The organism is Pontibacter arcticus (assembly GCF_003284895.1).
In the GTDB taxonomy this organism is placed as follows: Bacteria; Bacteroidota; Bacteroidia; order Cytophagales; family Hymenobacteraceae; genus Pontibacter; species Pontibacter arcticus.
Window position 1 is genome coordinate 57,672 of the sequence record NZ_QMDV01000005.1, and the last position, 57,671, is coordinate 115,342.

The following is a 57,671-nucleotide window of genomic DNA, read 5'->3' on the forward strand; positions in this document are numbered from 1 at the left end:
TCATCAGCACCAATTCATACTTTGCCAGTTTTACACCTTGCTGTATGGCGGCAGCCTTGCCTTGGTTACAGGGCAGTTCCAGCACTTCCACTGCCGGCCAGTTTGCTTTTATGTAAGCGCTTGTTCCGTCTGTAGAGCCATCATCCACACATACAACCTGGCTTATTTGCGGCACCATCGTTATAACATTTAGCACATGCGCTATTCTGTCTCGTTCGTTATAAAAAGGTATCAGACAAGTTACTGACATACGTTATTCTTTCTAAATAAACCATTTTACCAATACGGCAAAACTAAATACAGTTATACTTTATAAGCATAAATTTACAGGCTTAAGTTATAACATTTAAGTATAAAAACTGGAGATCGTGTTGCTAATACGTACCAGTATTTTTTTGAGCTATCTTATTTGTATTGATACAAAAATTAAAGGGCCATTGCTTTCGCAACGGCCCTTTAACACTTAATATAAAACAGGAATTAGTAAACAAATTCGTTTGCCTCGATCATAGCAGCAGCTATGCGACGACGTGCTTCTTTGGTGTTATACAGGTCTTTTTTGGTGAAGCGCTTTAAGCCCATAAACAACAGACGCTGCTCATCTCCCTCTACCATAGAAGCGATCGCCTCTTTACCAGCTATAAAAGCCGAATCAACCGCATCACTCACTACTACTCTTACGATGTCAATCTGATTGGCAACGGCTTCTTCGCCTTTCTGGCCTGCCAGCTTCTCCACGCGCAGCAATGTAGATTCGGCCACATATGTTTTGATGGCCATATCTGCGATGTTCATCAGGATTTCCTGCTCTTTGGCCAGCGAGTTCATGTACTTCTGTACTGCCGTACCTGCCACCATCAAAATCGCCTTTTTCAGGTTTCTGATCGCTTTGTGTTCTGCCGTAAATAATCCTTCCTCCTCTTCTGCTCCGAAATCCGGAATCGCCATCAGTTCGCCTTGCACAGCCTGTGCCGGGCCCATCAGGTCTAATTCGCCGCTCATCGCTTTTTTCAGGATCATATCAACAGCAAGCATGCGGTTGATCTCATTTGTTCCTTCAAAAATACGGTTGATGCGGGAGTCGCGGTAAGCGCGGTCCATTGGGTAGTCGGCAGAGAAGCCGTAGCCACCGTAGATCTGTACGCCTTCGTCGGTTACATAATCCAGCACTTCAGAGCCTTCCACTTTCAGGATAGCACATTCTACAGCAAACTCACGGGCAGCACCTAACAGCGCTTCGTTCTCGTTTTTGCCGGCAGCCATCAGTTCCTGCTCTTTGCGGTAGATATCCATACCGGCGCGGTACAACGCTGATTCTACTGCATAAATACGGATAGCCTGCTCTGCTAATTTATACTTGATAGCGCCAAACTTAGCAATAGGAAGCTTAAACTGCTGGCGCTCATTGGCATACTTCACCGACAGGTCCGCTACTTTTTTAGCAGCACCCAGCGTAGCAGCAGCCAGCTTGATACGGCCAATGTTCAGGATATTGAAAGCGATAAGGTGGCCTTTGCCGATCTCGCCTAACACGTTTTCTTTTGGAACTAAGCAATCAGAGAAGAATACCTGGCGCGTAGACGAACCTTTAATACCCATCTTGTGCTCTTCGTTGCCAAGGCTCACTCCCGGAAAATCTTTCTCAACAATAAAGCCTGTAAACTTATCGCCATCGATCTGCGCGAACACCACAAACACATCGGCAAAACCTGCGTTAGTGATCCACATTTTCTGGCCGTTCAGGATATAGTGTGTGCCCTCAGCGTTAAGTACAGCTTTGGATTTAGCTGCCAGCGCATCAGAACCGGAACCTGGCTCCGTTAAGCAATAAGCCGACATCCACTCGCCGCTCACCAGTTTCGGGATATACTTTGCCTTCTGCTCTTCGGTACCAAAGTATAAAATTGGTAAGGTGCCAATACCTGTGTGCGCCGCAAAAGCTACCGGAAACGAATGGCCACCGCCTACAGATTCTGTTACAAGCAATGCTGTGTTAAAGTCCATGTTCAGTCCGCCGTACTGTTCTGGCGCTGATACTGCGAATAAACCCAGTTCACCTGCCTTTTTCATCAGGTTTTCCATCAGGCCTTCTTCGTGGTTATCGAGGCGCTCTAACAATGGGTTCACCTCTTCCTGCACAAAGTCAAGACAGGTTTGCGCCATCATGCGCTGCTCTTCCGAAAATTCTGCAGGAATAAATACGTCCTGCGGATTGGTTTCCTTGATCAGGAACTCACCACCTTTTATAGTTGCACTTTGAGTTGCCATAAGTTTTTGATTTTTAGATTTTTTGACAAAGGACAAAAGACAATAATCTTACATCCTATTTTGATTAATCTCTGAGCCTGCTTTGCAGGTTACTAATTTTTTTCTCTAAGCTATTTAACTTTTCTACTAAGTGATTAAGGCTATCTTCAGATAGAAAACCGAACTCTTTCGCAAGTATAAGCTGTGTTTCAGCTTCATAAGCCGACCCAAGAGCAATGCCTAAGAAATTACAAAAGTCTTTGTTAGTATTTCTACCAGAGCCTTCAGCTATATTAGAAGCAATTGATACGACAGCACGATTTACCTGACTTGTTAAACCATACTTTTCAGATTCAGGAAATTGACGGGAATGCAGGTATACTTCTTTTGCTAAAGTAATTGCATCCTGCCATACTTTCAATTCTCTGAAATTATGCTTCATCTTTTGTCTTTTGTCACTTAGTCTTTTGTCACAAGCTTACTTTAACAATTCATAAATACCAGCTACGCCCTGGCCGCCGCCAACACAGGCGGTAACCATGCCATACTTTTTACCTAAGCGGCGCAGCTCATGAAACTGCTGAATAGAGAGCTTGGCACCAGAACAGCCCAGCGGGTGACCTAATGCAATGGCACCACCACTGATGTTAAGCTTGGCCGGATCGAAATCCAGGTGGCGCATAACTGCAATGGATTGTGCTGCAAAAGCTTCGTTCATTTCAATCAGGTCGATGTCGTTCAGCGTTAGGCCAGCCATTTTAAGCGCTTTCGGAACAGCAGCAATCGGGCCCATCCCCATAATGCGCGGATCTACACCCCCGGTTGCGTAGGTTACCATGCGGGCAATCGGCTCCAGGTTGAGTTCTTTTACCATGCGCTCGCTCATCACAATTACAAAGGCAGCGCCATCAGAAGTCTGAGAAGAGTTACCGGCTGTTACAGTACCGCCAGCTGCAAATACAGGCTTCAGTTTGGCCAATGCTTCGATGGATGTTCCGGCACGCGGACCTTCGTCGGTATCTACTACATAAGAACGGGTTTTCTTTTTGCCATTCTCATCCAGGTAAGTTTCTTCTACCGTAATCGGAACGATCTGCTCTTTAAAGTAGCCGTTCTTGATCGCATCGAGTGCTTTGCGGTGCGAGTTATAAGCAAATTCGTCCTGGTCTTCACGTGAAACCTTGTAGTCTGCTGCTACTGCTTCAGCTGTAAGCCCCATGCTCAGGTACCAGTCCGGGTTGTTTTTAGAAATTTTGTAGTTTGGCACTGTTTTCCAGCCGGCAGTTGGCACCATCGACATAGATTCTGTACCGCCTGCAATAATACAATCGGCCATACCTGCTGCAATGCGGTTGGCAGCAATGGCGATGGTTTCTAAACCTGATCCGCAGTAACGGTTCACCGTCATACCGCTCACCGACAGAGGCAAGGATAAAAGTGAGATCATACGGCCGATCTGCAAGCCCTGCTCTGCTTCCGGTACGGCGTTGCCAACGATCAGGTCGTCTACACGCTCGGGGTCTAAAGCGGGTACAGAAGCTACTAAATGTTTGATGACATCAGCTGCCAGGTCATCGGGTCTGGTGAACCGGAAACCGCCGCGGCCTGCTTTGCCTACTGCGCTACGAAATCCGGCTACTATATATGCATTGTTCATTTTGATGCTCTTTTATAGTTTATACTATAGAATTAATTTCTCAGCGGCTTGCCTGTTGTCAGGATGCTCTGGATACGCTCCAGTGTTTTGCGCTCACCTGTTAATGATAAGAAGGCTTCGCGTTCCAGATCCAGCAGGTATTGTTCGCTTACTTCGGTTGGGGCAGATAAATCGCCACCGCACATTACATAAGCTAACTTTTGAGATATTTTCAGGTCGTGTGCTGACATGTAGCGGCCTGTATACATCGCGTTTGCACCTGTCAGGAACATACCCAATGCGCCTTGGCCCTGTACTTTGATGTTGGTGCGCTCTACTGGTCTGCTGTAACCTGCTTCGGCCATAAGTATAGCCTGCGCTTTGGCATCAGCTATCAGACGATTACTATTAATTGTAATGCCATCAGATTTGCGCATAAAGCCTAAGTCCACCGCTTCTTTAGCCGACGTAGAAACTTTTGCCATACCGATGTTCAGGAACACGTTTTTCAGGTCGTTGTACTCGATGTCGCCTTCGGCATACATATCGGCAGCACGCAGCGTCATTTCTTTTGTACCGCCACCGCCTGGTATCAGGCCAACACCAAACTCAACCAAGCCCATGTAGGTTTCAGCAGATGCCTGTATATGATCGCAATGTAAATTCAATTCGCAGCCACCACCCAGTGTTAAGCCGTGCGGTGCGCCTACTACAGGTATAGCCGAGTAGCGCATGCGCATCATGGTGTTCTGGAACTGGCGGATGATCATGTTCAGTTCGTCGAAATCCTGATCCAGCGCATACATGTAGATAAGGCCCACGTTAGCACCGGCAGAGAAATTAGCTGCATCGTTACCAACTACCATCCCACGGAAATCTTTTTCAGCCAGCTCGATCCCTTTGTTCAGGGCCATGATCACATCGCCGCCCATGGTGTTCATCTTCGTATGGAACTCCACATTCAGGATACCATCGCCCAAGTCAAGTATAGTAGCGCCGCTGTTTTTCCAGATAACCTTATTGCCACGCAGGTTTTCAAGGATAATGAAGTTCTCAGCACCAGGTATGGCTTTGTATTCTTTGGAGTTGATGTCGTAATAGCGGCGTTGGCCGTTCTCTACGATGTAGAAAGACTCTTTGCCGCTTTCCAACATTTCCTGTACCCAGGCTGCTGGCTGATAACCGGCTTCGGTCATGCGCTGCACACCTTCGCGGGCACCAATGGCATCCCAGTACTCAAACGGACCCAGTTCCCAGCCGAAGCCGGCACGCATGGCATCGTCTATTCTGTATAGTTCATCCGAAATCTCAGGTATGCGGTTGCTCACGTACTGGAACAAACCGTAAAGCGACTCATTTAAGAACTGTGCTGCTTTATCTTTCTGGCCGGAGAAGGCTTTGATGCGTTTCTTCAGGTCTTCGATCGGCTTTAACACTTCCAGACTCTGGAACTTGGCTTTCTGCTTTGGTCCGTACTCCAGCGTATTTAAGTCCAGCGTCAGAATCTCGGTTTTGCCGTTCGCATCTTTTGTCTTTTTGTAGAAACCTTGTCCGGATTTATCGCCCAGCCATTTGTTATCTACCATTGTCTGCAGGTAAGCAGGCAGCTTAAACAGCTCACGCGATTCGTCTTTTTCGCCGGTCTGGTACAAGCCGTTGGCCACATTCGCCAGCGTATCCAAACCAACTACATCCAGCGTTCGGAACGTTGCAGACTTCGGGCGACCGATGATCGGGCCGGAGATTTTGTCTACCTCGTCTACGTTCAGGCCCAGTTTGTTCATTACCTGCAGGCCTTGCATAATGGCGTAAATACCAACCCGGTTTGCAATAAAGGCAGGCGTATCTTTAGCCAGTACAGTTGTCTTTCCTAAGTATAAATCCCCGTAGTGCATTAGGAAATCCACTACACTTTGGTCCGTTTCCGGCGTAGGAATTATCTCGAGAAGTTTTAAGTAGCGCGGCGGGTTAAAGAAGTGCGTACCGCAGAAGTGCTTTCTGAAATCATCCGAACGGCCATCCAGCATCAAATGAATCGGAATACCGGATGTGTTAGAAGAGATCAGCGTACCCGGCTTGCGGAATTGCTCCACCTGGTCGTACACAATTTTCTTGATCTTCAGGTTCTCTACTACTACTTCGATGGTCCAGTCGGCAGTAGCAATATCCTTCATGTTATCCTCGAAGTTACCTGTTTTGATCAGGCTTGCATCTGCTTTGCGGTAGATCGGCGACGGGTTAGAAACAATCGCGGCCTGCAGTGCATTATTTACAATGCGGTTACGAACGGCTTTGCTTTCCAGCGTCAGGCCTTTCTTTTCTTCGTCGGGCGTTAGTTCTTTCGGGGCTATGTCCAGCAGCAACACCTGTACGCCAATGTTGGCGAAGTGGCAGGCAATACGCGAACCCATCACGCCGGAACCTAATACCGCTACTTTTTTAATTATTCTTCTCATAGAATAGGTCTAATTGTCTATGGTTTAATAAATATTTTTGTTTTCGATCATCCCCAGAATACGGCCGCATACTTTAAAGAACACGTCCAGTTCTTCCTGCGGTATCTGCTCGCGTACTTTGTGGTTAAAATGCAGCACCGTTTTCCGTGAAACCTCTTTCTTTTCGAGGCCTTTTTCCGTTAAAAAAATGCGGACAAGGCGCTTATCCCGAGCATCCGATACTTTATAGATGAGATCATTCTCTTCCATACTTTTCAGGATGCGGGTAAGGCTGCGGGCTTCGAGGCCAAGCAAGGGTGCTATTTTGGTAGCGGGCGTACCGGCCTGCTGGTCAATGTTAAGCAGCACAAACCCGATAGAGGTGGTTATATCGTTTTTGGCAGCCTCGGTATTATACATACGCGAGATGGCATGCCAACATACTTTAAAATTATAGTCTACTGTTTCTTCCGGCTTCATGTACAAGCGATGATGTTATCAAATATAAAAATAAATGTTATGCTTGCATACTATATTTAAAAATATTTTATCGTCATGCATCATATTCAGTACGAATGATATGCCACACAGATACTATAATGTAACGCATAAATTCGTATAAACTAAAAAAGCCCTTCTGGTTAAGAAAGGCTTTTTTAGTTTATAAGCTGCTCTGAAGTATAAATCTATACTTTTATCTATACATGCTATCGATCAGGGATTGCCAGTTTTGCGTGATGATCTTACGCTTTACTTTAAGGCTTGGCGTTAACTCGCCGGTCTCAACAGTCCACTGGTTTGGCACAATTTTAAACTTTTTGATAGTCTCGAACTGCGCTAAATGCTCGTTGGTTTTGTCTATTTCGCGCTGAAACTTCTCGATCACAACCGGGTTCTGCAGCATATCCTTGTCGTTGGTATACGGGATGTTTTTGTGCTGGCACCAATCCTGCAGACCAAGTATAGAAGGCACAATAAGTGCGGCGGCATATTTTTCGCCGGAGCCAACCACCATTGCCTGCTCTATTAAAACCGATTCTTTTAATTTATTTTCGATCTGCTGCGGGGCAATGTATTTACCGCCTGATGTTTTGAACATCTCTTTTTTGCGGTCGGTGATTTTCAGGAACTTGCCTTCTACCATTTCGCCGATATCACCGGTATGGAACCAGCCATCCGCATCAATCACTTCCGCTGTCAGATCAGGTTTGTTGTAGTAGCCTTTCATTACGTGCGGGCCGCGCGTCAGTACTTCGCCATCTTCTGCAATTTTCACTTCCACGCCATCTATGGCCATACCCACTGTTCCAATCACGTTGTTTTCGGCTTCGGCGCGGTTCACAGTAATTACAGGCGATGTTTCGGTTAAGCCGTAGCCTTCCATTACGCGGATATTAGCAGACCAGAAAACGCGGGCCAGACGTGGCTGCAACGCCGCACCACCTGATACAATGGCAATTACGTTACCGCCCAGCGCTTCGCGCCACTTGCTGAAGATAAGCTTGTTGGCGAGCTCCAGCTGCTTGTTGTACCACCAACCCTGGTTTTCGCGGGTGTCATACTTTAAGCCAAGCTCCAGTGCCCAGAAAAACAGCTTACGTTTCACGCCTTCCAGTTCCATTCCTTTGGCTACGATCTTATCGTATACTTTTTCGAGCAGGCGAGGTACGGTGGTAAATACATGCGGCTGTACTTCTTTCAGGTTGTCGGCTACTTTCTCTATACTTTCGGCATAGTAAATCGATACGCCCACACGCATATACAGATAAGTAAGCATCCGCTCGAAAATATGGCAAAGCGGCAGAAAGCTGAGCGCGCGGTGATGCTGGTTAAGCGGCACATACGGGTAAGCGCCCATTGCATTGCTCACCAGGTTTTCGTGGGTCAGCATTACACCTTTGGGGTTGCCGGTGGTACCGGAAGTATAAATAATGGTTAAAGTGTCGTCTTTGCTGATGGCTTCCTTGATCGGGTCGAGTTGTTTTACATCGCCGCCTTTGCCCATTTCCAGCACTTCGCTCCAGTGTTTCGCACCCGGGATACGATCAAAAGTATAAATGGCTTTTATACTTTCGGAGCCTGTAGTAGCGGCTACTACTTTATTGTACAGCTCTATATCCGATACAAAAACAGCTTTCACCTCGGCATCCGCGAAAATGTAACGGTAATCTTCTACCGTGATGGTCGGGTACATCGGCACACTTATCGCGCCTGCCTGCTGAATACCAAAATCTGCAAAAATCCACTCTGGCCTGTTAAGCGAAATAATGGCTACTTTATCGTTTTTGCCGATCCCCAATTTAAGCAGACCTAAGCTAACCTGGTTGGCATAATCCTGTACTTGCTGTGTGCTATACTTTACCCAGTTCCCGTTTTCTTTGGAGGCCAGGCAGTCCGGCTGCGGATAGTTCTGTAGCTGATAAGACAGCAAATCAAAGGTACGGGTTGTAGTCATGGTTGGGTCGGTTATTAACTTTAATATGTTTTAAGGCTGGTTGTGTGGTTGCTAACTTATAATTTTTGCACTAATTCTACTGCATTTTAACTATTTTTTTTGAAAATTCCGCTTCGTTTCCCAGAAACATCAGACATATCTTATATTTATAAGCTGTTTCTTTTGTTCCTTACTTTCCCCTAATTTCAGGAGTTTATAGCTAATTCTGTTTTATCGTTCATTTCTTTTTCCTGCATTTCTTATATGAATCTTTCTATCTTTTTTGAGCCGCTGAACGAAGATGTATTTGCCCATCTTAAAAACCCGCGCACGCTGGGCGCTTACATCGAGCGCTTCGAAAGCAAGTTCCCAGATTGGCGCGGCGCCGATATTGCCCTGATAGGAATTAACGAAACAAGAGGACGCAGCACCGAAGCAACAGATCTGCCTGAACAGACAGATGAGCAAACGCCCGCACGCGCCGTCCGGAAAAAGCTTTACAGTTTGTTTAAAGGCGCAGGCCGCTGCCAGCTAGTAGACCTGGGTAATTTACGCCCGGGCATTACCCTGGAAGATACTAACCTCCGCCTGAAAGAAATCGTGGAAGTACTTATCTCCCATAACACTATACCCGTACTTATCGGCGGCTCCCACGACCTGGAATATGGCCAGTATCTGGGTTACGAACACCTCGACCGCGCCGTGAACATGGTAACCGTAGACAGCAGCCTGGACATGACCGAAGAAAGTACCGCACCGGCCAATAAAAAGCAGCTCCGCCAGATACTGATGCACGAACCCAACTACCTTTTCAGCTTAAGCCAGATCGGGTACCAGTCTTATTTAGTGGAGCCGGAAGTAATGGGTACACTCGAGAAACTGAACTTTGAGGCTTACCGCGTAGGTGAGGTACGCAGAAACCTGCCGGAAATGGAGCCCGTTATCCGGATGGCCGACCTGCTGACAATCGATATTTCGGCCATACGCCACCAGGATGCGCCTGCTTACGAACCTGCCAACCCCTTTGGCTTAACCGGCGAGGAAGCCTGTCAGCTATGCTGGTATGCCGGCCAGAACGATGCCCTTACTTCTTTTGGTATTTATGAGTACGATCCGGCACTGGACCCGCGCGAAGTAACCGCCATGACCATTGCCACCATGATCTGGTATTTTGTGGAAGGATTTTACAACCGCAAAAACGAGCTTAACTTCTCAGACAAGCAATTTACCAAGTATGCCGTGGCGTTTAACGATGGGCCGGATCGCATGGTCTTCTACAAAAACAGGAACAGCGAAAAATGGTGGCTTGAAGTAGAACCTCTTTCCGCTGATAAAGGTAAGCGCATAGTGCCCTGCAGTTACGAAGATTACCTGAATGCCATAAAAGGCGAAATACCAAACCGCTGGATTTTGGCGCAGGCGCGCATTGGCTAATGTGTTTATACTTTAAAGGGCTGCTATTTAATTTTCATGAGCCAACTAAATAAGTCAATCCTCTACAGCCTTATCCATTATCCAATCAACACGACAGAATCAACCTCATAAAATGGACGAATTACCCGAATATACTTTACAGCAGCTTGCCCTTCGTAACGGCCAGGACCGCGAGGAAATCTGGGTGGCGTACGAAGGTATAATTTACGACGTTAAAAAATCAAGAATGTGGCGCGACGGGAAGCATTACGAGCACTGGGCCGGCCAGGATTTAACACCAGAGTTGAAAGATGCGCCGCATAATGCCAATGTTTTTGATAAATTTACAGTTATCGGGTTTGTTAAAAACTCTTCTTACCGAAAATAAGTAACAGGTTCTTTAACCAGAGATGGTTTTACCATATAACGCATACAAAAAACGATGATTTTACTTGCTGATAGCGGCTCTACCAAAACAGACTGGCGCCTGATAACATCCACAGAAGTCTTGCAACAAATGTTTACAACCGGCATTAACCCGATGTACCAGGATACAGACCAGATTTATACTTCGCTGAAAGATGAATTGCTCCCGCAGATGGAGGGCCAAAAACCTACCGCTATTTATTACTATGGCGCTGGCTGCAGCTCCGAAGACCGTAACAAACTGGTAGCAGATGCGCTCAGCAAAGCCTTCCCGGATACGAAAGTAGAAGTTGACCATGACCTGTTAGGTGCCGCCCGCGCACTTTGCGGACAGGAACCGGGTATTGCCTGCATCTTAGGCACAGGCTCCAACTCCTGTTTGTATGATGGGAAAGACATCATCGACAACGTACCGTCGCTGGGTTTTTTATTGGGGGATGAAGGAAGCGGCGCTTACCTGGGCAAGATGCTGATCAAAGCGTACCTGTACCGCGAACTGCCGGACGAACTGGCACAATCGCTTAAGAACCGTTTTAACCTTACCAAAGAAGGTGTGCTGGAGGAAGTATACCACAGCACCATCCCGAGCAAGTACATGGCTTCTTTCGCTAAATTTATTCACGAAAAGCGCAAGCACCCTGTTATACACGCTATGATCTACGAAAACTTCTCTGACTTTTTCGAAACGCAGGTCTGCAAGTATGATAACTTCACAAACATTCCTGTAAACTTTGTGGGCTCCATCGCTTTCCATTTTTCGGATACGCTAAAGCAGGTAGCTAAAAAGTATAGCGCCAACATCGGCAAAATACTTAGCACGCCAAGCGAAGGCATGATCCATTACCATCAAGCTTTATTGGCGCAGGAAGAAAATCAAAAGTAAAAAATATAAAATCCGGTTATCACAAAGTATAAAATTTAGCATTTATACTTTGTGATAACCCATCTTAACAACTTAACAATGTCTACCACCGAATCGGCTTCGCATTACAACAGCCTGGAGCAAATGCCTGTGCGGGAACTCCTCGAAAACATTAACCGCGAAGACAAAACCGTTCCGCTTGCCATCGAAAAAGCCATTCCGCAACTGGAGGCGCTGGTAAACGCTACTGTCACAAAACTTAGTGCTGGCGGAAGGCTGTTTTATATCGGGGCTGGCACCAGCGGCCGGTTAGGCATTGTGGATGCCTCCGAATGTCCGCCTACGTATGGCGTGCCGCATGGTATGGTGATCGGCATTATTGCAGGGGGCGATACAGCTATCCGGAAAGCAGTAGAGTTTGCAGAAGATGACGCCGAACAAGCCTGGAAAGACCTGCAGGAACACAACATTACCGCAAAGGATATAGTAGTCGGGATTGCCGCATCGGGCCGTACGCCTTATGTGATAGGTGGTCTGGAAGCCTCCCGGGCGAAAGGAATTGCCACCGGTTGTATTGTTTGTAACCCGAATAGTGCCGTAGCCGCTGCCGCAGATTTTCCGGTAGAAGTTGTAACCGGCCCTGAATTTGTAACCGGCAGCACCCGCATGAAAGCCGGCACCGCCCAGAAACTTGCCCTGAATATGCTGACCACAGCCACTATGGTACGCCTGGGCCGCGTGAAAGGAAATAAAATGGTAGATATGCAGCTATCTAACCACAAGCTGGTAGACCGCGGCATACGCATGGTGATGGATGAGTTGCAACTGCCGCAACCCGAAGCGGCCGCTTTACTTAAAAAGTATGGAAACGTACGCGCTGCAATTGATGCTTACACCACGGATGATCCTTCGAAAAACTAGCAGGTCTAACGTATAAAAAGAGCGGGCAGGAAAGTATAAACTTTTCTGCCCGCTCTTTTTTATGTGATTAGCTGTTTTGAGTTTCGAATTGTAATGCATAAACCTGTCGTTCCAAACCTGCCGTTGTTGGTGTTTTCACCGACAACTATACTTTACCTGATTAGTGCTTGCTGGTGAAAACACACAGCAAAGGCAACAGGTATAGATTTGTTAAAACGTTAAGTAACTTTATGGTTAGCTTAGTCGGCGGCTACCAGGTTTTGCATGATCACGCGTGCGGCCTCGCTGCTGGGTACAAAATAATTGGCCACAGCCCAGTTATTACTTAGCTTAAAGCGATTATCTTTTAAGTTAAAGCGAATCTTATCGCGGTATTCGCTTAGCGTTTCCAGGCCAAGCTGCGCGCGTTCCTCATCTACCTGCTTCAGTTCTTTTTTACTCATCTTCTCGACTAAGTAACCTTTGGCAGCTCGTAGCTTCTTATCTTTTTCGCACTCTTCCGGGTTGGTGCAGTTTACTTTTACCAGCGCCCGCGATTTATACTTGCTATCGCCTTCCCGTACATCCATTAAATAAGCAGCTACCTGCGGCGCTAACCGGCCCTCGTGCACCGCCTTGCGAAGTACCGGCGTAAAATCGTACCCACGGCTGGCTTTGGTCTGGCGCTGCATTACAATACTAAAGCGTGGCAGTTGTTCTAAAGTATCTGCTACGCCAATCAAAGCTTCTCCGGGGTAACCATACTTATCAACCCAGCTTAAAAGTTTTTTTACGTTATCAGCTTCTATTTTACGCAACGTATCGCCATACACCCGCAAGCCGCCTTCTGCCTGCCTGAAATACTGGTCGCGCGCATACAACTCATCCAGATCGGCACGCAGGTCGAGGTTGGCTTTGCGTTTGTAGACCCGGTGGTATTTTGAGTATTTGCGTTCGAATTTGCGCCAGGGCTTTGTTTGTTCCAATGAGTCGAATACAGGTTGGCGTTTCAGGTAATCGAGGCTGACGCCTTTCTGAGCGAGCGCCTGCAGGTAGGCAAAGGTTTGTTTTTCGTTATTGGCCAGCAGCGCGCACACAGTTGCATTGTAATAATCGCGGGCAAAAGCATCGGGCACGGCTGCAAAGGCTTCCTGGTAAGAGGCCAGCGCTTCCGCATAATTTTTATCCATGATCTGCAGCTCAGCGCGGTTAATAACCGGGTGATATACTTTTACATAATCGGGCGCGGCAACTGCTACCGAAATGGCACTGCTTATTAAAAGGCAAAGTATAAAAACGAAGCGCTGCAGGCTTGCAGCAGGTTTTGAGCTCATCGTACTAAAAATTAAATTCATCATGAAAGTATAACGCTGGTACAGGCCAATACAGCATATTGCCCTTAAATGGTTTCATGTATATTAATGGGCAGTCTTAACGGTTTGCATCAGAAACAAACCAAGTATAAACAATTTAGTTTCTGAAGTAAAAGTATAGCTTCGCCCATAAACTTTATACTTCCTTAAACAGTAAATGCTACCTCTGCCCTAAAACGAACAGAACATATGCATACCATAGAACCTTTTTATAACTGGCTGGAGCTTTATTCAGCCTCCGATGACCCTCAATCTCCGCTTTATGGCGCAGAAAACAGCGAAACAGAATTTACGCATACTATTTACGGCTACTACATCCATCCGCAATGGGACGATATCGAATCTGAAACGCTTTTTATAAAAATACTTTTTGCAGATTATGAGCTTGGCTTTGCCGTAATCGAGTTTATGGGTGAATGGAACGATGCCATCAATAACGACATCATGCACCTGAAACGCAACATTATCGACCCCTTAGTGCAGGAAGGCATCAAGCATTTTATACTTATCGGCGAGAACGTTTTTAATTTCCATGGCTCCGACGACTCCTATTATGAAGAGTGGTTTGAAGATGTGGAAGACGGCTGGATTGCGGCAATCGGGTTCCGGGAGTTTGTGCTGAGCGAGATGCAAAGCTACGGCCTGGATTATTACCTGAACTCCGGCGGCGCACTCGAAGAACTGCCCTGGCGCACATTTACGCCTAAAAATTTATTTGGGATCGTAAACAGCGCTATCCAGAAACGGCTGGGAGCTTAGCCAAGTATAAATATTGCTTAATAGCAAAGAGCGCGTACCCTGATGTAAGGCACGCGCTCTTTCTATGTAAAAGGAGTCTGATTACTGGATAACAGTAGTAGAATCCATGTTATCTGTATTTTCTTCCATCTGGTCAGCTTGCTGCTCACCAGCTTCTTCGATCTGATCAGCTCTTTGCTCAGCAGACTCTTCTACTTGTTCTGCAGCTTCTTCAGTATTGTTTTCAGCAGGAGAATCACATGATGCGAACGTGAAAAGGCCAGCGGCCATCAGCATAAAAATTGGTTTTTTCATAGTAATTAAATTTAAGTTAAAATATAATAAAAATTTTACTTCGAGGTAAGCCTACTGCAGTACGGCAGTTGTATCCGTATCGCGGGCAGCGTCTTTCATATCATCAGCCGTATCCTGGGCGGCATCTTCCATACGCTCGGCTTTATCATCGGCCGTTTTGTTACAGGCGGCAAACGTAAAAGCGCCAGCCACAGCCAGTAGCATATAAATTGTTTTTGGTTTGATGATCTTCAAAGTATGTTTTCTTTACTTGGTCCGGCAATTTGTCCTGAATCTATACTTGCTCAAAAGCTGGTTTGGCAGCCAATCTGCAAGCACATCCACCGAATACGGAGATAAATCTATATAGTTGGATAAAAATAAAAAAGGCACTACTAAGTAGTGCCTTTTTTACCGGTGTTAACCGGATCGTACTGTTTGTTGCTAATTACTGAGCAGCTGCAGCAGAATCAACTGACATAGAATCAACTGGCATAGCAGTAGAATCAACAACAGTTTCTTCAACAACAGTTTCTTCTACTGTAGTTTCAGTAGTTTCAGTCTCAGTAGCAGCCTCTTCTGCATTGTTGCAAGAAGCGAAAGTGAAAAGACCAGCAACGAAAAGTAAACCAAATACCTTTTTCATGTTATTTTATGATTTTTTAAAAATAGACACAAATATAGATACTATATTAATGCGTACTAATATTTAGACCGTTTATTTTTTTCGGAACACCAATTTAATCGGCACGCCTTCAAATCCGAAATGCTCTCTTAACCTGTTTTCGAGGTAACGGGTATACGACTCTTTAATATACTGCGGCAGGTTGCAGAAAAAGGCAAACGTCGGGTTGTGCGTCGGTATCTGCGTTATATACTTGATCTTGATCAATTTACCTTTAATAGCTGGCGGCGGGTAACGCTCAATCTCCGGCAACATCTTATCGTTCAGTTTGGATGTTGAGATTTTACGGGTCTTGTTATCGTACACTTCCATCGCTTTCTCTACCGCCTTGTGGATACGCTGCTTGGTAAGTACCGAAGTAAAGATAACCGGCACATACTTGATCGGTGCGATCTTTTCGAGAATCAGTTCTTCAAACTCTTTTGTGGAGTTAGTGTCTTTCTCAACCAGATCCCACTTGTTTACAAGTATAACAATGCCTTTGCGGTTTTTCTCAGCCAATGTAATGATGTTCACATCCTGCGCTTCTATACCACGGGTGGCATCCAGCATTACAATACAAACGTCGGCATCTTCCAGGGCACGTACGGCACGCATCACAGAGTAAAACTCAATGTCTTCGTTTACTTTGCTTTTGCGGCGCAAACCGGCCGTATCAACCAATATAAATTCTTTACCGAACGCGTTGTAACGCGAGTGTATGGCATCGCGGGTGGTGCCGGCAATATCGGTTACAATGTTACGCTCTACGCCCAGCAGTAAGTTTACAAAAGATGATTTACCTGCATTCGGGCGGCCCAGCACGGCAATTTTCGGGATACCTGCATCAGGGTCTTCTACGCCTTCGTCTTTAAAGTGCTTTACTACTTCATCCAGCAGGTCGCCTGTACCGGAACCGTTCTGAGACGAGATCGGGTAAATCTCTTCGCCAACACCTAAAGCATAAAACTCGCCCGTCTGGTGTGCACGTGCGTGTGTATCGGCTTTATTGGCTACTATGTAGATTGGTTTTTTGGAACGGCGCAATACGGCAGCAAACTCTTCGTCCAGGCCAGTAAGGCCGGCATCCACATCAACCATAAACAGGATCACATCGGCTTCTGTAATGGCCAGTTCTACCTGCTTGTTAATTTCTTCTTCAAAAATATCGCTGGAGCCGTGTACGTAGCCACCCGTATCAATTACGGTAAAAAACTTGCCGCACCACTCGCCGTGGCCGTAGCTTCTGTCGCGGGTTACGCCGCTTTCGTTGTCCATGATAGCCTTGCGGGAACCCACCAGGCGGTTAAATAAAGTAGACTTGCCCACGTTCGGGCGGCCTACAATGGCAATGATGTTTGATGACATCTGATAAAAATAAAAAAATTAAAGTGCCCCCGGAACACCTTGTTCCGAAGCTTTATACTGTGCGCCTATTCAGCGTTTGATTAAAGTTTATATTTTGCGCTACGAATGACTCATTTAAGAGCCTGCATTCGCATTTTTCTCTCCCCATAGCGCTGCTATGTGACTCAAAAAACGCTTCTGCAGAACCTTAACTTAATCCTTCTCGCCTGCAAAAATAAATTTCAATCAAACGCTACTCGCTGTAACCGAAGCGCCGAAGCAGCTTTTGGTCGGTTCGCCAGTTTTCGTTCACGCGCACATACAAATCAAGAAATATCTTTTTCTGGAAAAACTCTTCCATATCAATGCGGGCCTGTGTGCCTACTTTTTTGAGCATTTCGCCTTTGTGGCCAATCACAATGCCTTTCTGGCTCTTGCGTTCCACACTTATTTCAGCACGTACCCGGATAATTTCCTCTTCTTCTTTAAACTCCTCGATTACTACTTCGCAGCTGTAAGGAATTTCCTTTTTATAGTTGAGCAGGATTTTCTCGCGGATGATCTCAGACACAAAGAAACGCTCGGGCTTGTCGGTCAGTTCATCTTTCGGAAAATAGGCCGGATGCTCGGGCAAATAATGCATCAGGCGCTCGAACAAATGCTCGGTGTTGGTGCTGTGCAAGGCAGAAATAGGTAAAACCTCTGTCGGGTTCATTTTTTCCTGCCAGTAGATCATCTTATCTTTTACATCCTGCACAGTGGCCTGGTCTATTTTATTGATCAGTACCAGCACCGGTACTTCGGCATGCTGCAAGCGCTTGATCACTTCTTCTTCGTCGTGCTTCTCGTAAATATCGGTTACGAAAAGTATAACATCGGCATCCTCCAGCGATGTGCGCACAAAACCCATCATGGATTCGTGGAGCGCGTACTGCGGTTTAATGATGCCGGGCGTATCCGAGTATACCATCTGGAAGTTGTCGCCGTTCAGGATGCCCATGATGCGGTGACGCGTAGTTTGTGCCTTCGACGTGATAATAGAAAGTTTTTCGCCTACCAGCGCGTTCATGAGCGTTGATTTGCCCACGTTCGGTTTACCTACTATACTTACAAAACCGGCTTTGTGCGGAGTTTCTGCCATACCCTTAAATTTGAGGTTGCAAAATTACTTCTTTTTTATGACATGTACTGCTTATATCCGAATTAATTGGTTTACAACCGGATACGCCCACTTACTATAAACGTAATATATGTTGTGCGTTCCATACTTTATAATCCGCAAAATTTAAGGCTGCCCACTGAACATTTCCGGCAATTATTGTATTAAGGTAAGGTTGTGTATTTCCTATGGAGTTATAAATATTATCAATCAGCACAAACAGTTTATACTTTGTATCTTTGTACCTGATAAGAACTATAATATAGATGAGCAAAAAATCAACTGGTAAAATCGGCGTTCTGCTTGTAAACCTGGGCACTCCGGATACGCCAAACACGCCTGACGTACGAAAATACCTGCGTGAGTTCCTGCTGGACAGGCGCGTAATTGATATACCTGCTATACCACGTTATGCTTTAATTAACGGCATTATAGCGCCATTCCGGGCACCAAAGTCGGCTAAAGTATACAAGCAGCTCTGGACTGAACGCGGTTCGCCGTTGTTATTCCATGGCTTAGATCTTCAGAAAAAGCTACAGCAAGTGCTGGGCAACGGCTACCATGTTGCTTTTGGTATGCGTTACCAAAGCCCAAGTATACAAAGCGCTTTGGAAGAACTGCAGGAGCAAAGTGTGGATCGTATTATTGTATTGCCCCTGTTCCCGCAATATGCCGCAGCCTCAACTGGTTCGGTGCAGGATAAGATCATGGAGATTGTGAAGGACTGGTGGATCATCCCAAGTATAAACTTTATTTCTTCGTTCTGTGATGACCCTGGTTTTATAAACGCCTTTGCCGAACTAGGCAAACAGCACATGGCACAGGATACCTACGACCATGTCATTTTCAGTTACCACGGGTTGCCTGAGCGCCAGATCCTGAAAGGAAGCGATAAAGGCTATTGCCAGTTGGGTGCCTGCTGCAACTCTTATAACAAACGCAATAAATATTGCTACCGTGCGTCGTGCTTTGCAACATCCAGGTTACTGGCCGAGCAGCTTGGCCTGCGCGAAGACCAATACACGGTTACGTTCCAATCGAGGTTATTGAAAGATCCGTGGCTGCAGCCTTATACTGATGAGGTTCTGAAAACGCTTCCGGAAAAAGGCATTAAGAAAGTTTTAGCTTTTAGCCCGGCTTTTGTAGCCGATTGCCTCGAAACAACTATTGAAGTGGGCGAAGAATTTAAAGAGATGTTTGAACATGCCGGCGGCGAAAAGTGGCAGCTTGTAGAAAGCCTGAACTCGAACGATACCTGGGTGGCGGCTGTGAAAGACCTCATACTTCAGAACTAAGCTTTATTCATAAATCAAAGTATAAAAGCCACCGACAATCAGTTGTCGGTGGCTTTTATACTTTATAAAGCATTTATACTTTGGTGCCGTTGTTGGTGTTTTCACCGACAACTATACTTCAGGCTACTTATGCTTGCTGGTGAAAACACATAGCAAAGGCAATCACAATACTTCAATTTTAAAACACCAATTAGCTTTTTAAAAGGCTTTATACTTTGGCGTAAAGTATGAAGTTAATGTCAACTTAAATCCTCTCAAAATCTACCCAATAATCCGAGAAAGCGTCTGATGTTTTCCTTACTTTCTGTAAGAGTAGCTCTGCATCATCTTCTACAATGATTGCTTCGCGTTGTGTTTTGTTGATGAAGCCTTCGCCTACACAGTGGTCGATCATATCGAAAAACTTGTCATAAAAACCATTGACGTTGTAAAACGCAACCGGCTTTTGAATAATGCCTAACTGGTTCCAGGTGATAATCTCACATATTTCATCAAACGTACCGAAACCACCTGGCATGGCCACAAACGCATCCGACCGGGAAGCCATGATAGCTTTGCGCTCGTGCATGGTTTGTACCACAATTAATTCGGATAAGCCTTGGTGCGCTACTTCCCTATCCACCAAGCTTTGCGGAATTACCCCTGTGGCCGCGCCTCCGCCACCCAGTACGGCATCTGCAATTACGCCCATCAAGCCAACTTTACCGCCGCCAAAGATTAACTCTATACTTTGCGCGGCCATCAGCTTGCCCAGTTTCTCGGCGCTTGTTCTGTACACTTCGTTTGTTCCTGCGTTGGCTCCGCAAAAAACACCTATACTTTTCATTGGGTTTATACTTTTAATTAAGTTTATACTTTGCTTTAAAACAAAAGCCCCTGCCATTGCTGCCAGGGGCTTTTATACTTTATAGTTTCTGTTATCAGGCAGTTACCTTGTTATAAAGTTTAGCAACCGTTTCGGCTACATAATCTATTTCTTCCGGGGTGTTATACTTACTGAAAGAGAATCGAACGTTGCCGCGGGCTGGGTCCAGATTCAGGGCCTGCAATACATGCGAGCCAACGCTGGTGCCACTGCTGCAGGCGCTGCCACCCGAAGCCGATATTTTATTTATATCCAAACTGAACAACAGCATTTCGTTTATTTCGGAAGGCGGTAAACTTACACTTAATACCGTGTACAGGCTTTTATCTGCCTCCGCTGATAAGCCGTTAAAAGTTACATCGTCCAACTGCTCTTTCAGTTTGTGGATCATGCGGTCTTTCAGGCTTTGGATGTGGCGTTTGTGGTCGTCCATGTCGCGGTAGGCAATTTCGAGCGCTTTTGCCAGGCCAATAATGCCGTACACATTTTCAGTACCACCACGCATGTTACGCTCCTGTGCACCGCCCTGGATGAGCGGCTGTATTTTTACGCTGGCATCCGTATATAGAAACCCTACTCCTTTTGGCCCATGAAACTTATGTGCTGAGCCCACAATAAAGTTTACGCCTAACTCCTGCAAATCGTGTTTGTAATGGCCTACCGTCTGCACAGTGTCTGAGTGAAAAATAGCGTTATACTTTTTGCACAGCTTTCCGATGGCTTCAATATCATTCAGATTCCCGATCTCGTTATTGGCCTGCATGATCGAAACCAATGTTTGCGGCTGGCTGGAAAGCAATTCCTCCAGCTGCTCGATATCGATGACACCACGCTCATCGCAACGCAGATAAGTTAACTGTACGCCATCCTGCTTTCGCAGCATTTCCATGGTATGCAGCACGGCGTGGTGCTCCAACTTGGTTGTAATGGCGTGTTTTATGCCTAATGTGCGGCAGCTGCAGATAAGGGCAGCGTTATCGGCTTCGGTACCGCCGGATGTAAAGAAGATTTCGGCCGGCGATGTATTTAACAGAGTGGCAACCGAGCGGCGCGCTTTTTCTATGGCAGACCTTACTTCCCGCCCATGCATGTGTATGGAAGAAGGGTTGCCGTAATGCTCCAACATATAAGGAGTCATTGCATCAAAAACTTCTTTATCTAAAGGGGTAGTGGCAGCATTATCTAAATATACACGCATGTTCGTAATTTTTAACTCTTAATCTGATTAACTCTTTAGGGATACAAAAAAGTTGCGCCAGCCAGAAGAGCTCATAAAGCTACATCCAGCTGGCGCAAATCCAGCTATGGTCTTCTGAAAAAACAACAGCAACAACAAATCATACTACTCAGCCTTTATAGAGATGATTTCTTTTATATCTTCAATTATTTTATTTGCCAAATGGTCAGCAGTAGCGTTGCTATCCGACTCTGCATAAATACGGATGATCGGCTCTGTGTTGGATTTACGCAGGTGCACCCATTCTTTATTAAACTCTATCTTTACACCATCTATTGTATTGATGGGCTGCCGGGCATAACGCTGTTGCATTTGCGTGAGCACCTCATCTACATTTACATCAGGTGTAAGCTCAATTTTATTTTTCGAGATGTAATAGTTCGGATAGCTCGCACGCAGGCTCGTCATGCTTTTACCTGACTTAGCCAAGTGGGTTAAAAACAAGGCAATCCCGGCTAAGGCATCACGGCCATAATGCAGCTCAGGGTAAATAACGCCTCCGTTACCTTCGCCACCGATAATTGCCTCTGTAACTTTCATCATGGTAACTACGTTTACTTCGCCAACAGCTGCAGCCGTATATTTCCCACCTGCTTTCTCGGTTACATCGCAAAGTGCGCGTGTAGAAGACAGATTAGAAACTGTATTGCCTACTTTGTTCTGAAGTACATAATCTGCAACAGCTACTAAAGTATACTCCTCACCAAACATACTCCCGTCTTCATTTATTAATGCCAGGCGGTCTACATCCGGATCTACTACAATACCTAAGTCATACTTTCCTTTTTCGATCACCTTGGCTATTTCGCGCAGGTTTTCAGGTACCGGCTCCGGGTTGTGCGGAAAATGCCCGTCAGGCTCACAGAACAATTTAGTGATATCGGTTACGCCAAGCGCGTTCAGCAACATCGGCACGGCAATACCGCCCGTGGAGTTAACACAGTCGATGGCGATGTTAAATTTCTTTGCTTTAATGGCCTCAACATCTACCAGCGGTAACTTAAGTATGGCTTCGATATGTTCTGCAATGGCCGTATCATAGGTAGTATAGGTACCCAGCTCGTTTACCTGTGCAAACTCAAATGCTTCCTGCTCTGCCAACTCCAGCACCAGCTTGCCTTCCGCATCCGAAATAAATTCGCCTTCGCTGTTAAGCAACTTTAATGCATTCCATTGCTTTGGGTTGTGACTGGCTGTAAGTATAATGCCTCCGCCCGCTTTTTTATCCGGCACTACCATTTCTACTGTTGGTGTAGTAGAAAGGCCAACATCAAGTACATGTATACCCAGGCCCTGCAAGGTGGCGCATACAAGTTTATTTACCATATCACCTGAAATGCGCGCATCTCTACCAACTATAATCGTGTTATTGCCAGTTGTCTGTAGTACCCAAGCACCAAAGGCGGCGGCAAACTTCACTACATCTATAGGAGTAAGTGCTTCTCCGGCCTTGCCTCCTATAGTTCCTCTAATTCCTGATATCGATTTTATTAATGCCACTTGTCGTATTCGTTTACAGATGCAAAAGTAATAATTTTAGTTCTGACCTCTACACAAATACGTTGTTTATACTTTGCAGAAGTGCCACTCTATTTAAAACCCTGGTATAAAACATACAGCGCTAGCGTACCAGAAGTTGTAACCACATTACGGTATTTCTTATATTTGTACGTATGCAAGACCAGAAATTTGAAGACAGCCCACGCGGCAGACAGTTGGAGGCCTTTAACCGCCTGCTTGATGTGATGGAAAATTTGCGTGAAAAATGCCCTTGGGACCGCAAGCAAACCATAGAAAGCCTGCGCCATCTCACCATCGAAGAAACCTACGAGCTATCAGACGCCATCCTTAAGGGAGATACCCAGGAACTGAAAAAAGAGATCGGCGACCTGATGCTGCACCTGGTCTTTTATTCGAAGATCGCTTCTGAAAAGGGATTGTTTGATGTAGCGGATGTACTGAATAGCCAGTGCGATAAACTCATTTTCCGACACCCGCATATATATGGAGATACCGTAGCTGACACCGAAGAAGAAGTTAAGCGCAACTGGGAAAAGCTGAAGATCAAAGAAGGAAACAAATCTGTACTTGGCGGCGTGCCTGCGTCTCTGCCAGCTCTTGTTAAAGCAATCCGGATTCAGGAGAAGGCGCGTGGAGCCGGTTTTGATTGGGATGACAAAACACAAGTATGGAAAAAAGTAGAAGAAGAGCTCGAAGAATTTAAAAGTGAGTATAATGGCGTAGAAGCAACCCAAATTAACCAGGAAGCGGCCACAGCCGAGTTTGGCGACCTGCTTTTCTCGCTTGTTAACTTTGCCCGTTTTGTAGATATAAACCCGGAAGAAGCGCTGGAAAGAACTAATCTTAAGTTTATAAGCCGGTTTCAGTATTTAGAGACAGAAGCAGCAAAGGATGGCAAAAACTTACAGGACATGACCTTGGAACAAATGGACTATTACTGGAACAAGGCAAAAAAAATATAAGCAACCATACAACTTGTCGAAAAAATCCCTATTTTTAAGATACCTTTTCTAACATTTAGCCCAAACCCGTAGAATTAAGTATTACAAGTTAAGCGTTTTAACTAGCTTTTATGGCTGTTTAATAACACCTATTTGCTGCTGTTAAATATAGGCCAAAACCCGTTCGCAATACTCTAATTCAGGTACCGCTCTTTAAAGAAAGAGTTCAGTTATTTTACCGGCATTAGCTACTTTACTTAGAAAAACGCGTAAGAGGCTCGTGGAGAAAATTTAAAATTGCTATATTGATGTTCTGTTTTCCCATACGATAATAAAATATTGTTATCAGATAATAAGATATTGTTAAAAACGCTGATCAGAAGGCTTTTTTAAAAAATTTATGGCATCTTAACATTTGATTAATTGAGAAAAAGGAGATATTGCAAATTCATTAAAGAACTAAGAGTTTATCTATTACAATTAATTATTACACCAAACAATTTTATTACAACACAACAACTAAACTTTAAACTTTAAAAAAATGGAAAAAAAGACTGCAATAGTGAGCAAAGATGCTAATGTAGAAGAAAAAGGCCAGACTGGTGGCTCTTTATTTGCCACTATCGTTATTCCACTTGCATTCCTGGCATGTGTTCTTATTTACATGTTCGTATTGGGTAACCCTGCTAACTTCGAAGGTGGAGACATTAACAATCACCCGCTGCCAGGTAACTATTTAGGCATTGTTTACAAAGGTGGATGGGTAGTACCTGTTCTGATGTCTTTGGTACTGATGGTATTTATTTTCGCTATTGAGCGTGCGCTTACTATCGGCAAAGCAAAAGGTACTAAAGGTGTTGCTGCTTTCGTTCGCACAATTTCTGCAAAACTTAACCAGCGTGATATCAACGGAGCAATGGCTGCCTGCGATGCTCAGAAAGGTTCAGTTGCAAACGTAGTGAAAGCTGGCTTGCTTAAGTACAAAGAGATGCAGAACGAGCCTGAGCTGTTAAAAGCTGAGAAAGTTGCTGCTATCCAGAAAGAGATCGAAGAATCTACTTCGCTTGAGTTACCAATGCTAGAGAAAAACCTGGTTGTTATTTCAACTATTGCTTCCATCTCTACACTTGTTGGTCTTATCGGTACAGTACTTGGTATGATCAAGGCCTTCGCCGCTCTTGCAACATCAGGTGCCGCAGATGCAACAGCACTTTCAAACGGTATCTCTGAGGCCCTTATCAACACGGCTATCGGTATTACAGGTTCTGCTCTTGCTATCATTGCTTACAACTACTTTACAAGCAAAATCGATGAGTTAACGTACAGCATTGATGAAGCTGGTTTCAGCATTATCTCTACGTTCGCTGCTCAGCACGATACAACCACTGCAAGATCACAACACACTGTTTAATTGATTCTAATAAAAGAAGATGCCTAAAGTAAAAGTAAAAAGAACCAGACCCACATTGGACATGACGCCAATGGTTGACCTTGGCTTCTTGTTAGTTACTTTCTTTATGCTGTCTGCCACTGCTGCTCCTGAAAAAGTAGTAGTAGTAGATACCCCCTCTTCTGTGTCAGAAATAAAAATACCCGATACAAACGTTATCACCATATCGATTGATAAGCAGGACAGGGTATTTTTTGGAGTAGATGGCCAGAACACGAGAGCAGCATTATTAGATAAAGTAGCAGGCAAGTACGGTATCAGTTTCTCGCCGGAAGAAGCCAAAGCTTTTTCCCTCATAGGAGAGTTTGGCGTACCGGTTTCACAGCTAAAGTCTTTCCTGTCGATGCCAATGGAGGCCCGTAAAGCCTACAACAGCCAGGCACCGGGTATTCCGATCGACTCATTGAAAAATGAACTGGGAGACTGGGTACTACAGACGCGTCTTACAAACCCTAAAGTGGTTATTGCCATTAAAGGAGACGTAGATGTGAATTACGAGACGATACAGACGGTTATTAACACCCTGCAGGATAAGAAGGTTAACAGATTTAACCTGATTACCGACATGGAGCAACGACCTACAAACCTTTAATATAAGGAGACAAGAAAATGGCACAAGTACCAGAATCCGGTGGCGACTCCGGCAAAGGAGGAAAGAAGCGCGCCAAAAAAATGTCTACCGCACTGGATATGACTCCAATGGTAGACCTTGCCTTCCTTCTGTTAACATTCTTCATGCTTACGACTACGTTTAACAAGCCACAGACCATGGAAATCAACATGCCTGTGAAGCCTGACAACGAAGAAGAGCAAATTGCTCTGAAAGCCAGTAATGCCATGACGATTATACTTGGTGAGAACGATAAACTGTACTATTACTTCGGACTTGGCGACCCAGCTGAAAACCCGGAACTGGTAGAAACAGATTATTCGGCTAATGGAATTCGTAAAGTATTGGTTTCGCCAAAAGTGAAATCAAACGATAAGATGACCGTTATGATCAAGCCAATGGATAAATCGCGCTACAAGAATGTAGTTGATATTTTAGATGAATTAAAAATTACTGATACCAAGAAGTTTGCCCTAGTAGAAATTGCTGCAACAGACAAACAATTGGTTCAGACTAAAACCGGACAATAATCAGATATGGACGCAAGTAAGTTAGCTACAGCATCGCTTGATGATATCGTCTTTGACGGACGAAATAAAGCATACGGTGCCTATCTACTTCGTAAGCTATATAACAGCCATATCACGAAAGCCGCTATCATTGCCACTTTATTGTTTTTGATTTTTGTCAGCATGCCGCTGATCGCAAAAATGATTGCAGGCGACGAAGAGGTTGTAGTGGAAGAGCGCGTTATAACTGAAGTAGAACTGGCACAGCCACCACCCCTGGAGGAAAACACACCACCACCACCACCGCCACCGGATCTTCCGCCGCCACCACCACCCGTACGTGCTACTGTAAAGTATACACCACCGGTTGTAAAGCGTGACAACGAAGTGGTAGAAGAGGAAGAAATTCCGGATGTGGAGAAACTTGAGGAAATTGATGCTGGTGTAAAAACCGTTGAAGGCGACAAAAACGCTCCTCTTGATTTAGGTGACATTGACGGTACAAGCACCGTAGTAGCAGAAGTTGTAGAGGAAAAGCCTTATACATATGTAGAGCAGATGCCGACTTTCCCTGGTGGAGATTCTGAAATGCAGAAATATGTACAAAAGAACGTTCGCTACCCTGCAGCTGCACAACGTGCCGGCGTGGAAGGTTTAGTAGTTGTAAGCTTCGTAGTAAGTAAAACTGGTGAGATCTCAGAAATTCAGGTTGTAAAAGGCCTGGGAGCTGGCACCGACGAAGAAGCAGTACGCGTTATTAAATCAATGCCTAAATGGACACCAGGTAAGCAAAACGGTAGAACAGTACCAGTGCGCTATACTTATCCATTCCGCTTCACGATCAAGTAAGAATTTAAAGTATAAAAAGCCCGGCCATTAAATTGGCCGGGCTTTTTTTTGCCCAAAGTTTAAATACAAAAAAGGTGCATAATTTATATCTGACAAGTCAGTTTAAGACCGATCTGGAAACAGAAAAAATAAATAAATGCTGCATGCATACTATCTATACTTTAAATCCGTATATTCTCATTAACATATCTAACTAAAAACCAATACTGCAATGCCTATTTAAAATAAATCTTTAACCTAAAACAAAACAGCCCATGAAAAAGAGCTATTACTTAAGTTCGACTTTTAACGAAGTAATCTTTAAAGGTCGTAACCAGGCGTATGGAGCATATGTACTACGCAAAACATACAGCAGAAATGTTATACTTGCAGCTATACATGCAACAAGTGCTTTTTCAGGGGCTTTATTAGGGCCAGTCGTCAGTGACATGATTTTTGGAGAACAGGTAAAGTATGAAAAGCCGGTTTATGACATTGGTACCCCAATTGATATTCCTCCTCCACCCGTTATCGAACCCAAAAAAACAACAGCAGCGCCAGTAGCACAAAAGTCTGAAAAGGTTAAGACTACCGCTTTTAAGAAACAGACAATAGTTGCTGATGATACACCTATAGCTGAAACTCCAATACCAGATCAATCTGATTTGAGCAAGGTAAATATTGGTGCAGCAAGTATAGATGGCGCTTTCCCAGATGTACCAGGAACAACGTTGCCGGAACCATCTCCAACTTCTACAGATTCCGGTGCAGCAGAAACTATAACTGCCCCATTCATAAATGTGGAAATTATGCCGGAATACCGTGGCGGGACAAATGAGATGTTCAGGTTCTTAGGTAAAAACTTGATTTACCCGGCAGCAGCTCAACGCGCCGGAGTTGAAGGAATGGTGATCGTAACATTTGTGGTTTCGGCTACAGGCCAGATAGAAGATGCAACTGTACTGAAAGGTTTAGGATATGGCACAGAAGAAGAGGCATTGCGCGTGATTAAAAAAATGCCTGACTGGACGCCAGGGCGGCAAAACGGCAAAAATGTACCTGTACGCTATACCATGCCGATTCGCTTTCACCTGAACTGATATACCCTAACCTTACGTAAAAAACAGAAGCCAGCATGCATATTTGTTGGCTTCTGTTTTCATTTTAAGCCTAATAAAGTTATTTTTAGATGTTCAATACATTTATTGCTGAAGTATAAGACTATGAACCGCCCAAGAAAGAATAAATCAATTAACGTATCCTACTCTAAATTTGCCCGCATTTTTGGCCTAGTAATGACATTGGTGTATGTTTCTCTTGGCCTGTTTATCATGTTTGTGCCTGAAGAATCAAATAGCCTGGCGATACCACGCGATATGCGCTATGTAATAGGTGGTATATTAATATTATATGGCGTACTTCGTTTTATCAGAATATACCAGACAAACGCAAAAAATAAACGTCATAACCGATATGAAGAATAACCTATTCCACAAACTGCTGCTGCTTGCTTTTGCTGGTTCTGTTTTTACGGCCTGTAACCAATCCGGCGGGCAGGAAGTAAGCACACCAACGGCCGGCAATGTGGTTGTTACAGCAGATGAATCTTTTCAACCGATCATAGAATCCCAGATAAGCACATTCGAAGGCATTTACAAGCGTGCGGACGTAGAAGGCAAGTACAAACCGGAAGGCGAAGCCATGAATGACCTTCTGAATGATAGCACCAAAATCGTTATACTTTCAAGAGAGTTAACTGAAACAGAAAAAGCAGCATTCGAGAAGAAGAAACGCTTCCCTAAAGTAACCAAACTTGCTGTGGATGCTGTAGCACTGGTCGTAAATAAAAGCAATCCGGATTCTTTGCTTACCATGGACCAGGTAAAACAAATTTTTAGTGGCACCACTACCACCTGGAAAGCGCTTAACAGCAAAAGTACCCTTGAAAATATTACTATTGTGTTTGATAATAATAACTCAAGCACCGCCAGATACGTACGTGATTCACTGACAGTATCAAAGAAGCTGCCCGGAAACACATTCGCATCAAACTCCCATAAAGCTTTAATAGATTACGTGGCACAAAATAAAAACGCAATCGGGGTAATCGGGGTAAACTGGATAAGCGATAGCGATGACACTACAGCAGTTAATTTTACAAAACAGGTTAAAGTAATTGGTATCAGTACAGACCCAAATCCAGCCACTACAGAAAGTTACTACCAGCCATACCAGGCTTATATTGCGCAAGGTACTTACCCCCTGCGCCGTAACCTCTACGTTATCAATGTAGAAGGGAGAGCAGGGCTTGGCACAGGATTTGTATCATTTATTGCAGGGGATAAAGGCCAACGAATTATACTTAAATCCGGGCTAGTACCGGCCACAATGCCAGTACGTGTTATCGGGGTTAAGTAACTAAACAGACCTTATTCAGCATTTAAACATAATAGGGAACAACTAAATTTAAATTAAAATGACAAATAACTGGAAGTACATTGTACTGATGGCAGCAGCTTTTCCTTCTGCTGCTGCATTCGCACAATCTGGAGATGCAGGCAGAAAGGCTGTTGATTTAGAGCGTTACCAAGAAGCAAAGTCTATTTATACCTCCCAGCTTAATGATAAGAAGCAGGCCGACAACGCATACTTCGCATTAGGAGATATTTACCTGAGAACCAACAAACCTGATTCAGCTGCTATATACTTTAACAGAGGTATAAGCGCTAATTCAAAGTCAAGCATAAACCACGTAGGTTTAGGTAAGATCGAGATGATGAACGGTAACCAGGCAAAAGCAGAGCAGCACTTTAATGAAGCTCTGAAAAAAGGCAAAAAGGATGCTTATGTACTTACCATGATTGGTGAAGCTTATGTAGAAACTCCTAATGCTACGGAAGCACAATTAAACAAAGGTGTTGATTATTTAAAGCAGGCTTTAGAGCGTGACTCTAAAAATGCTTTAGCAAACATGGTTTTAGGTGATGCATATTTGAAACTGAAAAACGGTGGCGAGGCTATGTCTGCTTACGACCGCGCGATACAGTTAGATAATAAGTATGCCAACGCCTACCTGAGAAGAGGCCAGCTGTATACCAGCTCACGTAACTATCCTGAAGCTGAAACAGCCTATAAAGCTGCCATTGAAATAGATCCTAAGTTTGCTCCTGCTTACCGTGATCTGGGTGAGCTTTATTACTTCGCTGGCCAATATGACAAAGCGTTATCTACCTTTAAACAATATGTAGATATGGCTGAGAAAACGCCTGCGACCCAAGCAAAATATGCGTCGTTCCTGTTCTTAACGAAGAACTACGATCAGTCTTTACAGGTTGTGCAGGAAGTTCTGAAGTCAGACCCGAACAACACAGTAATGAACCGTCTGCAGGCTTATTCTTACATGGAACTTGGCCAACCGGAAAAAGCGCTACAGGCTATTGAGAGCTACTTACAAAAGGTAGATCCTAAGAAATTGATTGCAGAGGATTATGAGTATTATGGCCGTATCCTTGCTAAAAACAAGCAGGATAAAAAAGCGATAGAAAATCTGGAGAAGGCCCTTACAATGGATGCTACGAAAGTAGAGATCTACCAGGAGCTTGCCAACGCTTACGCAAATGATGGCCAATATCAGAAAGCTATAGATCTGTTAAACAAAAAACGTGAGACAATTGAGCCTTCTAATGCTGACTTCTATTACATGGGTAACATCTATATGTTAGCCGGTGATCAGGCAGGTAAAGCTGGTAACGCTGCGCAGGCAAGCGAATATTTCAAGAAAGCTGACGAGACTTACGCAAACGTTACAAAAAGTAACCCTACGTATGCTTATGGCCATTTATGGAGAGCGCGTGCTATGGCTAGCCAAGACCCTGAAACAACACAAGGTTTAGCAAAGCCACATTACGAGGAATTTATTAAGTTAGCCAGCAATGAGCAGGATAAGTATAAGAAAGACCTCATTGAAGCAAATTCATACTTAGGTTATTTCTACTACCTGAAAGGGGAAAGACCAAACGCTCTGAAACACTGGCAAATGGTTAAAACTTTAGATCCGTCAAACACGCAGGCGCAAACTGCTCTGAACGAGATCAACAAATCAGGTAAGAAAAAGTAATCTGATTAACATTATAGAAATAAAAAAGCCCGGTTAATGTAACCGGGCTTTTTTATTTCTATAATGTTATACTTTGTTAATCTTCGTAAAGCTCCCATTTTTTAATTACAGCAGTAAAGTCTTCCGGCAGCTCAGAGTCGAATAATATTTTCTCTTTAGTTATAGGATGAGTAAAACCAAGCGACTTCGCATGTAATGCTTGCCGTGGCATTAACTTAAATGCATTCTCCACAAAAGCTTTGTAGGTACCATTTGGTGTGCCTTGCAAGATGCTATCGCCCCCATATGTAGTGTCAGAAAACAACGGATGCCCAATGTGTTTCATGTGCGCCCTTATCTGATGTGTACGGCCTGTTTCTAAGTTACATTGTACTAAAGCTACGTATTTAAAACGCCGGAGCACTTTGTAATGTGTTACAGCATGTTTCCCATAAGATCCATCCGGATAAACTGTCATTACCCTTCTGTCTTTTATACTTCTCCCTACGTGGCCTGTAATGGTTCCGCTGTCTTCTTTGGGTATACCCCAGACCAAAGCATAGTACGTTCTATCAATCGTATGATCGAAGAACTGCTTAGCCAGGAAAGCCATACTATACTCTGTTTTAGCAATTACCAGCAGCCCGGATGTATCTTTATCGATGCGATGAACCAAGCCTGGCCTACCTTCTCCGTTGCGTGAGGTAGGCAAGTTCTGGAGGTAATAAGTAAGCGCATTTACGAGGGTGCCTGTCCAGTTATTGTAGGCAGGATGCACAACCATTCCTGCTTCTTTATTAACGATTAGCAATTCGCTATCTTCAAACACAATATTAAGCGGAATATCTTCGGCTACAACATCGGTATCACGGGGAGGCTCTGCTAATGTTATCGTAATAACATCTAAAGGTTTAACCTTGTAGCTTACTTTGGCTGGTTTGTGGTTTACCTGCACAGCTTCAGAGCGAATAGCACTCTGCAGTTTGTTGCGTGTTACGTTAGGCAGGCGGTCCATTAAGAACTTATCTACACGAAGCAATGCCTGCCCTTTATCTACAACAATCCTGTGGTGTTCGTACAGGTCATCGGAATCTTCAACTGTCTCGTTTTCTAAAAAATCAGTCACTTTTTTAATCTTTCATTATAAAAAAAGAAAGCCGAAGTATAAACGTCGGCTTTCTCACACTAAGAAATAAATTTTACTTAGTTCTTTTTCTTTTTTGCGTTGCTTTTAGCAGGTGTTGCTGGGGTTGTAGTTGCTGCAGGCTTGCTTGCCGCTGGCTCAGACTGTACTTGCGCCTTAGCTGGGTCTACTCCTAATTTCTTCAAAACCAGTGGAGAAATATCTCCGCCTTCAGGGCCAGCAAGTAATGCCTGGTTGCTGATAACATAAGTGAAGTTGTTTTCTTTTGCTACATCTTTGATAGCTTTATCAATCTTAGCGATAACCGGATCAACTAAAGATTTTTCTTTCTGCTGCAAAGATGTCTGAGCGCTACGCTGGAACTCCTGGATAGAGTTATTCAGGTTCATTAACTCTTTTTCTTTGTCTTCACGGATGGTTTTATCCATGGTAGAAGCTCCTTTTTCGTAAGCCTGCATTTTAGCTTCATACTCAGAGTATTTCTGCTTTAAGCTGGCTTCCAGTTGTGTGCTGTGCGTTTTTAATTGACTCTCGATCTGCTTGCTTTCTGGCATTTGCAGTAAAATATACTCAACGTTAGTATAACCAAATTTAAGCGGCTGATCGTTAGTCTGTGCAGAAGATGCAAAGCTGATCAGTAAAAACGCTACTACTAATGTTTTGATTTTGTTCATCATTGGTTAGTTAATTAATAATTGTTCAGGTTAGTTGTTAGACTTTTTCTTTGTTGCTGGCTTTTGTTGCCGGGCCGGTTGTACAGGTTTATTCTCCTGCTGGCTGTCTTCTATTGTTTCAGGTAAATTATTCGGGTCATCAACAAGCTCATCCGCTGGTTGCCTGCCTGGTGTGTTCTTTTTATCTGAGGCCAATCCTAATTCTTCCAGCACATACTCAGTATAATCGTGTACCGGGTTTGTGTAGATCATTACCAGATCGCCTGATTTATCAAACATGATCTGGAGCTGCCGCGCTTTTGCTACTTTCTCTACTGCGGTAAATACTTCATCCTGTATCGGGCGCATCAGGTCGTTGCGGCGTTTAAACATCATGCCTTCGTAGCCAAAAACTTTTTGCTGGTACTCGCGTACTTCTTTTTCTTTTTTTGAAATTTCAGCCTGCCGCTTCTTTTTCATTTCTTCGGTTAACAAGACCTCTTCTGCCTTGTAATCCTGTTTCATTTTATCTGCTTCTTTCTGCAGATTTTCGATTTCCCGTTGCCAGGCTTCTGCACTTTTATCCATCTCCTGCTGCACCTTGTTATAGGCCGGCATTTTAGTCAGGATAAAATTTGAATCAATATAACCAAACTTTTGAGCCTGCGAAACAGACGAAAGTAAAAAGCCTGCTAAAAAGATGAACAAAAATTTTCTCATACTGATTCCAGTTTTAACGCAATTGCTGTCCTATGATAAAGTGGAACATGCCTCGCTTAGCATCCTGCGGCTGACCTGGCAGATCATCCAATCTCCAACCATAATCAAATCCTAACAAACCAAATGCAGCCATAAATATACGTGCGCCTACACCAGCAGAGCGATAAAGCTTAAATGGTGTGTAGCGATCATATGAAGCAAAGTTGTTACCTGCCTCCAGGAAAGCCAAACCATAAATAGTAGCAGCTGGGTTTGGAGAGATCAGATAACGTGCTTCCATCACAAATTTGTTATAAGCTACACCACCAGCAGAGCGTAGCGTTGGATCAGCATTGTTCACAACAGATTCGTCATCATAACCACGTAAACCTATATACTCTGTTCCAACAAAAATATTACCACCACCAAGGCCGGCACCACCCAGTTTAAATCTTTCAAAAGGGCCGATTTCACTATCATTCGTATAGGTACCCAAGAAACCAAAGTGCGCTCTTGTGTTCAATACCAAATTCCCTGCCAGATTTATAAAGTAAGAAGCATCGAACATCCATTTATTAAATTCGATGAACTCATAGTTATTCCGCTTATCTGTAAACAAGGAATATGGCGGTGTTAAGTTGATGTTCAGTGTTAGAGACGATCCTCTTCTTGGGAAAGTCGGGTTATCTATACTTGAACGGCCAATAGTATTAACAACTGAGATACTGTTTGAGCTACCATTATCAAAATCCTGAAACAACGCATAATTTTTAAGGTTATAGCGGTTATAAGAAATTGAATGGTTCATGAAGAAGAAGTCATCCGGCCAGTTTAGTCTTCTACCTAAACTTAAGGAAGCTCCATCTACATTCAATCGGCTGTCAATATCGCTGCTTGGGCTTCTGCGTATAGTTTTAAATACGCTTGCCGTTAACGAGTTTCGCTTGCGGCCACCTAACCAGGGCTCTGTAAACGATAAGCTGTACGACTGGTAGTATTTACCGTTTGCCTGCACACTTAAGGATAAACGCTGCCCATCGCCGCTTGGTATTGGCCTCCAGGCATCCCAGTCAAAGAATTTACGCGTAGAGAAGTTATTCAGGGTTAAACCTACTGTACCTACGGCACCAATCGGTCCGCCCCAGCCACCAGATAAGCTGATCTGGTCGTTTGGTCTTTCTACTACGCTATAGTTAATATCTACTGTACCTTCTGCCTGGTTTGGGATCGGGTTCAAGCCTATTTGCTCCGGGTCGAAATAACCGAGTGCTGCCAGTTCGTTTCTGGATCTTATCAAGTCATCACGGCTATACTTCTGGCCTGGTAACGTACGGAGTTCACGCAGAATAACAAAGTCACTGGTTTTATCGTTTCCGGTTACCATTACTTTATCGATTGTTGCCTGCGGGCCTTCGTAAACACGCATTTCCAGGTCAATGGAGTCGCCCTGTACACGTACTTCGATCGGATCTATACTTTGGAACAGGTAACCGTCATTCTGATAAAGCCCGGAAACATCTATACCTGTCGGGTTATAGGTTAAGCGCTTTTCAAGCTCTTGTTTGTTATAGACATCGCCTTTCTTTATACCTAAAACTCTAGACAGATAAGCGTCGTCATACAGGTAATTTCCTTTCCAGGTTATATTGCGGTAATAATATTGCTGCCCTTCATCTACTGTAATGCGGATGCCTAAACGGTCGTCTTTTGTCTTGAAAACAGAGTCGGAAACAATAGTCGCATCTCTGTATCCTTCGGAGTTATAAAAGTCAAGTAAGAGTTGCTTATCATTCTCGTATTCTTCTTTTTGAAACTTAGAAGAGACGTAAAACCTGTAGAATCTTTTCTCTTTGGTTTTCTTCAGCTGGCGCTCCAGTTTTTTATCCTTAAATGCTTCGTTGCCAACAAACTCTATATCCGATATTTTAACTTTGTTGCCTTTTTCTATATCAATAGTAAGTACAACGCTGTTTGGCAAAGCCGGATCAGGCTTTTGGGTGATATTAGTCTTAACATTCAGGAAGCTTTTCTCCAAATAGTAATCCCGGATTACGTTACGGGTACTGTTCAGAACCGCATCTGTTACAATTTTACCTTTCTGTATACTTATTTTCTCTTTAAGGGCATCTTGCTGCGACTTGTTTATACCTTTAAACTCTACTTTAGAAAGGCGAGGCCTTTCCTTCAGATCAAAATTCAGGGAAATCTCATTCCCTTCCAGGCGGGTGATAAATACTTCTATGTCGCCAAGTATACCTTGGTCCCAAAGTTTCTGAATAGCGCGGCTAATATCTTCACCAGGCACGGTTATTTCATCGCCCACTTTCAGACCAGCTACAGATATAAGCGCATTCGCATCCAGGAAAGTAGTTCCGGTAACTTTTATATCGCCAATACGGTACTGCTGAGGTTGCGCGTAGTCTATTTGATTTGATTGAGAAGAAGGGCTACTTAGATTTTGAGACGATGCTGTGCCCATTATAAGCAGAAACACAAGCACCCAGATGCATCTTATCATTAATATTATTACTTATTTAGTTGTTCACTCGTCTTTCCAAACCGGCGCTCGCGGCGCTGATAAGATATTATGGCTTCGTACAGATGCTCTTTCCTGAAATCAGGCCAAAGCAAATCTGTAATGTAAAGTTCGGTATAAGCTATCTGCCAAAGTAAAAAATTACTGATGCGCTGTTCGCCACTTGTGCGGATCAAAAGCTCGGGATCAGGCATACCTGCCGTAGACAAATAGTTAGCTATACTTTGTTCGTTTATAGCAGCTGCCTCTACCTTACCATGACCCACATCTTCTGCCAGCCGTTGCATAGCCTGCGTAATATCCCAGCGCCCGCTATAACTTAATGCCAACACCAACGTCATGCGGCTATTCTGGCTTGTTATTTCTATAGCTTCCTGCAATTCCTGCTGGCATGCTTTAGGCAAGCTTGTTGTATTGCCTATTGTCTGTAACCGGATATTGTTCTTATTTAACGTCGCTGTTTCTTTGCGAATAGTGGATACCAGTAACTGCATAAGTGCAGAAACCTCTAAAGCAGGCCTGTTCCAGTTCTCCGTAGAAAATGCGTATAAAGTAAGGTACTCTATTCCCATTTCCGCAGCAGACTCTACTGTTTCGCGTACAGCTTTAATAGCGCTCTGATGCCCAAAAATGCGCAAGCCACCCCGTTGTTTAGCCCATCTTCCATTGCCGTCCATGATAACGGCGATGTGTTTGGGTAAATTGTTTAAATCTACTTTATCTTTTGGACTCATTAAACCACAATTTCCTTGCAAGTTACAAAATGCAAGGCAAACTCAGCTAACTTTCCTTCGCTAATCTAAAATGCCTGGTGTGGCTCTGTAAGGTGGGGGGCAATTTAATCTGAAAATTGTATAAGACAAGCTGATACCATTATAGAAGTACCAATCTTTGTCGTGGCGGTTTGCTACAACAGGGCCATCAGCTTCAGCCAGATCATCTAAATTATCTGTGAGAAGTTTCCGGGCACCAAACTCAAGGCCCAGGTTCCAGTGGCGGCTTAAGGCATACTTAACACCTGCCCCAAACGGAATAGCTACACCTATTTTGGTTTTATAAGGTTTGTTAAGATCGCTTGCCAGTAAGCCATTATCTGTTGCCAGTTTCACGTTGTATACAAAACCTGCAAGGCCTGCAAAAAAATAGGGAGAAAAACGTGGGTTACGGCGCATATCATAGTAATCGAGGAAATTATACTCTACTACTCCTGATAGTTCGGCCAGACTCAACTTGACCTCAGCCTGGCGATAATTCGGATAGGGGAGATTATACGCATCATCGCTTATGGTATTGTCATCTTTAATACGGTGACTTAGCATGATACCGCCACGCACTGTGATGGGTTTTGAAATATCACGGCGATAAAAGACAGTAAGTGCAGGCTGATTGTTTCCAAATCTATAAGAGGGAGCAAGCTCACCTTTATAGTTTGCGCCACCAATACCCAGGCCTATCTCACTTGTTGTAACCGGAGACTGTGCAAAAGTTGCTTTGCTAAAAAAAACACTCCCTATTTGTAACAATGAACAAATAAGGAGTGCCTGTTTAAATTCGTGAATTGTCATGTAGCGCTAATACGGAGTTTTACGAACAACGTATCATTTTTTATTCTATTATCTGAATTTCGGACTTCGTATACGCGTAGCTAAAATATAATTCAGACTGATACCAGTGCTGATGTACCAATCTTCGTCAGAATTGTGACCTCTGAAAGGGTTCTCTGTTGGCGTACCATAGCCTTGTAAGCGCTTATACGGTACACTTGGTCCTGCCGGATCACCTATTATTGTTCCTAAACGAGTTTCTGCACTTCTGTCAGAAAGTATTGCTGCAGCTCTTGGATTTGATCCTCCGCCATTTAAGATATCAGCTTTTAACGCATAAGCTGAGCTGGCATCATCCAGGTAATCTGTAAAGGTTTTTCTCCAGCCGATTTCTAAGCTAAGGTCCCAGTTTCTGTCAACTTTGTAACGTACACCGAAACCAAACGGAATAGCAACCTGGATACGCTTGTATGGTTTTGGATAGGCTTCTCCGGTTCCGGCATCAGCATACTGACCTTCTGTACCCAATGGTTGCAGCTCATACCAACCGGTTGCAATATCCTGTGCTGCCGTAATGCCTGGGTGAGAACCTCTTTCGTAATATGCTTTTGGATTATGATGAAAAAGGGCAAGACCTACAAAACCATACGGTACAAAATCCGGACGGCGACGGTAAACACTTCTGTTTTCGAAAAGATCGACGATCAGAACACCACTTAATTCTTTTATATCATTTCTGAAAGAAAGGTTTCTTTTGAAGCGGCCTTCATTTTCAGCCTCGTTCGCTGATGCACTTTCAGCGTCAGAGCCAGTAACGCGGCCCCAGTTTAAACCACCTCTAAACGAAAGACGCGGAGCGAAACGATATGTATAGCTAACACCAACACTTGGGCGGGTTGATTTAATACGAAGGCTTGTAAAATCCGGAGCAGGCACGATATCCCCGAAATAGTTCATAGCACCAACATTCACACCTACAGAGGCATATTCTTTTCGTTGAGTCCAACGTTGAGCATCAGCATCGGTCGCTACCAGAATAAACAGAAAGACCAGCAATAAGAAAATGGTACTACTTTTTTTCATAACTACAAATATCATAAATCCCGGCATTCCAATGGGTTATAAGAACCTGCCAATTAGAGCCAGACAAAATTAAACATTAATTTCAAGGAAAGAAACAATATTACGTATACTTAATATGAATTATTAAAGTATGCTGTTTCGTTTGTCTAATCCCCAGTTTAATTTGCTACGAAGGGTGGAGAGAAAATTAACATGATGTAGTTTAACTAAGCGTGCTACAAAATTTTCTCTTTTAACTGCCAATTGCACTGTCATATCAACCGGAATAGATCTTGAATCGAGGGAAGCCAGGTAACTGCTGCTGCGGCCTTCTACTTCAAAAGAAATTATACTTCGGTCAGATACAATCATGGGCCTGACATTCAGGTTATGCGGGCATACGGGTGAAATGACAAAATTATTGGTTTGAGGGAGCACCAAGGGGCCGCCGCAGCTAAGCGAGTAGCCGGTAGATCCTGTGGGCGTTGCCACCACCAAACCATCAGCCCAGTAAGAGTTCAGGTATTCTCCATCAATATACGTATGCACCACCAGCATGGACGATGTATCGCGCTTCTGAATACTGAATTCATTAAGACCGAAGTTTATGCCGTCGAAAATATCCTGGTCAGAGTCCACTTTTATAAGCGCGCGGTCGTCTAATGTATAATGGCCTTTGTAAATGGCATCCAGCGTTACGGGTATGCTGTCATAAGGGACGGTAGCCAGGAAACCGAGCCGGCCTGTGTTTATACCAAGTATGGGAATTTGCTGTGCGCCTACATAAGTTACAGCATCCAGCAAGGTGCCGTCGCCGCCTATACTTAGCACCATCTCTACACCAGTTAATTTATCGCCCCGGTTAAACGTATCGATGCCGGTCGGTAAGCTGATGGTGTTTTTAAGGTAAGAATAAAATGACTCCAGTATAATTACGTCGGTGGAGCGATCTTTCAGTTCATCAAAGAGCACTTGTATAAAAGGAGCGATCTCAGCGCTGAAAGGTTTACCAAGTATAGCTATCTTCATATTCCTAAAATCAGTTAAAAAGGGAACCGGGTACTAAAGTAAACACCCCTGTCGCCTTCTCTGTTTAAAGTATACTCCAGGCGAAGTACAATATCGTAAAACGTGATGGCATGCAGCCCCAGACCAGCCCCTGCCAAAAGTCTGTTTGTTAAGGCATTGGTAGCTTCAAATTCTTTATCGATTACGTACCCAGCATCCGTAAAGGCATTCAGGTACAGGGCTAAAGGTAAAGTATTAAACTTGGGGCTACGGATAAATTTTAGTTTTATACTTTCTATGTTAAGCAACTCGCGTGTAAGCCCCTGTTTAAAAACCCCGAAATGCTGCCCGCCGGTTACATAAAGCTCATAGCCCCGCACATTAGACCGGAAACCCAGCGCCACATTATCTGCGAAAGTATACCGCTGCGCTAACCGCACCTGCCCTTCGGCGCCCACCATATAATAATACTTATCGGCCAGTTGCTTATACGTTACATACTTGCCCCGTAGGGTGGTAATTGGCGAGCCAGCGTTGTTCAGGAAAAACTGCTGTCCGACGCCAGCTTCAAAATAACTTCCTTTTAGGGGATATGCAAAATTATTGCGCAGGTTAACTGTTTTGGACAGATCAAGCCTGAGAAATTGCCGTTGGGTTATATCAGAAGCATAATATTCCGGATTTAATGCGTTTACGCTATCAGAAATTTGCTCTTGCTGATACGAAACTACAAGGGCTGCCTGCCGCTGCACATTTACACGATGAAGCAAAGCTGCAGCAAAAGATGTACGCCGGATAGGAAACCCTGACTCCTGCTCAAAAAATACCTGCTTGTTGCGACGGTTGGTATAGCTGACAGTGCGGCTGCGGTAATCGAAAGCGCCCAGTTCCAAGCCTAGTTTATACTTCCTGCTGATGTATGGAATTCGGTAAACCAGTTCGAGGCGCTGGTTAAAGCCCTGTTGGATGCGCGCGCGTACATCTTCGTTACGGCCCCGGAAGTTACGCAACGTCAGGTTAAGGCCATAATCGATGCGGCTCCAGTCTTTTTTCTCGAGCCAGGCATTAAAATTACGGTCTGCAAAATCGAACACCGGAATCGGGTACAAATAAAACCGTTCCTGCATCGTATAAGTTACCTGCACATTGCCGGCATCGCAAGTATAACGATAAGTCACCGTATGGAAAAGCCGCAGGTTAAACAACCTTTTCTGGTTATCTTCCAGCAAAGAATCCAGGTCGTTTGTCTTTATAGAGTCCTGAAGAGAAAAGGTAAGTTCGCGCTCCAGCACCTGTGCTTTGGTAGTGTTGTTACCCGAAAAAGCAATGCCTGTAACCTGAACAACCGGAAACGGGCAAGGGTTGGAAAGCGCATTTATACTTTGCACCAGAAACAAAGCCAGCAAAACACAGAAATACGAAAGCCTCACTGCGCTCGCTTATATATCTAGGTACTTCAGCAACATATCCAGCCTGTCACGGCCGCCATCGTCTGGGGTGCTATCGGTAAACTGGGCTGTAATGCGGTACTCAAAACGCTCTAATGTGGCAATAATACGGGTGAGGTCTGTTTTATTTAACTTCAGCGTCAGCTTAATCTGGTAAGGGTCGGCTTCGTCGGGAGAGACATAGGCGCTCAGGATCTTGGTGTTTTCTTCCTCAATAAGCCGGCTGATTTGGCTGAGAGAATAATCGCGCTCCGGCATGGAGAGTACAAGTATACTTCCCTGGCCCTGCAACGCCGACATCTGTCCGAAAGCCGTAAGCGTATCGTTGATGGTGATGATGCCCATGTATTCCTGCTCCTCATCCAGCACAGGTACTACCAGAATTTTATTTTTTATGGCAGCCTCCATCACATCATAAAAATGCTGGGAGCTCATCACGAACACATCGGGGTACTCGAGTGTAATGTCCCGAAGGGTGCGGGTGCGGTCAGGCAACTCGATCAGGCTGTTTTCTGTGGCCAGGCCCGCATACTTCCGGCTGGCTACTACAGGCAATGCATTCACACGAAACTCATCCATCCACCGCAAAGCCTTCTCTACGGTGTCGTAGAGTTTAAGCGGCGGTATCATGTGGTTGATGAGTTCTTCGGCTATCATGTACTAGTTGTAAGCTGTGAGGTGCGAACTAAATATTTTTCTAAGATACTGTTAAACTTGTCAGGATGTTCCATCATCGGTGCATGTCCGCACTTATCAATGAAATGTAATTCCGAGTTTTTCATCAGCCTGTTAAACTCATACCCTACCAGCGGCGGCGTAATCGTATCGTTCAGGCCCCAGATCAGAAGCGTCGGCACTTCGATGCTGGTAATATCTTTTGCCATGTTATGGCGCTGTGCAGATTTAGCGATGGCGATGATACGCAAACATTTGGAGTTACTGTTGGTGATGCCGAAAACTTCATCCACTAATTCCTGGGTGGCTGTGGCCGGATCATAAAAAGTATAACCAACACGCTCTTTTACATAATCGTAATTGCCACGCTTCGGAAACGAACCTCCCATCGAATCTTCGAACAAACCTGAGCTACCGGTCAATACGAGGCGTTTTACTTTATTCGGGTTTTTTAAAGTATAAACTAACGCTACGTGGCCGCCCAGCGAGTTGCCAAGCAAAGTCATGTCGGTTAGTCTTTTCAGTTTCACGAAATCTTCTACAAAGTTTACCAACCCTGGTACACCTGCCTTATGCAATGCCATTTCGTAAATAGGCATCAGCGGAATAATAACTCTGTAGTTTCTAGAAAAGTGATCTACAACGCCATTCCAGTTGCTTAATGCACCAAAAAGACCGTGCAATAATAACAAAACTTCTCCCTGGCCTTCATCTATATACTGAAACTCGCCTTCTTGTCTGACCTGTAGATTCATGTATGGAAACTATGTAAAAGAAATCTATAATAAAAATATAAGAAACATTAAGCTGTAAAATTAGCAATTGTCAGCCAATTTCTGAGCATCTGCAACCCATAAGTAGTAAGAGCGGCCTCCGGATGAAACTGCAGCGCATACAACGGCCACGTTTTATGCCGGAAAGCCATCAGTTCGCCGGCAGCTGTATATGCCAGCGCGATTATACTTTCGGGCACTTGTTTTACCAGCAACGAGTGATAGCGTACAACTGTAATTTGTGCAGGTATACTTTCGAAAATGGGGTCTGGCTCGCAACTAATTTCCGACAGCTTGCCGTGCATTGGTTTAGTGGCCTTCTCTACTTTCGCTCCGAAAAACTCGCCAAGCGCCTGGTGGCCCAAACAAATGCCGAGCATGGGCAGGCGGCTGTGGTAATACCGGATAACTTCCATCATGTTACCGGCTTGTTGTGGCACGCCCGGCCCCGGCGACAAAACGATGGCTGTCAACGGTAATTGCTGTAACTGCTCCAGGCTGGCATCATTCCGGACCACATGCACTTCTACGCCAAGCTGCCCGAAATAATCCACCAGGTTATATGTAAAAGAGTCGAAGTTATCGAGCAGAAGAAGCATGGGCTAAGGTACTAATTGTTTAATGTGGTCATGTATTAATTACTGAATGGTTTAATTGATAAAGAATCTTTTCAGATTATATAATATAATTAGCCAAGTAAACAATTCACACATCAACTCTTAAAACTGATGCTTAAGCGAGGTAATCAGCGCTTTGATAAAGGGCATTACGTATCCTAAAATCTCCAGCGCATAAGGTGTTGTTTTGATTACGAACGGGTAAACCACCGACGCAGCGGCTGTTTCTTTGGAGATGCTGATGCCGGCCAGGTTAGAAACATATAACAGCAAACTGATAGCTACACACCATTTAAGAGCTCCCAAAACGCCTCCCAGGAAATTATCAAAAAAACCGAACGGCGTAAAATCGATTACTTTCTTGAGCAGCAACCCAACTACCCGCACCAATAAGATGATACCGGCAAACACAAGTATAAACGTTACAAAAGGAAGCAGGCCATGGGCATCGCCGACAAAACTGGCTATAACCGGCAGGGCCGTATCCAATAACTTTAGTCCCCCAAGTATGGCCAGCACCAACGCCACCAGCGAAACCAGTTCCAGCAGCAACCCCTTCCGGAAACCCATAAAAGCGCCATACGCAATCGGAATAGCCAGAAAAATATCGAACGTACTCATGTTAAAAGGAATAACGTATCACGACATACGTATCAGGCAGCACGATTCCTTGGCAAAGAAAATATAGTATAAATTGCTGCTAGCAATATCTTTTATCCTTTGTCAAAAAGTCTTTTGTCATCATAAATCCTGATACGTGTGTCGTGCTACGTGATACTAAAAATCAGTATTATTCAGCAGATCACTAACGGCTGTTGAAATAGCGCGGCCATCGGCTTTGCCAGCCAGTTCTTTCGAAGCTACGCCCATCACTTTCCCTAAATCAGAAGGGCCGGTAGCGCCCACACGACGGATAATATCAAGCAAATGCACGCGTAAGTCGCCGGCATCGAGTTGCTTTGGCAAAAACTCTTCGATAACAGCCAGCTCTCCCAGTTCTACTTCTTCCAAGTCCGGGCGGTCCTGCTTGGCATACAGTTCAGCCGATTCGCGGCGTTGCTTGGCAGCTTTGGTCAGGAGTTTCATTTCGGCATCTTCCGATATCCCTTCGGCTCCGCCTTTTTCGGTTTCGGCCAGCATGATCATCGATTTTATACTTCTGAGGGCTTGTAGGCGGGCTTTGTCTTTGGCCAGCATGGCTTGCTTAATGTCGGCGTCTATGCGTTGTTTCAGGCTCATAGTTTTGTTGCGTTTATACTTTTATGGTTTGATAAAAATTCTGTTTGCGGGTATGTAGCTACGTTATGCCGGGTTGGCGAGGCAGCGGGTTATCAACTTAAACAAAATTCTGTTACTTTAGTCATTTGTAAAGCTAACGTATAAACAGCCCAAAGGGCCGTAATTGCATACCCATGACCAAACTGAGTGTAAATATAAACAAAATAGCTACGCTACGGAACGCCCGTGGCGGTGACAGACCAAACGTAGTGCAGGTAGCCAAAGATTGTGAGCGCTTCGGAGCGCAGGGCATTACCGTACATCCCCGCCCCGACGAGCGCCACATCCGGTACCGCGATGTGTACGACCTGCACGAGATCGTTACCACCGAATTTAACATCGAAGGCAACCCAACGCCGGACTTCCTGCGGATGGTGCTGGATATAAAACCGGCACAGGTAACGCTGGTGCCTGATGCGCCCGATGCAATTACATCCAACGCTGGCTGGGACACGATCCGGAATAAGGATTTCCTGAAAGATATCATCCATAAACTAAAAGAATCGGGCATCCGGACTTCTATTTTTGTTGACCCTGACCTAAGTATGCTGGAAGGCGCAGCAGCCGTAGACACCGACCGCGTAGAACTGTACACCGAAGCCTATGCCAGCGGCTACCACCAAAACCGCGATGCTGCCATTGCAACTTATGTACAGGCTTCCGAGAAGGCAGCCGAGCTTGGTTTAGGTTTAAATGCCGGCCACGACCTCGACCTCGACAACCTGAAATACTTAAAAGACAACCTCCTGAATTTGCAGGAAGTAAGTATAGGCCATGCCCTGGTTTGCGACGCGTTATACTTTGGGCTGGAGAACACGATCCAGTTATACTTGCGCCAGCTGCAATAGCCGTGGTAAACATACTTACCGTTCAGGAGTTTCTGGAGAAGGCAAAACAACTGCCCATATTGGATGCGCGTGCGCCCAAAGAATTCGCTGTTGGCCATATTCCGCAGGCTGTAAGCTTTCCTATTTTTGATGATGAGGAGCGTGCCACGGTAGGCACCGCTTATAAACAACAGGGCCACGACCCGGCTGTATTATTGGGTTTAGATCTGTTCGGACCAAAGATGTCGGCTTTTGTGAAACAGGCGGGTAAAGTAGCGCAAAATAAAGAGCTGCTGGTACATTGCTGGCGGGGCGGCATGCGCAGCAACGCCATGGCTTGGCTCCTCGATTTTTCGGGTTTCAAGGTACATTTGCTGGAAGGTGGTTATAAAACCTACCGCCACCTGATTCAGGAGCAATTTACAAAACCCTGGCCTATACTTGTTATTGGCGGCCTTACCGGCAGCGGCAAAACAGATCTGTTACCCTACTTACAAAAAGCCGGTCAGCAAAGTATAGATTTAGAGGAGTTGGCCAGTCACAAAGGCTCCGCTTTCGGAAGTATAAACATGGCACCGCAGCCCAGCACTGAACATTTCGAAAACCTGCTCGGCACAGCTTTGTTAGCGCTTAACACCCAGCAACCGCTCTGGCTCGAAGACGAAAGTACAAGTATAGGCCGGGTACAGATGCCCAAACCTTTTTACGACCAGATGCAGCAGGCACCCACGCTTGTACTGGAAATACCAAGAGAAATACGCATCCGGAAACTAGCCGAAGAATACTGTCAGGTTGAGAAAGATTTGCTCGAAGCTGCTGTACTCAAAATAAAAAAACGACTTGGCGGGCTTGCCACCCAGGAAGCACTACAAGCCATTGCCACCGGCGACATGGAAAAGATGGTGGAAATTGCACTAGTGTATTACGACAAGGCGTATACTTTTGAATTAGCACACAAGAAACATGTTTTCACGTTGCCTTTACAAAGTATAAATCCGGCCGAAAATGCGGAGCAACTGATTGGGTTTGCCCGCCAACACAACTTACTTTAACTCTCTATGGAAGCTACATCAACCTCAGAAATAAAACTTACCCAATACAGCCACGGCGCCGGCTGCGGTTGCAAAATATCGCCTAAAGTATTGGATGCCATTCTGCACAGCAACATCAGTTATCCGGCTGATAAAAACCTGCTGGTTGGCAACAGTTCCCGCGACGATGCCGCAGTTTACGACATTGGCGAAGGCCGCGCGATCATCAGTACCACCGATTTTTTTATGCCTATTGTGGATGATGCCTACGATTTTGGGCGAATAGCTTCGGCTAACGCGATTTCGGATGTGTATGCGATGGGCGGAAAACCGGTGATGGCGATTGCTGTACTTGGCTGGCCAATTGATAAACTCTCACCGGAAGTAGCCCGGCGCGTAATGGAAGGCAGCCGCAGTATTTGTCAGGAAGCTGGCATTGCCCTGGCCGGCGGCCACAGCATCGATAGCCCGGAGCCTATTTTCGGCCTGGCTGTAACCGGCATGGTAGACATCAAAAACCTGAAACAGAATAACACGGCTACCGCCGGCTGCGAATTATACTTAACAAAACCGCTCGGCGTAGGCATCCTGACCACCGCCCAGAAAAAAGCCATACTTCTTCCAGAGCACGCGCAACTGGCACCGCAGCAAATGATGCAGCTAAACAAAATTGGGGCAGAATTGGGCCAATTGCCACAAGTAAAAGCCATGACCGATGTAACCGGTTTTGGTTTATTGGGCCACCTATCCGAAATGTGCGAAGGCAGTAATTTAAACGCTGAAGTATACTTTGACAAAGTGCCTGTTCTGCCCGAAGCGTTGGAATATATGGCACAAAAAGCAATACCCGGCGGCACCAACCGCAACTTCGACAGCTACGGCCATAAAGTAGCAGACCTTACACCAAACCAGAAACACCTGCTTTGCGACCCCCAAACAAGCGGCGGTTTACTTGTAGCCGTTGACCCAACAGAGCGTGAAGAAGTACTACAATTGTTTGCAAAGTATGATTTACAATTACAACCACTAGGCATTTTAAAGGAGCGCGGCACAGACGAAAAACTGATAACTGTACGCTAAAACAATCGTTCCAAAGTATAAAGTATACTTTAAAGTATAAAAGATGCTTCAGTTTTTCGTAAGCAGTTTATACTTTATTAATCACCGATAATTGCAACATGAAACTTCATTATAAAGAATTAGGCCACGGGCAACCGCTGCTTATACTCCACGGTTTATTTGGCACACTAGATAACTGGCAGACGCTGGCAAAACGCTTTGCTGAACATTACAACGTATTTATAGTAGACCTGCGCAACCACGGCCGCTCGCCGCACTCCGATGAACATAGTTATGAGTTGATGGCGGAAGATGTACTGGAGCTGATCGATGATCTTCAAATTCCAACGCCAGCTATTATGGGCCACTCAATGGGCGGAAAAGTAGCGATGCAGTTTGCTCTTAAATACCCAACGCGCCTCACTAAACTTATTGTGGTAGACATTGCGCCAAAAGCGTACCCGCCGCACCACGACGAAATTATTGATGCGCTACGTTCTGTTGACCTGACTACCGTAACAAGTCGTGGAGATGTGGATGAGCAATTGAGCAAACAGATTCCGGAGATGGATGTGCGCTTGTTCCTGATGAAAAACCTGTACCGCAAAGAAGACAATACCTTTGGCTGGCGCATGAACCTGGAAGCACTGGATAAAAACTATGCAAATGTAGCCGCAGCCATTGCTGCCGATGTTCCTTTCAAGAAAAGTACGCTGTTTATTAAAGGTGGCAGATCGCGCTACATACAACAGGAAGATATTTACGGCAGCATCGAGCACCTTTTTACGTTGGTTGAGGTAGAAACCATACCAAATGCCGGCCATTGGGTACACGCCCAGGCTCCTGACGAAGTATACGAACTGGTCTCTAATTTTTTAGCTCACTAAAACCCTAAAACAGGAAGTATAAAGCATAAATCCCTGCTTTATACAGCTGTTTAATAACTGCCTGCTGAAGTTATACTTTGCACTTTAAAATATACCTCAACGCATCAGCACTATTCTTATTTATACTTTTAACTACATGAAGCAACCGGGCATTTTATATCTGATTCCCACTATACTCGTCGAAGATACTGCTGATAAAGTTATATCGCCGCAGGTAAAAGAAACTGTGCAGCAGCTTACTTATTTTATCGTGGAGAACCTGCGCACGGCCCGTCGGTTTGTAAAAAGCATTTGTCCGGAACTGGTTATCGAGCAGCTCACTTTTGTGCAGATCGATAAAGACGCTACGCCGGCACAGGTACAAGCCTCACTTAAACCGGTACTGGAGCAAGGCCTGGATGCCGGAATCATTTCGGAGGCAGGTTGTCCCGGTATTGCTGACCCGGGCGCAGAAGTTGTAAAGTATGGCCACCAGAAAAACATCAAGGTTATTCCGTTTGCAGGGCCTTCGGCTATACTTTTAAGTTTGATGGGAAGCGGCTTTAACGGACAGAACTTTGCATTCCATGGGTACATTCCGATAGAACGCGGCCCTCGCACGCAGGCACTCCGCCACCTCGAGAAAGAAATGCAGCAACGCGACCAGACCCAAATCTTTATGGAAACACCTTACCGCAATAACAAGCTTTTAGAAGATCTGCTGCTGACCTTAAGCGGCGGCACGCGCCTGTGCATTGCCGCCAATATTACCTCTCCTACTCACGAGTTTATCAAAACCAAAACCATCGCCGACTGGAAAGGCTCGTTGCCGGATATTCATAAGCAGCCGGCGGTATTTTTGATTTATAAGTAAGTTACCAGTTTTACATAAAAAAGCCGCCCCAAATTATTGAGGCGGCTTTTTTATAAACTAAAAGGCTCCCGAATATCAGGAGCCTTTTAGTTTATAAAAATGTATTTCTACAATCTTTATTTTAAATGATGACTATCTAACGTCCCAGAAAAGTTTCGTTTCTCTTACATCACCACCAATGGCAGCACCCGCTGCAGAGCGGTTAGCTCCGTTTAGCGTTTGCTCATTAATTGGATAAATCATACGAGTTGGAATTGTTAGATCCGAAGTAGGAGGCAGTAAGTTTGGTGCATCTAATCTTCTCCACTCAGTCCATGCATCAAAGCCACGGTTGTATAAAGCAATCCACTTTTGTGTACCGATCTTCTGTCTCCAGTCGCCAGCAGCTGTAGTGTAAGCAACAGCAGGCTGAGCTAAGTAATTAGTAGCCTCAGTTGCAGTTCCACCCCAGTAAGTGATAGAAGCAGTAACAGCTCTGTTGTAGTGTTCAGCAGCTGTTCCAATAGCAACTCCTGTTGTTAGGCTATATCCTCTTTCTGCAGCTTCAGCAAGTAAGAACTCTACTTCAGAATAGTCTAAAAGTAACGCTTCGAAAGCTGGATTTGCAATTTTAGCACTTACAGTAGAGAAACTAGTATATGTGTTAGGAAAACCATAGATACCACCTCTAAAACCTTTAAATGCTTCATTAGTAGGAGTCTTAGGATCATCTGCAATATTCAGCTCTGTAAAGTAGAATGGTCTTCTTGGATCGTTCAATGTATTCATTCTATCAACGATCGTGTTAGCTGCAACATAATCCTCACGGTTTGTAAGCGGGCCTTTCACGTTAGAAGATATCGGGTTATTATTTGGCGTTGTAGCCATATAAGGGAACTTAGCATTGTCTGCATTGCTCTGAAACACATTTGGCGCTGCCGCTTCTACTAAGGTTTTAGCCTTGGCATTGTCTACATCAGCAATTACCATTGCTAACTTTAACTTCAGGGAATTACCAAACATCGCCCATTTAGCCATTTTGGTACCAGGAGTAAAAGGAGAATTATATATAATGTCCCCTTCACCAAAACCACCAACAGTTGAGGTATTTATACGGCCTAATGCTACATCAAGGCGAGCCAGAAGGTCATTATACACAGTTTGTGCATTGTCATACTTTGGCAACGAGTTAGTAGCATCCAATGCTTCAGTATAAGGAATGTCACCAAAAGCGTTTACCAGCACAGACCAGGCATAAACTTCCATGATCTCGATCTGAGCCATTTGATTGCTTTTGAGTTCAGCATTGATGAACTGATCTGCTTCCAGCAATTTTTTTGCTTCCTGTAAGTCAGCTAAAACATCACGGTAAAGCGTCTGCCACAAGTTCTGAGGGATCAGTCGCGAAGTCATGTTATAACGTGGCTCATCCAGATATTGTGTTGATGTCCATTGCTGTGCATAGAACCTGAAGTTGTTGGAGTTAACGTTTGGAGTCGTTAATATATCCGTCATGTTCTTTACAGCACCTGTAAATAGTGTTTCTGGCGGAGCAGCACTTGCTCTCTTCTGATCTACGTTGAAATCATCCAGAGAATCTACGCATGATGCCATAAACACCAGCGAGAATATACCTATAAGAATCTTTTTCATCTTCGAGTGTTAGAAATTTAATTTAACGTTAAATCCGTACGTTTTAATAGCAGGATATGCACCAGACTGATAACCTCTACCTGAGTTACCTGAGCTTAAACCTTCTTCCGGATCTGAGTATTCCATGTTTTTGTGAATAATCCACAGGTTACGACCAATCAACTGAAGATCAACACCTTTGATCATTCCGATTTTACCAACGATCGACTCAGGAAGAGAATAAGAAAGAGCTACTTCTCTCAGTTTCACGAAGCTACCATCAAACACGTAATTTGCAAGTGGTGTTCCTAAATAGTTGTTAGCTGCATAACCATAAGGTGTTAAGCCGTCACCATCCTGGTTTTCTGCATATACAGTGTTTGGCTGGCCGTTTTCGTTAACACCTGGCAATAATACCCCACCACCTTCAGAAACTGGAAGACGAGAATCTACACCTCTTGCATTAAGGCCGGCAGTATGCTCATATAAACCTGTTCCTTCACCGTACCACTGGTCAAGTGAGAACACATCACCACCATGGCGCATATCAATTAAGAAACCAAGTGAAAGGCCTTTGTAAGTAAGTGTGTTGTTGATACCACCTAACCAATCCGGGTTTGGATTACCAATAATCGCATCAGCAGCATCAGAAACCATGTAATAACCATTTTCATCTACCATTTTGCCACCATTTGGATGGTAAACAAAATCAGTACCTCTGATGATACCATAAGGCTGGCCTACAGCAGCGTTAACAGATACACCACCCTGGAAAGAAGCCAAAGGAACGTTCTGTACATCTTCATATAAGCTCAACACTTCGTTTCTGTTGCGAGAGAAGTTCAGGTTTAAGTTCCAGGTAAAGTCACCGGTTTGAATTGGAGTAACAAACGCTGAAATCTCTATACCCTTGTTCTGCATTTCACCAGCATTAACAAAACGCTGTGTATAACCACTTGCTGCAGAAGTACTGATCGGAAGGATCTGGTCTACTGAATTGGTTTTGTAGTACGTGAAATCAAACCCGAACAGGCTGTTAAAGAAGTCTGCTTCAATACCTGCTTCAAAGCTTTTGGTTCTTTCCGGCTTCAAATTAGGATTGTTCTTTGTGCTAGGTAAGGAGAAGATAGGAACTGCACCGAAACCGGTTGGCTTATCATATACATCAAATAAACTTAACGGTTGAGGTGAGTTACCTACCTCTGCATAGTTTACTCTTACTTTACCATGAGATAACCAAGGCGTCTTGATCAGGTTAGAGAATACTACGTTAGTAGCAACTGCCGGATAGAAGAAAGTATCATCATCGCTTGGTAATGTTGTTGACTTATCCTGACGGGCTGAAAGCTCTAAGAAGTAAGTGTCTTTGAAACCAAAGTTTGCATTTGCAAAGATACCGTCTACACCCTGACGTGAGTAACCTTCGGTTGGAGGGTTAACAGGGTTCTTAGAGTTAGATAACGAATATAAACCCGGTACAACAAGACCACCGTTTGTGAAAGATCTGATTGAGCCTTCACGGTTTCTGCGAAGGTTAGATCCTAGTAAACCAGTAAAGCTGATATCTTCAGAAATATCCTTGTTAAAATTCAGGATCAAGTCATAGTTAGACTCGTTAAAGTCTCTGTTAAATCTCTCATACTCACTAAGTGCAGCACTACCAATAGCAATACGCTCTTCCTGGAAGTCAGTAGTTGTGTTGAAAGCAGCTCTACCCATTACACTTAACCAGTCAGTGAATTTGTAGTTAACTGTAGCATAACCATAGATGTTATCACGGCTATCGCTGGAGTAGTTCTGGTAAGCAGACCAGTAAGGGTTATCAGAATAGATCGGGCCACTATTGGAGCTGTTATAGTTCCAGGTCATGTTACGATTATTTCTGTTGTAAGCGTCTTCCTGTTGTTTGATGTCTACGTTTGTCTGCCACCACTGTCTGAATTGTTGGTTAGGGTTACGTCCATCATAACCAGTACCATATCGGCCTATACCTTCAGTGCGGGAGTAGTTAGCAGATGCGCTGATCGTTAACTTATCAGTTGCTTCATAAGAAGCATTGAAGTTAAGGAGGTTCTTATCAATTGTAGAGTTCGGAAGGTTACCTTTAATATCGTTACGGGTATACCCTAAGTTGAAGGTAGTTTTATCGCCACCACCACTAACTACAATACTTTGGTTAGAATTAACGCCAGTCTCATAGAAAGTTTCAGGGCCATTTTTTGCAGCTACCCATGGCGTTGTTCTGCCAAAGTTCGGCGAAGTCGGATCAACTGCATCCCACTGATAAACTAATAAGCTAGGGTCAAATTTAGGTCCGTAAGAAGCATCATCCTGGAAACGCACTACTGGCGCTACACCATCACCTCCATTAGGATCTAGATCTCTTGAAGCACGGAAGCCCTGGAAATAACCAGCACCGTACTGATCCTGGTATCTGATGAAAGTGCTTTTATCAATATTACTAAAGGTAACACCACTGTTTATAGCAACGTTCATGCTATTTTTCTTACCTTTTTTAGTAGTAATCATGATAACACCACTTGATGCACGCGAACCGTAAAGCGCTGTAGCAGCAGCACCTTTCAGAACGTTTACAGATTCGATGTTGTCAGGGTTTAAGTCGGCAGCAGCGTTACCAAAGTCAGCACCACCACCACCTGCACGTTGTGTAGATGTGTTGTTGTTGGCATTACTTACAGGCACACCATCGATTACAAATAATGCCTGGTTATTACCAGTAATAGAGGAATAACCACGGATAATAACGTTTGTAGAACCACCCATGGTGTTGTTTGATCTGATATCCAGACCTGCAACCTTACCAGAAAGTGTATTTACAAAGTCTGAGCTTCTGGTACGGGTAATTTGCTCTGCACTTACAGTCTGTGCTGAGTAAGCCAGTTCGTTTCTGCTTTTCTCAATACCAAGGGCAGTTACAACCATTTCGTCAAGCTGCTTGGTATCAAGCGGTAAGCTAACATTAATAGAAGAAGCATTACCAATTGCACGCTCTGTTACCTGGTACCCGATAAATCTGAATACCAATGTAGTTCCTCCTTCAGGTACATTTAAAGAGTAAGTACCATCAGCGCCTGTAGCAGTACCAACTGTTGTTCCTTTTACAAGAACTGCAACTCCTGGTAACGGCTGGCTGGTAGAAGCATCTACCACCCTACCAGTGATTGCTCTTACCTGGGCCATTGCCTGTTGCAGCAGGGCCGTTATCAGCAAGAAGCATAGAAATAAAATTTTCTTCATTGTGCTGTTTGTTTAGTTTAAAGTGAGTATTGAATATGTTTTACTATTGCCGGAACTCAACTTGGGCCGGCTCCCAAAACCTATCTGCATTTGCTAGATGCGTCCTGATTGTCTCTATATAAAGCTGGATTCTGATGCTTATTCATCATAGTACAGCTTTTATTACCATTTATTCTAATTGCAGCAATGAGCTTATCCAACTAAGTATGTAAACTATTTTTCTATAGTCAGAATTAAACCAAGTTTAGACAAAGTATCTGACTTAAACAAATATTTATTTCAGAAAAGTTAGCATTTTACATAGTTCTAGAAAGCAAAATATGAATTTAAGCTTATATCCATTTGCCTGTTAACTAGTTACCCTGTTTTTTAAAATATACTTCACCTGCTTTATAATAAGAATAAAGTACAGATATACTTGCTTTAATTACCAATATGTAGTGCTCCTACTACATGTCTCTATAAGATTTTTCCTATTTGAAGCTACAGTTAGGACAAAGCCAAAATAAACGCACAATATAGTATTAGTTATATATTAGGGTATTATGCCTAGCATTCAGTATATATAATTAATAAGACAATTCATTATGTTTAACCTGTATTTGTTTAACCTCTGCTAGAAGCTACATACTATAACCAGATAAAGACACTATATAAGAAGTATAGGTATATATAGGAAAACGCCTTTTCTGTCAGCAAAACATATTTCATTTTGCTGACAGAAAAGGCGTTTTAGCCTCAACGAATTAAGAAAAGTTTATTTTAGTACTTGGTAGGTAATAAAAGCCATAACATAGGCCAGGCCACTCATATAAACAAGTTGTGCCAGGGGCCAGGTCCAGCTTTTTGTTTCGCGGCGCACAATGGCTAACGTACTTATACATTGCATGGCGAACAGGTAAAAGATCATCAGGGAGAAGGAGCGGGCAAGATTAAAGAAAGGCTCCCCGTTATCATCTTTTTCGCTGAGCAGTTTATTTTTTAAAGTGCTTACATTTTCCTCTTCGCCTATACTATAGATAGTAGAGATGGTACCCACAAATACCTCGCGGGCAGCAAAAGAAGTAAGCAAGGCAATTCCGATCTTCCAGTCATAGCCCAATGGTTTGATGGCAGGTTCTATACTTCGGCCAATAATACCGGCATACGAAGACTCTAACTGATGCGAGGCAATCCTGTTTTCGGTTTGTACTTCATCCAGGTTCTCCACTTTAGCCTCGGTGAGTGCCAGTTGTTCTGCTTCTTCAAACGCATTACCCGGGCCATAAGATGCCAGTACCCAAAGTATAATCGAAACAGCCACGATCACCTTACCGGCCTCCAGTACGAAGGTCTTCGACTTTTCGAAAATGGTGAGCCCTACGTTTTTCCAGCGGGGCATTTTATACGTCGGGAACTCCATAATAAAGTAGCTCCGTTCTCTGGCTTTTAGTAGTACTTTTAACAACAAGGCTGAAAATATCGCCGCCAGGAAACCGACCAGGTATAAACCCATCAGCACAATCCCCTGCAGATTCAGGAAACCAAAATAGTAGGTTTCCGGCACTACCAGCGCAATAAGCACGGTATAAACCGGAATACGCGCCGAGCAACTCATCAAAGGTGTTACAAAGATGGTGATCATGCGGTCTTTCCAGTTTTCGATGGTACGCGCCGACATGATAGCAGGTACAGCACAGGCCACACCTGAAATAAGCGGCACCACACTTTTACCGTTCAGTCCGAACTTACGCATAATCCTATCCATCATAAACGTAACACGGGCCATATACCCCGTTTCTTCCAGAATGGCTATAAATGCAAACAGCACAGCAATCTGTGGCACAAAGATGAGCACGCCACCCAGTCCGGCAATAATGCCTTCGGTTAACAGGTTTATCAGCGGCCCGCTAAAGTTATCCTGAATGAGCCCATTCAGGTTCGTGATGCCCAGGTCGATCAGATCCATGGGGTAACTGGCCCAGGCAAAAACTGCCTGGAAAACCATGAACAGAATTGCAAAAAAGATCAGGTAGCCAAAAATCTTGTGCGTTAATATCTGATCAAGGCGGTTACTGAATTTTTCGTCTTTCTGTACTTTCTCGACCCGCACTACATCCAGCAGCAGCTCGTTTATGCGTACATAACGGGCAATGGTTTCTTTGCCTTGTAAAGTATTTGAATGGAAATTGTTTTCGGTGAGCAGCTTATCCAGCCACTGCACATCTGCCTCCGATAAAAACTTGAGGCTCCTGTATTGGTGTGCATACTGCAGCGCCAGGTAATCCGTAGCAAGATCGAAACGCTGTTTTATACTTTGCAAAGCAGGTTGCAACTCTTCCGGGATATCAAAAAAAGGAACCGTAGAAATTTCCGGTTGCTGAGATGCTACGATCTTCAAGGCTGCCATACCAACACCTTTGCGGGCATTCATCGGGATAATTGGGACACCCAGGGCCCGGTGCAAAGCCGGAACATCAATTTTTACGCCTTCGCTTTCGGCAAGGTCAACCATATTAAGCGCCAGCACCACCGGAATCTGTAGATCGGCGAGCTGGGTGTAAAGCAACAGGTTACGCTTCAGGTTAGACGCATCTGCTGTTACAATAACAAGGTCCGGGTAATGTTTCGACTGCGGATCATACAGCAGGTCTATAATAACACGTTCATCCAGCGATTTCGGATAAAGGCTATAGGTACCTGGCAGGTCGATTATCTGAGCTTTGAGGGTAGGCGTAAGCTGGCTGTAACCTGTCTTTTTATCAACTGTTACGCCTGGGAAGTTTCCCACCTTCTGGTTTAAACCGGTAAGCTGGTTAAAAAGAGAAGTTTTACCTGAGTTCGGGTTACCTATCAGCGCAATTTTGGCAACTGACTTTAATATAGCAGGCTTTTCGGCCTGTACCATTTCAGGCTGGGTAATTACAGTCATGGCAAAAATACTACTTCAGCAAAATCGTTTCAGCTTCGTCTAAACGCAAAGAGAGGGTATAATCATTTACAATGATCGTGATGGGATCTCCGAGCGGGGCACGGCTGTTCATTTTTACATGGGTGCCGGGCAAGCATCCCATTTCCAGTAACTTCAGGCCCATTTCCGGATCCTGGAGGCAGCAAATAATGCCGTGTTCGCCAATCTTAAGGTCGCGTACACTTTTCTGGCCTTGTTCCATTTTCGCTTTCTTCTGCACCTGCTGTTGCTCTTATTTAGACTTTTTATAAACAACTGCAAGTTACAAGGTGTTCACTTGTAATGCAAAAGATGTTACCTAAATGTGAAAATAGATTGACGAAGTAACTAGCACAAGTATAAACCAATCGGGCAAGGAAGTATAACAAAGTATAAAAAATGCGCTTTTAAACTTTACTCAGCATAAAAAATACGCTTTACACGCGAGCTGACATTGGTCAGTAACTCATATGGAATAGTACCGATACGCGCAGCCAGA

55 protein-coding genes (2 of these 55 cut by a window edge) are annotated in these 57,671 nt (G+C 44.3%); 20 read left to right on the forward strand and 35 right to left on the reverse strand.

The window, feature by feature from the left end; translation table 11 throughout:
* The 7 genes from DP923_RS15395 to DP923_RS15425 form a co-directional block, all read right to left on the reverse strand.
* A protein-coding gene (locus tag DP923_RS15395) for a glycosyltransferase family 2 protein (RefSeq protein WP_112306783.1) crosses the window boundary here: on the reverse strand, window positions 1-250 show its 5' portion. Its footprint begins 470 nt before the window's first position; the window shows 250 of its 720 coding nt (coding positions 1-250); its start codon is at window positions 248-250; the stop codon falls past the left edge of the window.
* A 230-nt stretch (window positions 251-480) separates the two neighbouring features.
* Window positions 481-2,268, reverse strand: coding sequence for an acyl-CoA dehydrogenase family protein (locus DP923_RS15400; RefSeq protein WP_112306784.1), 1,788 nt, complete (start codon window positions 2,266-2,268; stop codon window positions 481-483).
* Window positions 2,269-2,332: 64 nt separating this feature from the next.
* Window positions 2,333-2,689 carry a four helix bundle protein gene (locus DP923_RS15405; protein ID WP_112306785.1) on the reverse strand — a complete coding sequence of 119 codons (357 nt, stop codon included), beginning with the start codon at window positions 2,687-2,689 and terminating at the stop codon, window positions 2,333-2,335.
* 36 nt (window positions 2,690-2,725) lie between these two features.
* A complete protein-coding gene (locus DP923_RS15410; RefSeq protein ID WP_112306786.1) occupies window positions 2,726-3,904 on the reverse strand; it encodes an acetyl-CoA C-acyltransferase in 1,179 nt (392 codons plus the stop codon).
* Window positions 3,905-3,936: 32 nt separating this feature from the next.
* Window positions 3,937-6,339 carry a 3-hydroxyacyl-CoA dehydrogenase/enoyl-CoA hydratase family protein gene (locus DP923_RS15415; protein WP_112306787.1) on the reverse strand — a complete coding sequence of 801 codons (2,403 nt, stop codon included), beginning with the start codon at window positions 6,337-6,339 and terminating at the stop codon, window positions 3,937-3,939.
* 24 nt (window positions 6,340-6,363) lie between these two features.
* On the reverse strand, window positions 6,364-6,798 hold the full coding sequence (locus tag DP923_RS15420) for a MarR family winged helix-turn-helix transcriptional regulator (RefSeq protein WP_112306788.1): 435 nt from the start codon (window positions 6,796-6,798) through the stop codon (window positions 6,364-6,366).
* Window positions 6,799-7,012: 214 nt separating this feature from the next.
* A complete protein-coding gene (locus DP923_RS15425; protein WP_112306789.1) occupies window positions 7,013-8,773 on the reverse strand; it encodes an AMP-dependent synthetase/ligase in 1,761 nt (586 codons plus the stop codon).
* Window positions 8,774-9,016: 243 nt separating this feature from the next.
* Between DP923_RS15425 and DP923_RS15430 the strand changes: the two genes are divergently transcribed.
* The 4 genes from DP923_RS15430 to murQ all read left to right on the forward strand — a co-directional run bounded on the left by DP923_RS15430 (window position 9,017) and on the right by murQ (window position 12,374).
* Window positions 9,017-10,186, forward strand: coding sequence for a formimidoylglutamase (locus DP923_RS15430; RefSeq protein ID WP_112306790.1), 1,170 nt, complete (start codon window positions 9,017-9,019; stop codon window positions 10,184-10,186).
* A gap of 112 nt (window positions 10,187-10,298) precedes the next feature.
* On the forward strand, window positions 10,299-10,553 hold the full coding sequence (locus tag DP923_RS15435; protein ID WP_112306791.1) for a cytochrome b5 domain-containing protein: 255 nt from the start codon (window positions 10,299-10,301) through the stop codon (window positions 10,551-10,553).
* Window positions 10,554-10,607: 54 nt separating this feature from the next.
* On the forward strand, window positions 10,608-11,474 hold the full coding sequence (locus DP923_RS15440) for a hypothetical protein (RefSeq protein ID WP_112306792.1): 867 nt from the start codon (window positions 10,608-10,610) through the stop codon (window positions 11,472-11,474).
* A gap of 78 nt (window positions 11,475-11,552) precedes the next feature.
* A complete protein-coding gene (gene murQ / locus DP923_RS15445) occupies window positions 11,553-12,374 on the forward strand; it encodes an N-acetylmuramic acid 6-phosphate etherase (protein ID WP_112306793.1) in 822 nt (273 codons plus the stop codon).
* Between the two features lie 239 nt (window positions 12,375-12,613).
* Here murQ and DP923_RS15450 read toward each other — a convergent pair whose 3' ends face one another.
* The gene (locus tag DP923_RS15450) at window positions 12,614-13,687 is read right to left on the reverse strand and encodes a hypothetical protein (protein ID WP_112306794.1); all 1,074 of its coding nucleotides are present in this window, start codon (window positions 13,685-13,687) and stop codon (window positions 12,614-12,616) included.
* Between the two features lie 228 nt (window positions 13,688-13,915).
* On the opposite strand from DP923_RS15450, the gene DP923_RS15455 reads away from it, so the two are divergent.
* A complete protein-coding gene (locus DP923_RS15455) occupies window positions 13,916-14,485 on the forward strand; it encodes a hypothetical protein (protein WP_112306795.1) in 570 nt (189 codons plus the stop codon).
* Window positions 14,486-14,566: 81 nt separating this feature from the next.
* Here DP923_RS15455 and DP923_RS15460 read toward each other — a convergent pair whose 3' ends face one another.
* The 5 genes from DP923_RS15460 to era form a co-directional block, all read right to left on the reverse strand.
* Window positions 14,567-14,779 (reverse strand): hypothetical protein, encoded by a 213-nt coding sequence (locus DP923_RS15460; RefSeq protein WP_207801982.1) that lies wholly within the window; start codon window positions 14,777-14,779, stop codon window positions 14,567-14,569.
* Between the two features lie 51 nt (window positions 14,780-14,830).
* On the reverse strand, window positions 14,831-15,013 hold the full coding sequence (locus DP923_RS15465; RefSeq protein WP_112306796.1) for a hypothetical protein: 183 nt from the start codon (window positions 15,011-15,013) through the stop codon (window positions 14,831-14,833).
* Window positions 15,014-15,206: 193 nt separating this feature from the next.
* On the reverse strand, window positions 15,207-15,404 hold the full coding sequence (locus DP923_RS15470; protein ID WP_112306797.1) for a hypothetical protein: 198 nt from the start codon (window positions 15,402-15,404) through the stop codon (window positions 15,207-15,209).
* A 72-nt stretch (window positions 15,405-15,476) separates the two neighbouring features.
* The gene (gene der / locus DP923_RS15475; RefSeq protein ID WP_112306798.1) at window positions 15,477-16,790 is read right to left on the reverse strand and encodes a ribosome biogenesis GTPase Der; all 1,314 of its coding nucleotides are present in this window, start codon (window positions 16,788-16,790) and stop codon (window positions 15,477-15,479) included.
* Window positions 16,791-17,022: 232 nt separating this feature from the next.
* Window positions 17,023-17,910 carry a GTPase Era gene (gene era / locus DP923_RS15480; RefSeq protein WP_112306799.1) on the reverse strand — a complete coding sequence of 296 codons (888 nt, stop codon included), beginning with the start codon at window positions 17,908-17,910 and terminating at the stop codon, window positions 17,023-17,025.
* 284 nt (window positions 17,911-18,194) lie between these two features.
* Between era and hemH the strand changes: the two genes are divergently transcribed.
* Window positions 18,195-19,223, forward strand: coding sequence for a ferrochelatase (gene hemH / locus DP923_RS15485; RefSeq protein ID WP_112306800.1), 1,029 nt, complete (start codon window positions 18,195-18,197; stop codon window positions 19,221-19,223).
* A gap of 244 nt (window positions 19,224-19,467) precedes the next feature.
* Here the strand turns inward: hemH and DP923_RS15490 are convergent, their stop codons facing one another.
* The 3 genes from DP923_RS15490 to glmM form a co-directional block, all read right to left on the reverse strand.
* Window positions 19,468-20,106, reverse strand: coding sequence for an LOG family protein (locus tag DP923_RS15490; protein ID WP_239021065.1), 639 nt, complete (start codon window positions 20,104-20,106; stop codon window positions 19,468-19,470).
* Window positions 20,107-20,143: 37 nt separating this feature from the next.
* Window positions 20,144-21,286, reverse strand: coding sequence for a cysteine desulfurase family protein (locus DP923_RS15495; RefSeq protein ID WP_112306801.1), 1,143 nt, complete (start codon window positions 21,284-21,286; stop codon window positions 20,144-20,146).
* 144 nt (window positions 21,287-21,430) lie between these two features.
* Window positions 21,431-22,825: a phosphoglucosamine mutase gene (glmM, locus tag DP923_RS15500; protein ID WP_112306802.1), complete on the reverse strand. Its 1,395-nt coding sequence runs from the start codon at window positions 22,823-22,825 to the stop codon at window positions 21,431-21,433.
* Between the two features lie 173 nt (window positions 22,826-22,998).
* On the opposite strand from glmM, the gene mazG reads away from it, so the two are divergent.
* The 9 genes from mazG to DP923_RS15545 all read left to right on the forward strand — a co-directional run bounded on the left by mazG (window position 22,999) and on the right by DP923_RS15545 (window position 31,301).
* The gene (gene mazG, locus DP923_RS15505; RefSeq protein WP_112306803.1) at window positions 22,999-23,808 is read left to right on the forward strand and encodes a nucleoside triphosphate pyrophosphohydrolase; all 810 of its coding nucleotides are present in this window, start codon (window positions 22,999-23,001) and stop codon (window positions 23,806-23,808) included.
* Window positions 23,809-24,328: 520 nt separating this feature from the next.
* The gene (locus DP923_RS15510; RefSeq protein WP_112306804.1) at window positions 24,329-25,198 is read left to right on the forward strand and encodes a MotA/TolQ/ExbB proton channel family protein; all 870 of its coding nucleotides are present in this window, start codon (window positions 24,329-24,331) and stop codon (window positions 25,196-25,198) included.
* A gap of 19 nt (window positions 25,199-25,217) precedes the next feature.
* Window positions 25,218-25,829, forward strand: a complete 612-nt coding sequence (locus DP923_RS15515; protein ID WP_112306805.1) for an ExbD/TolR family protein — start codon at window positions 25,218-25,220, stop codon at window positions 25,827-25,829.
* 17 nt (window positions 25,830-25,846) lie between these two features.
* On the forward strand, window positions 25,847-26,377 hold the full coding sequence (locus tag DP923_RS15520; protein ID WP_112306806.1) for an ExbD/TolR family protein: 531 nt from the start codon (window positions 25,847-25,849) through the stop codon (window positions 26,375-26,377).
* Between the two features lie 6 nt (window positions 26,378-26,383).
* Window positions 26,384-27,205 (forward strand): energy transducer TonB, encoded by an 822-nt coding sequence (locus DP923_RS15525; protein ID WP_112306807.1) that lies wholly within the window; start codon window positions 26,384-26,386, stop codon window positions 27,203-27,205.
* A gap of 254 nt (window positions 27,206-27,459) precedes the next feature.
* The gene (locus DP923_RS15530) at window positions 27,460-28,284 is read left to right on the forward strand and encodes an energy transducer TonB (protein WP_112306808.1); all 825 of its coding nucleotides are present in this window, start codon (window positions 27,460-27,462) and stop codon (window positions 28,282-28,284) included.
* A gap of 123 nt (window positions 28,285-28,407) precedes the next feature.
* Window positions 28,408-28,668: a hypothetical protein gene (locus DP923_RS15535; protein WP_112306809.1), complete on the forward strand. Its 261-nt coding sequence runs from the start codon at window positions 28,408-28,410 to the stop codon at window positions 28,666-28,668.
* Complete coding sequence (locus DP923_RS15540) at window positions 28,658-29,602, forward strand: PstS family phosphate ABC transporter substrate-binding protein (RefSeq protein ID WP_112306810.1); 945 nt, start codon at window positions 28,658-28,660, stop codon at window positions 29,600-29,602. The genes DP923_RS15535 and DP923_RS15540 overlap by 11 nt, the downstream gene beginning before the upstream one ends.
* A gap of 58 nt (window positions 29,603-29,660) precedes the next feature.
* Complete coding sequence (locus DP923_RS15545) at window positions 29,661-31,301, forward strand: tetratricopeptide repeat protein (RefSeq protein WP_112306811.1); 1,641 nt, start codon at window positions 29,661-29,663, stop codon at window positions 31,299-31,301.
* Between the two features lie 76 nt (window positions 31,302-31,377).
* On the opposite strand, the gene DP923_RS15550 is transcribed toward DP923_RS15545, so the two are convergent.
* The 14 genes from DP923_RS15550 to DP923_RS15615 form a co-directional block, all read right to left on the reverse strand.
* The gene (locus DP923_RS15550; protein WP_112306812.1) at window positions 31,378-32,406 is read right to left on the reverse strand and encodes an RluA family pseudouridine synthase; all 1,029 of its coding nucleotides are present in this window, start codon (window positions 32,404-32,406) and stop codon (window positions 31,378-31,380) included.
* Between the two features lie 77 nt (window positions 32,407-32,483).
* Window positions 32,484-33,101, reverse strand: a complete 618-nt coding sequence (locus DP923_RS15555; protein WP_112306813.1) for an OmpH family outer membrane protein — start codon at window positions 33,099-33,101, stop codon at window positions 32,484-32,486.
* A gap of 27 nt (window positions 33,102-33,128) precedes the next feature.
* Window positions 33,129-33,797, reverse strand: coding sequence for an OmpH family outer membrane protein (locus tag DP923_RS15560; RefSeq protein ID WP_112306814.1), 669 nt, complete (start codon window positions 33,795-33,797; stop codon window positions 33,129-33,131).
* A gap of 13 nt (window positions 33,798-33,810) precedes the next feature.
* Window positions 33,811-36,294 (reverse strand): outer membrane protein assembly factor BamA, encoded by a 2,484-nt coding sequence (gene bamA / locus DP923_RS15565; RefSeq protein ID WP_112306815.1) that lies wholly within the window; start codon window positions 36,292-36,294, stop codon window positions 33,811-33,813.
* A gap of 8 nt (window positions 36,295-36,302) precedes the next feature.
* Window positions 36,303-37,046 (reverse strand): isoprenyl transferase, encoded by a 744-nt coding sequence (locus tag DP923_RS15570; protein WP_112306816.1) that lies wholly within the window; start codon window positions 37,044-37,046, stop codon window positions 36,303-36,305.
* 60 nt (window positions 37,047-37,106) lie between these two features.
* Window positions 37,107-37,877 carry a type IX secretion system protein PorG gene (gene porG, locus DP923_RS15575; RefSeq protein ID WP_112306817.1) on the reverse strand — a complete coding sequence of 257 codons (771 nt, stop codon included), beginning with the start codon at window positions 37,875-37,877 and terminating at the stop codon, window positions 37,107-37,109.
* Between the two features lie 48 nt (window positions 37,878-37,925).
* Window positions 37,926-38,939 carry a DUF6089 family protein gene (locus DP923_RS15580; protein WP_112306877.1) on the reverse strand — a complete coding sequence of 338 codons (1,014 nt, stop codon included), beginning with the start codon at window positions 38,937-38,939 and terminating at the stop codon, window positions 37,926-37,928.
* 123 nt (window positions 38,940-39,062) lie between these two features.
* Window positions 39,063-39,947: an NAD kinase gene (locus DP923_RS15585; RefSeq protein WP_112306818.1), complete on the reverse strand. Its 885-nt coding sequence runs from the start codon at window positions 39,945-39,947 to the stop codon at window positions 39,063-39,065.
* A gap of 14 nt (window positions 39,948-39,961) precedes the next feature.
* Complete coding sequence (locus tag DP923_RS15590) at window positions 39,962-41,356, reverse strand: BamA/TamA family outer membrane protein (protein ID WP_239021066.1); 1,395 nt, start codon at window positions 41,354-41,356, stop codon at window positions 39,962-39,964.
* A 9-nt stretch (window positions 41,357-41,365) separates the two neighbouring features.
* Window positions 41,366-42,031 (reverse strand): CBS domain-containing protein, encoded by a 666-nt coding sequence (locus tag DP923_RS15595; RefSeq protein ID WP_112306819.1) that lies wholly within the window; start codon window positions 42,029-42,031, stop codon window positions 41,366-41,368.
* Window positions 42,028-42,804, reverse strand: a complete 777-nt coding sequence (locus DP923_RS15600; RefSeq protein WP_112306820.1) for an alpha/beta fold hydrolase — start codon at window positions 42,802-42,804, stop codon at window positions 42,028-42,030. The genes DP923_RS15595 and DP923_RS15600 overlap by 4 nt, the downstream gene beginning before the upstream one ends.
* A gap of 47 nt (window positions 42,805-42,851) precedes the next feature.
* Complete coding sequence (locus DP923_RS15605; protein ID WP_112306821.1) at window positions 42,852-43,421, reverse strand: anthranilate synthase component II; 570 nt, start codon at window positions 43,419-43,421, stop codon at window positions 42,852-42,854.
* 120 nt (window positions 43,422-43,541) lie between these two features.
* On the reverse strand, window positions 43,542-44,060 hold the full coding sequence (locus tag DP923_RS15610) for a CvpA family protein (RefSeq protein WP_112306822.1): 519 nt from the start codon (window positions 44,058-44,060) through the stop codon (window positions 43,542-43,544).
* 156 nt (window positions 44,061-44,216) lie between these two features.
* Window positions 44,217-44,678 (reverse strand): GatB/YqeY domain-containing protein, encoded by a 462-nt coding sequence (locus DP923_RS15615; protein WP_112306823.1) that lies wholly within the window; start codon window positions 44,676-44,678, stop codon window positions 44,217-44,219.
* Between the two features lie 173 nt (window positions 44,679-44,851).
* Here DP923_RS15615 and DP923_RS15620 point away from each other — a divergent pair, with 173 nt between their 5' ends.
* From DP923_RS15620 to DP923_RS15640, 5 genes are all read left to right on the forward strand, one after another.
* On the forward strand, window positions 44,852-45,565 hold the full coding sequence (locus DP923_RS15620; protein WP_112306824.1) for a pyridoxine 5'-phosphate synthase: 714 nt from the start codon (window positions 44,852-44,854) through the stop codon (window positions 45,563-45,565).
* A gap of 2 nt (window positions 45,566-45,567) precedes the next feature.
* The gene (gene mnmH, locus DP923_RS15625) at window positions 45,568-46,596 is read left to right on the forward strand and encodes a tRNA 2-selenouridine(34) synthase MnmH (RefSeq protein ID WP_112306825.1); all 1,029 of its coding nucleotides are present in this window, start codon (window positions 45,568-45,570) and stop codon (window positions 46,594-46,596) included.
* Between the two features lie 6 nt (window positions 46,597-46,602).
* Window positions 46,603-47,655 carry a selenide, water dikinase SelD gene (gene selD / locus DP923_RS15630; protein WP_112306826.1) on the forward strand — a complete coding sequence of 351 codons (1,053 nt, stop codon included), beginning with the start codon at window positions 46,603-46,605 and terminating at the stop codon, window positions 47,653-47,655.
* A gap of 98 nt (window positions 47,656-47,753) precedes the next feature.
* Window positions 47,754-48,521, forward strand: coding sequence for an alpha/beta fold hydrolase (locus DP923_RS15635; RefSeq protein WP_112306827.1), 768 nt, complete (start codon window positions 47,754-47,756; stop codon window positions 48,519-48,521).
* A gap of 136 nt (window positions 48,522-48,657) precedes the next feature.
* Window positions 48,658-49,374, forward strand: a complete 717-nt coding sequence (locus DP923_RS15640; protein ID WP_112306828.1) for an SAM-dependent methyltransferase — start codon at window positions 48,658-48,660, stop codon at window positions 49,372-49,374.
* 132 nt (window positions 49,375-49,506) lie between these two features.
* Here the strand turns inward: DP923_RS15640 and DP923_RS15645 are convergent, their stop codons facing one another.
* The 5 genes from DP923_RS15645 to DP923_RS15665 form a co-directional block, all read right to left on the reverse strand.
* A complete protein-coding gene (locus DP923_RS15645) occupies window positions 49,507-51,006 on the reverse strand; it encodes a SusD/RagB family nutrient-binding outer membrane lipoprotein (RefSeq protein WP_112306829.1) in 1,500 nt (499 codons plus the stop codon).
* 9 nt (window positions 51,007-51,015) lie between these two features.
* Complete coding sequence (locus DP923_RS15650; RefSeq protein ID WP_112306830.1) at window positions 51,016-54,243, reverse strand: SusC/RagA family TonB-linked outer membrane protein; 3,228 nt, start codon at window positions 54,241-54,243, stop codon at window positions 51,016-51,018.
* 757 nt (window positions 54,244-55,000) lie between these two features.
* Window positions 55,001-57,154, reverse strand: a complete 2,154-nt coding sequence (feoB, locus tag DP923_RS15655) for a ferrous iron transport protein B (RefSeq protein WP_112306831.1) — start codon at window positions 57,152-57,154, stop codon at window positions 55,001-55,003.
* 10 nt (window positions 57,155-57,164) lie between these two features.
* Window positions 57,165-57,395, reverse strand: coding sequence for a FeoA family protein (locus tag DP923_RS15660; protein WP_112306879.1), 231 nt, complete (start codon window positions 57,393-57,395; stop codon window positions 57,165-57,167).
* Window positions 57,396-57,586: 191 nt separating this feature from the next.
* On the reverse strand, window positions 57,587-57,671 hold the 3' end of the coding sequence (locus DP923_RS15665; protein WP_112306880.1) for a bifunctional UDP-N-acetylmuramoyl-tripeptide:D-alanyl-D-alanine ligase/alanine racemase. 2,381 nt of this gene lie beyond the right edge of the window; 85 of the gene's 2,466 nt are visible here — the last part of the coding sequence; its start codon lies beyond the right edge, outside the window; it ends in the stop codon at window positions 57,587-57,589.

Bases quoted from the DNA above. Each gene is read 5' to 3' on its own strand.
- DP923_RS15400 (WP_112306784.1), bottom strand. From the start codon at position 2,268: ATGGCAACTCAAAGTGCAACTATAAAAGGTGGTGAGTTCCTGATCAAG.
- DP923_RS15405 (WP_112306785.1), bottom strand. From the start codon at position 2,689: ATGAAGCATAATTTCAGAGAATTGAAAGTATGGCAGGATGCAATTACT.
- DP923_RS15410 (WP_112306786.1), bottom strand. From the start codon at position 3,904: ATGAACAATGCATATATAGTAGCCGGATTTCGTAGCGCAGTAGGCAAA.
- DP923_RS15415 (WP_112306787.1), bottom strand. From the start codon at position 6,339: ATGAGAAGAATAATTAAAAAAGTAGCGGTATTAGGTTCCGGCGTGATG.
- DP923_RS15420 (WP_112306788.1), bottom strand. From the start codon at position 6,798: ATGAAGCCGGAAGAAACAGTAGACTATAATTTTAAAGTATGTTGGCAT.
- DP923_RS15425 (WP_112306789.1), bottom strand. From the start codon at position 8,773: ATGACTACAACCCGTACCTTTGATTTGCTGTCTTATCAGCTACAGAAC.
- DP923_RS15430 (WP_112306790.1), top strand. From the start codon at position 9,017: ATGAATCTTTCTATCTTTTTTGAGCCGCTGAACGAAGATGTATTTGCC.
- DP923_RS15435 (WP_112306791.1), top strand. From the start codon at position 10,299: ATGGACGAATTACCCGAATATACTTTACAGCAGCTTGCCCTTCGTAAC.
- DP923_RS15440 (WP_112306792.1), top strand. From the start codon at position 10,608: ATGATTTTACTTGCTGATAGCGGCTCTACCAAAACAGACTGGCGCCTG.
- murQ (WP_112306793.1), top strand. From the start codon at position 11,553: ATGTCTACCACCGAATCGGCTTCGCATTACAACAGCCTGGAGCAAATG.
- DP923_RS15450 (WP_112306794.1), bottom strand. From the start codon at position 13,687: ATGAGCTCAAAACCTGCTGCAAGCCTGCAGCGCTTCGTTTTTATACTT.
- DP923_RS15455 (WP_112306795.1), top strand. From the start codon at position 13,916: ATGCATACCATAGAACCTTTTTATAACTGGCTGGAGCTTTATTCAGCC.
- DP923_RS15460 (WP_207801982.1), bottom strand. From the start codon at position 14,779: ATGAAAAAACCAATTTTTATGCTGATGGCCGCTGGCCTTTTCACGTTC.
- DP923_RS15470 (WP_112306797.1), bottom strand. From the start codon at position 15,404: ATGAAAAAGGTATTTGGTTTACTTTTCGTTGCTGGTCTTTTCACTTTC.
- der (WP_112306798.1), bottom strand. From the start codon at position 16,790: ATGTCATCAAACATCATTGCCATTGTAGGCCGCCCGAACGTGGGCAAG.
- era (WP_112306799.1), bottom strand. From the start codon at position 17,910: ATGGCAGAAACTCCGCACAAAGCCGGTTTTGTAAGTATAGTAGGTAAA.
- hemH (WP_112306800.1), top strand. From the start codon at position 18,195: ATGAGCAAAAAATCAACTGGTAAAATCGGCGTTCTGCTTGTAAACCTG.
- DP923_RS15490 (WP_239021065.1), bottom strand. From the start codon at position 20,106: ATGGCAGGGGCTTTTGTTTTAAAGCAAAGTATAAACTTAATTAAAAGT.
- DP923_RS15495 (WP_112306801.1), bottom strand. From the start codon at position 21,286: ATGCGTGTATATTTAGATAATGCTGCCACTACCCCTTTAGATAAAGAA.
- mazG (WP_112306803.1), top strand. From the start codon at position 22,999: ATGCAAGACCAGAAATTTGAAGACAGCCCACGCGGCAGACAGTTGGAG.
- DP923_RS15510 (WP_112306804.1), top strand. From the start codon at position 24,329: ATGGAAAAAAAGACTGCAATAGTGAGCAAAGATGCTAATGTAGAAGAA.
- DP923_RS15515 (WP_112306805.1), top strand. From the start codon at position 25,218: ATGCCTAAAGTAAAAGTAAAAAGAACCAGACCCACATTGGACATGACG.
- DP923_RS15520 (WP_112306806.1), top strand. From the start codon at position 25,847: ATGGCACAAGTACCAGAATCCGGTGGCGACTCCGGCAAAGGAGGAAAG.
- DP923_RS15525 (WP_112306807.1), top strand. From the start codon at position 26,384: ATGGACGCAAGTAAGTTAGCTACAGCATCGCTTGATGATATCGTCTTT.
- DP923_RS15530 (WP_112306808.1), top strand. From the start codon at position 27,460: ATGAAAAAGAGCTATTACTTAAGTTCGACTTTTAACGAAGTAATCTTT.
- DP923_RS15535 (WP_112306809.1), top strand. From the start codon at position 28,408: ATGAACCGCCCAAGAAAGAATAAATCAATTAACGTATCCTACTCTAAA.
- DP923_RS15540 (WP_112306810.1), top strand. From the start codon at position 28,658: ATGAAGAATAACCTATTCCACAAACTGCTGCTGCTTGCTTTTGCTGGT.
- DP923_RS15545 (WP_112306811.1), top strand. From the start codon at position 29,661: ATGACAAATAACTGGAAGTACATTGTACTGATGGCAGCAGCTTTTCCT.
- DP923_RS15555 (WP_112306813.1), bottom strand. From the start codon at position 33,101: ATGATGAACAAAATCAAAACATTAGTAGTAGCGTTTTTACTGATCAGC.
- DP923_RS15560 (WP_112306814.1), bottom strand. From the start codon at position 33,797: ATGAGAAAATTTTTGTTCATCTTTTTAGCAGGCTTTTTACTTTCGTCT.
- bamA (WP_112306815.1), bottom strand. From the start codon at position 36,294: ATGATAAGATGCATCTGGGTGCTTGTGTTTCTGCTTATAATGGGCACA.
- DP923_RS15570 (WP_112306816.1), bottom strand. From the start codon at position 37,046: ATGAGTCCAAAAGATAAAGTAGATTTAAACAATTTACCCAAACACATC.
- porG (WP_112306817.1), bottom strand. From the start codon at position 37,877: ATGACAATTCACGAATTTAAACAGGCACTCCTTATTTGTTCATTGTTA.
- DP923_RS15580 (WP_112306877.1), bottom strand. From the start codon at position 38,939: ATGAAAAAAAGTAGTACCATTTTCTTATTGCTGGTCTTTCTGTTTATT.
- DP923_RS15585 (WP_112306818.1), bottom strand. From the start codon at position 39,947: ATGAAGATAGCTATACTTGGTAAACCTTTCAGCGCTGAGATCGCTCCT.
- DP923_RS15595 (WP_112306819.1), bottom strand. From the start codon at position 42,031: ATGATAGCCGAAGAACTCATCAACCACATGATACCGCCGCTTAAACTC.
- DP923_RS15600 (WP_112306820.1), bottom strand. From the start codon at position 42,804: ATGAATCTACAGGTCAGACAAGAAGGCGAGTTTCAGTATATAGATGAA.
- DP923_RS15605 (WP_112306821.1), bottom strand. From the start codon at position 43,421: ATGCTTCTTCTGCTCGATAACTTCGACTCTTTTACATATAACCTGGTG.
- DP923_RS15610 (WP_112306822.1), bottom strand. From the start codon at position 44,060: ATGAGTACGTTCGATATTTTTCTGGCTATTCCGATTGCGTATGGCGCT.
- DP923_RS15615 (WP_112306823.1), bottom strand. From the start codon at position 44,678: ATGAGCCTGAAACAACGCATAGACGCCGACATTAAGCAAGCCATGCTG.
- DP923_RS15620 (WP_112306824.1), top strand. From the start codon at position 44,852: ATGACCAAACTGAGTGTAAATATAAACAAAATAGCTACGCTACGGAAC.
- selD (WP_112306826.1), top strand. From the start codon at position 46,603: ATGGAAGCTACATCAACCTCAGAAATAAAACTTACCCAATACAGCCAC.
- DP923_RS15635 (WP_112306827.1), top strand. From the start codon at position 47,754: ATGAAACTTCATTATAAAGAATTAGGCCACGGGCAACCGCTGCTTATA.
- DP923_RS15640 (WP_112306828.1), top strand. From the start codon at position 48,658: ATGAAGCAACCGGGCATTTTATATCTGATTCCCACTATACTCGTCGAA.
- DP923_RS15645 (WP_112306829.1), bottom strand. From the start codon at position 51,006: ATGAAAAAGATTCTTATAGGTATATTCTCGCTGGTGTTTATGGCATCA.
- DP923_RS15650 (WP_112306830.1), bottom strand. From the start codon at position 54,243: ATGAAGAAAATTTTATTTCTATGCTTCTTGCTGATAACGGCCCTGCTG.
- feoB (WP_112306831.1), bottom strand. From the start codon at position 57,154: ATGACTGTAATTACCCAGCCTGAAATGGTACAGGCCGAAAAGCCTGCT.
- DP923_RS15660 (WP_112306879.1), bottom strand. From the start codon at position 57,395: ATGGAACAAGGCCAGAAAAGTGTACGCGACCTTAAGATTGGCGAACAC.